This is a genomic window from Asanoa sp. NPDC049475, assembly GCF_040676915.1.
GTDB lineage: Bacteria > Actinomycetota > Actinomycetes > Mycobacteriales > Micromonosporaceae > Asanoa.
The window spans coordinates 569,594-626,328 of sequence record NZ_JBFAPY010000003.1; the positions used below are offsets into that span (position 1 = coordinate 569,594).

Annotated in this window: 51 protein-coding genes and 1 riboswitch (2 of these 52 running past the window's edge); of the genes, 22 read left to right on the plus strand and 29 right to left on the minus strand. The window is 71.2% G+C overall.

Going from position 1 to position 56,735, the window contains the following annotated elements; all coding sequences use genetic code 11:
* Positions 1-106 carry the 5' end (the start) of an L-fuconate dehydratase gene (locus AB0J88_RS13855; protein WP_364345131.1) on the minus strand. It extends 1,199 nt beyond the left edge of the window, so only the first 106 of its 1,305 coding nucleotides appear in the window; the start codon lies at positions 104-106; the stop codon falls past the left edge of the window.
* 82 nt (positions 107-188) lie between these two features.
* Positions 189-1,043 carry a hypothetical protein gene (locus AB0J88_RS13860; RefSeq protein WP_364345129.1) on the minus strand — a complete coding sequence of 285 codons (855 nt, stop codon included), beginning with the start codon at positions 1,041-1,043 and terminating at the stop codon, positions 189-191.
* Positions 1,044-1,199: 156 nt separating this feature from the next.
* On the opposite strand from AB0J88_RS13860, the gene AB0J88_RS13865 reads away from it, so the two are divergent.
* Both AB0J88_RS13865 and cydB read left to right on the plus strand, forming a co-directional pair.
* A complete protein-coding gene (locus tag AB0J88_RS13865; RefSeq protein WP_364345127.1) occupies positions 1,200-2,606 on the plus strand; it encodes a cytochrome ubiquinol oxidase subunit I in 1,407 nt (468 codons plus the stop codon).
* A 14-nt stretch (positions 2,607-2,620) separates the two neighbouring features.
* Positions 2,621-3,604 carry a cytochrome d ubiquinol oxidase subunit II gene (gene cydB / locus AB0J88_RS13870; protein ID WP_364345125.1) on the plus strand — a complete coding sequence of 328 codons (984 nt, stop codon included), beginning with the start codon at positions 2,621-2,623 and terminating at the stop codon, positions 3,602-3,604.
* On the opposite strand, the gene AB0J88_RS13875 is transcribed toward cydB, so the two are convergent.
* Both AB0J88_RS13875 and AB0J88_RS13880 read right to left on the minus strand, forming a co-directional pair.
* Positions 3,594-4,355, minus strand: a complete 762-nt coding sequence (locus tag AB0J88_RS13875; protein WP_364345123.1) for a glucose 1-dehydrogenase — start codon at positions 4,353-4,355, stop codon at positions 3,594-3,596. The two genes, cydB and AB0J88_RS13875, sit on opposite strands and share 11 nt — an antisense overlap.
* A 17-nt stretch (positions 4,356-4,372) precedes the next feature.
* The gene (locus tag AB0J88_RS13880; protein WP_364345121.1) at positions 4,373-4,651 is read right to left on the minus strand and encodes an acylphosphatase; all 279 of its coding nucleotides are present in this window, start codon (positions 4,649-4,651) and stop codon (positions 4,373-4,375) included.
* 37 nt (positions 4,652-4,688) lie between these two features.
* Between AB0J88_RS13880 and AB0J88_RS13885 the strand changes: the two genes are divergently transcribed.
* Genes AB0J88_RS13885 through AB0J88_RS13895 form a run of 3 tightly spaced genes read left to right on the plus strand, consistent with a single transcriptional unit; the run spans position 4,689 to position 8,632 of the window.
* On the plus strand, positions 4,689-5,276 hold the full coding sequence (locus AB0J88_RS13885) for a class I SAM-dependent methyltransferase (protein ID WP_364345119.1): 588 nt from the start codon (positions 4,689-4,691) through the stop codon (positions 5,274-5,276).
* Entirely contained in the window at positions 5,273-6,556 is a 1,284-nt protein-coding gene (locus AB0J88_RS13890) for an MFS transporter (RefSeq protein ID WP_364345117.1), read from the plus strand. The genes AB0J88_RS13885 and AB0J88_RS13890 overlap by 4 nt, the downstream gene beginning before the upstream one ends.
* A gap of 9 nt (positions 6,557-6,565) precedes the next feature.
* Complete coding sequence (locus AB0J88_RS13895) at positions 6,566-8,632, plus strand: alpha-galactosidase (RefSeq protein ID WP_364345116.1); 2,067 nt, start codon at positions 6,566-6,568, stop codon at positions 8,630-8,632.
* A gap of 93 nt (positions 8,633-8,725) precedes the next feature.
* Here the strand turns inward: AB0J88_RS13895 and AB0J88_RS13900 are convergent, their stop codons facing one another.
* From AB0J88_RS13900 to AB0J88_RS13930, 7 genes are all read right to left on the minus strand, one after another.
* Entirely contained in the window at positions 8,726-9,832 is a 1,107-nt protein-coding gene (locus AB0J88_RS13900) for an XRE family transcriptional regulator (RefSeq protein WP_364345114.1), read from the minus strand.
* On the minus strand, positions 9,829-10,635 hold the full coding sequence (locus AB0J88_RS13905) for a hypothetical protein (RefSeq protein ID WP_364345112.1): 807 nt from the start codon (positions 10,633-10,635) through the stop codon (positions 9,829-9,831). Before AB0J88_RS13905 ends, AB0J88_RS13900 begins: the two co-directional genes overlap by 4 nt.
* A gap of 120 nt (positions 10,636-10,755) precedes the next feature.
* Positions 10,756-11,562 (minus strand): hypothetical protein, encoded by an 807-nt coding sequence (locus tag AB0J88_RS13910; RefSeq protein ID WP_364345110.1) that lies wholly within the window; start codon positions 11,560-11,562, stop codon positions 10,756-10,758.
* On the minus strand, positions 11,559-12,341 hold the full coding sequence (locus AB0J88_RS13915; protein WP_364345109.1) for a hypothetical protein: 783 nt from the start codon (positions 12,339-12,341) through the stop codon (positions 11,559-11,561). The genes AB0J88_RS13910 and AB0J88_RS13915 overlap by 4 nt, the downstream gene beginning before the upstream one ends.
* Positions 12,338-13,219 carry a hypothetical protein gene (locus tag AB0J88_RS13920; protein WP_364345107.1) on the minus strand — a complete coding sequence of 294 codons (882 nt, stop codon included), beginning with the start codon at positions 13,217-13,219 and terminating at the stop codon, positions 12,338-12,340. The genes AB0J88_RS13915 and AB0J88_RS13920 overlap by 4 nt, the downstream gene beginning before the upstream one ends.
* Positions 13,220-13,304: 85 nt before the next feature.
* Positions 13,305-13,949, minus strand: a complete 645-nt coding sequence (locus AB0J88_RS13925; RefSeq protein WP_364345105.1) for a response regulator transcription factor — start codon at positions 13,947-13,949, stop codon at positions 13,305-13,307.
* Positions 13,937-15,175, minus strand: a complete 1,239-nt coding sequence (locus tag AB0J88_RS13930; protein WP_364345103.1) for a sensor domain-containing protein — start codon at positions 15,173-15,175, stop codon at positions 13,937-13,939. Before AB0J88_RS13930 ends, AB0J88_RS13925 begins: the two co-directional genes overlap by 13 nt.
* 109 nt (positions 15,176-15,284) lie before the next feature.
* On the opposite strand from AB0J88_RS13930, the gene AB0J88_RS13935 reads away from it, so the two are divergent.
* Genes AB0J88_RS13935 through AB0J88_RS13945 form a run of 3 tightly spaced genes read left to right on the plus strand, consistent with a single transcriptional unit; the run spans position 15,285 to position 18,766 of the window.
* Complete coding sequence (locus tag AB0J88_RS13935; protein WP_364345101.1) at positions 15,285-16,055, plus strand: ABC transporter ATP-binding protein; 771 nt, start codon at positions 15,285-15,287, stop codon at positions 16,053-16,055.
* Positions 16,055-18,430: an FtsX-like permease family protein gene (locus AB0J88_RS13940; RefSeq protein ID WP_364345099.1), complete on the plus strand. Its 2,376-nt coding sequence runs from the start codon at positions 16,055-16,057 to the stop codon at positions 18,428-18,430. The genes AB0J88_RS13935 and AB0J88_RS13940 overlap by 1 nt, the downstream gene beginning before the upstream one ends.
* 39 nt (positions 18,431-18,469) lie before the next feature.
* On the plus strand, positions 18,470-18,766 hold the full coding sequence (locus tag AB0J88_RS13945; protein WP_364345097.1) for an STAS domain-containing protein: 297 nt from the start codon (positions 18,470-18,472) through the stop codon (positions 18,764-18,766).
* 190 nt (positions 18,767-18,956) lie between these two features.
* On the opposite strand, the gene AB0J88_RS13950 is transcribed toward AB0J88_RS13945, so the two are convergent.
* Together AB0J88_RS13950 and AB0J88_RS13955 are read right to left on the minus strand one after the other, a co-directional pair.
* Positions 18,957-20,546 (minus strand): ABC transporter permease, encoded by a 1,590-nt coding sequence (locus AB0J88_RS13950; RefSeq protein WP_364345095.1) that lies wholly within the window; start codon positions 20,544-20,546, stop codon positions 18,957-18,959.
* Positions 20,543-21,439, minus strand: coding sequence for an ABC transporter ATP-binding protein (locus AB0J88_RS13955; protein WP_364345093.1), 897 nt, complete (start codon positions 21,437-21,439; stop codon positions 20,543-20,545). The genes AB0J88_RS13950 and AB0J88_RS13955 overlap by 4 nt, the downstream gene beginning before the upstream one ends.
* 96 nt (positions 21,440-21,535) lie before the next feature.
* Between AB0J88_RS13955 and AB0J88_RS13960 the strand changes: the two genes are divergently transcribed.
* Positions 21,536-22,030, plus strand: a complete 495-nt coding sequence (locus AB0J88_RS13960; RefSeq protein WP_364345091.1) for a MarR family transcriptional regulator — start codon at positions 21,536-21,538, stop codon at positions 22,028-22,030.
* Between the two features lie 264 nt (positions 22,031-22,294).
* On the opposite strand, the gene AB0J88_RS13965 is transcribed toward AB0J88_RS13960, so the two are convergent.
* Positions 22,295-22,984 (minus strand): TetR/AcrR family transcriptional regulator, encoded by a 690-nt coding sequence (locus AB0J88_RS13965; protein WP_364345089.1) that lies wholly within the window; start codon positions 22,982-22,984, stop codon positions 22,295-22,297.
* Positions 22,985-23,096: 112 nt separating this feature from the next.
* Here AB0J88_RS13965 and AB0J88_RS13970 point away from each other — a divergent pair, with 112 nt between their 5' ends.
* Complete coding sequence (locus tag AB0J88_RS13970) at positions 23,097-24,017, plus strand: NAD-dependent epimerase/dehydratase family protein (protein ID WP_364345087.1); 921 nt, start codon at positions 23,097-23,099, stop codon at positions 24,015-24,017.
* Between the two features lie 231 nt (positions 24,018-24,248).
* On the opposite strand, the gene AB0J88_RS13975 is transcribed toward AB0J88_RS13970, so the two are convergent.
* The 4 genes from AB0J88_RS13975 to AB0J88_RS13990 all read right to left on the minus strand — a co-directional run bounded on the left by AB0J88_RS13975 (position 24,249) and on the right by AB0J88_RS13990 (position 28,203).
* Positions 24,249-25,316 carry a hypothetical protein gene (locus tag AB0J88_RS13975; protein WP_364345085.1) on the minus strand — a complete coding sequence of 356 codons (1,068 nt, stop codon included), beginning with the start codon at positions 25,314-25,316 and terminating at the stop codon, positions 24,249-24,251.
* Positions 25,317-25,393: 77 nt separating this feature from the next.
* On the minus strand, positions 25,394-26,038 hold the full coding sequence (locus AB0J88_RS13980; RefSeq protein ID WP_364345083.1) for a response regulator transcription factor: 645 nt from the start codon (positions 26,036-26,038) through the stop codon (positions 25,394-25,396).
* Positions 26,035-27,237, minus strand: a complete 1,203-nt coding sequence (locus tag AB0J88_RS13985; RefSeq protein WP_364345081.1) for a histidine kinase — start codon at positions 27,235-27,237, stop codon at positions 26,035-26,037. The genes AB0J88_RS13980 and AB0J88_RS13985 overlap by 4 nt, the downstream gene beginning before the upstream one ends.
* Before the next feature lie 108 nt (positions 27,238-27,345).
* A complete protein-coding gene (locus tag AB0J88_RS13990) occupies positions 27,346-28,203 on the minus strand; it encodes a trypsin-like peptidase domain-containing protein (RefSeq protein ID WP_364345079.1) in 858 nt (285 codons plus the stop codon).
* A gap of 163 nt (positions 28,204-28,366) precedes the next feature.
* Between AB0J88_RS13990 and AB0J88_RS13995 the strand changes: the two genes are divergently transcribed.
* The 5 genes from AB0J88_RS13995 to AB0J88_RS14015 are packed head-to-tail and all read left to right on the plus strand — an operon-like array spanning position 28,367 to position 33,401.
* Positions 28,367-29,083, plus strand: coding sequence for a DUF2470 domain-containing protein (locus AB0J88_RS13995; RefSeq protein ID WP_364345077.1), 717 nt, complete (start codon positions 28,367-28,369; stop codon positions 29,081-29,083).
* A gap of 51 nt (positions 29,084-29,134) precedes the next feature.
* Positions 29,135-29,689: a hypothetical protein gene (locus tag AB0J88_RS14000; protein ID WP_364345075.1), complete on the plus strand. Its 555-nt coding sequence runs from the start codon at positions 29,135-29,137 to the stop codon at positions 29,687-29,689.
* Positions 29,686-31,113, plus strand: coding sequence for a PrsW family intramembrane metalloprotease (locus AB0J88_RS14005; RefSeq protein ID WP_364345073.1), 1,428 nt, complete (start codon positions 29,686-29,688; stop codon positions 31,111-31,113). The genes AB0J88_RS14000 and AB0J88_RS14005 overlap by 4 nt, the downstream gene beginning before the upstream one ends.
* A gap of 15 nt (positions 31,114-31,128) precedes the next feature.
* Entirely contained in the window at positions 31,129-32,373 is a 1,245-nt protein-coding gene (locus AB0J88_RS14010; protein WP_364346106.1) for a sigma-70 family RNA polymerase sigma factor, read from the plus strand.
* Complete coding sequence (locus AB0J88_RS14015; RefSeq protein ID WP_364345071.1) at positions 32,370-33,401, plus strand: DNA polymerase IV; 1,032 nt, start codon at positions 32,370-32,372, stop codon at positions 33,399-33,401. Before AB0J88_RS14010 ends, AB0J88_RS14015 begins: the two co-directional genes overlap by 4 nt.
* On the opposite strand, the gene AB0J88_RS14020 is transcribed toward AB0J88_RS14015, so the two are convergent.
* Genes AB0J88_RS14020 through AB0J88_RS14040 form a run of 5 tightly spaced genes read right to left on the minus strand, consistent with a single transcriptional unit; the run spans position 33,398 to position 39,230 of the window.
* The gene (locus AB0J88_RS14020; RefSeq protein WP_364345069.1) at positions 33,398-33,922 is read right to left on the minus strand and encodes a YbhB/YbcL family Raf kinase inhibitor-like protein; all 525 of its coding nucleotides are present in this window, start codon (positions 33,920-33,922) and stop codon (positions 33,398-33,400) included. The two genes, AB0J88_RS14015 and AB0J88_RS14020, sit on opposite strands and share 4 nt — an antisense overlap.
* A gap of 14 nt (positions 33,923-33,936) precedes the next feature.
* Positions 33,937-35,115 carry an AAA family ATPase gene (locus AB0J88_RS14025; protein WP_364345067.1) on the minus strand — a complete coding sequence of 393 codons (1,179 nt, stop codon included), beginning with the start codon at positions 35,113-35,115 and terminating at the stop codon, positions 33,937-33,939.
* Positions 35,116-35,125: 10 nt separating this feature from the next.
* Positions 35,126-36,445, minus strand: a complete 1,320-nt coding sequence (locus AB0J88_RS14030) for a maltokinase (RefSeq protein ID WP_364345065.1) — start codon at positions 36,443-36,445, stop codon at positions 35,126-35,128.
* Positions 36,442-38,259, minus strand: coding sequence for a maltose alpha-D-glucosyltransferase (treS, locus tag AB0J88_RS14035; protein ID WP_364345063.1), 1,818 nt, complete (start codon positions 38,257-38,259; stop codon positions 36,442-36,444). Before treS ends, AB0J88_RS14030 begins: the two co-directional genes overlap by 4 nt.
* Positions 38,260-38,312: 53 nt before the next feature.
* Positions 38,313-39,230, minus strand: a complete 918-nt coding sequence (locus AB0J88_RS14040; protein ID WP_364345061.1) for a glycosyltransferase family 2 protein — start codon at positions 39,228-39,230, stop codon at positions 38,313-38,315.
* A gap of 279 nt (positions 39,231-39,509) precedes the next feature.
* Here AB0J88_RS14040 and AB0J88_RS14045 point away from each other — a divergent pair, with 279 nt between their 5' ends.
* Both AB0J88_RS14045 and AB0J88_RS14050 read left to right on the plus strand, forming a co-directional pair.
* Positions 39,510-40,817 carry an ABC transporter ATP-binding protein gene (locus AB0J88_RS14045; RefSeq protein WP_364345059.1) on the plus strand — a complete coding sequence of 436 codons (1,308 nt, stop codon included), beginning with the start codon at positions 39,510-39,512 and terminating at the stop codon, positions 40,815-40,817.
* A 54-nt stretch (positions 40,818-40,871) separates the two neighbouring features.
* Positions 40,872-41,801 (plus strand): hypothetical protein, encoded by a 930-nt coding sequence (locus tag AB0J88_RS14050; RefSeq protein ID WP_364345057.1) that lies wholly within the window; start codon positions 40,872-40,874, stop codon positions 41,799-41,801.
* 81 nt (positions 41,802-41,882) lie between these two features.
* On the opposite strand, the gene AB0J88_RS14055 is transcribed toward AB0J88_RS14050, so the two are convergent.
* Together AB0J88_RS14055 and AB0J88_RS14060 are read right to left on the minus strand one after the other, a co-directional pair.
* Complete coding sequence (locus AB0J88_RS14055; RefSeq protein ID WP_364345055.1) at positions 41,883-42,440, minus strand: MarR family transcriptional regulator; 558 nt, start codon at positions 42,438-42,440, stop codon at positions 41,883-41,885.
* Positions 42,437-42,841 carry a DUF3224 domain-containing protein gene (locus tag AB0J88_RS14060; RefSeq protein ID WP_364345053.1) on the minus strand — a complete coding sequence of 135 codons (405 nt, stop codon included), beginning with the start codon at positions 42,839-42,841 and terminating at the stop codon, positions 42,437-42,439. The genes AB0J88_RS14055 and AB0J88_RS14060 overlap by 4 nt, the downstream gene beginning before the upstream one ends.
* A gap of 147 nt (positions 42,842-42,988) precedes the next feature.
* Between AB0J88_RS14060 and AB0J88_RS14065 the strand changes: the two genes are divergently transcribed.
* The 3 genes from AB0J88_RS14065 to AB0J88_RS14075 are packed head-to-tail and all read left to right on the plus strand — an operon-like array spanning position 42,989 to position 47,615.
* On the plus strand, positions 42,989-44,464 hold the full coding sequence (locus AB0J88_RS14065; RefSeq protein ID WP_364345051.1) for a multicopper oxidase domain-containing protein: 1,476 nt from the start codon (positions 42,989-42,991) through the stop codon (positions 44,462-44,464).
* A gap of 23 nt (positions 44,465-44,487) precedes the next feature.
* Positions 44,488-45,240, plus strand: coding sequence for a beta-phosphoglucomutase family hydrolase (locus AB0J88_RS14070; protein WP_364345049.1), 753 nt, complete (start codon positions 44,488-44,490; stop codon positions 45,238-45,240).
* Positions 45,237-47,615, plus strand: a complete 2,379-nt coding sequence (locus AB0J88_RS14075) for a glycoside hydrolase family 65 protein (protein ID WP_364345047.1) — start codon at positions 45,237-45,239, stop codon at positions 47,613-47,615. Before AB0J88_RS14070 ends, AB0J88_RS14075 begins: the two co-directional genes overlap by 4 nt.
* Here AB0J88_RS14075 and AB0J88_RS14080 read toward each other — a convergent pair.
* The gene (locus tag AB0J88_RS14080) at positions 47,612-48,664 is read right to left on the minus strand and encodes a hypothetical protein (protein ID WP_364345045.1); all 1,053 of its coding nucleotides are present in this window, start codon (positions 48,662-48,664) and stop codon (positions 47,612-47,614) included. The genes AB0J88_RS14075 and AB0J88_RS14080 overlap by 4 nt on opposite strands.
* 2 nt (positions 48,665-48,666) lie before the next feature.
* Positions 48,667-48,799: riboswitch (cyclic di-AMP (ydaO/yuaA leader) on the minus strand.
* A gap of 380 nt (positions 48,800-49,179) precedes the next feature.
* Here AB0J88_RS14080 and AB0J88_RS14085 point away from each other — a divergent pair.
* Entirely contained in the window at positions 49,180-50,421 is a 1,242-nt protein-coding gene (locus AB0J88_RS14085) for a glutamate-cysteine ligase family protein (protein WP_364345043.1), read from the plus strand.
* A gap of 100 nt (positions 50,422-50,521) precedes the next feature.
* On the opposite strand, the gene AB0J88_RS14090 is transcribed toward AB0J88_RS14085, so the two are convergent.
* Together AB0J88_RS14090 and AB0J88_RS14095 are read right to left on the minus strand one after the other, a co-directional pair.
* Entirely contained in the window at positions 50,522-51,424 is a 903-nt protein-coding gene (locus tag AB0J88_RS14090) for a diacylglycerol kinase family protein (RefSeq protein WP_364345041.1), read from the minus strand.
* A 10-nt stretch (positions 51,425-51,434) separates the two neighbouring features.
* Positions 51,435-53,234, minus strand: a complete 1,800-nt coding sequence (locus AB0J88_RS14095; protein WP_364345039.1) for a glycosyltransferase — start codon at positions 53,232-53,234, stop codon at positions 51,435-51,437.
* 188 nt (positions 53,235-53,422) lie between these two features.
* Here AB0J88_RS14095 and AB0J88_RS14100 point away from each other — a divergent pair, with 188 nt between their 5' ends.
* Positions 53,423-55,051 (plus strand): glycosyltransferase, encoded by a 1,629-nt coding sequence (locus AB0J88_RS14100; RefSeq protein ID WP_364345037.1) that lies wholly within the window; start codon positions 53,423-53,425, stop codon positions 55,049-55,051.
* Here AB0J88_RS14100 and AB0J88_RS14105 read toward each other — a convergent pair.
* Positions 55,048-56,735: the 3' portion of a glycosyltransferase gene (locus AB0J88_RS14105; protein WP_364345035.1), read on the minus strand. It continues 31 nt past the right edge of the window; only the last 1,688 of its 1,719 coding nucleotides appear in the window; the start codon falls outside the window, past its right edge; its stop codon occupies positions 55,048-55,050. The genes AB0J88_RS14100 and AB0J88_RS14105 overlap by 4 nt on opposite strands.

Below are 56,735 nucleotides of genomic sequence, written 5' to 3' on the forward strand. Positions count from 1 at the left end.
ACGCGGCCGAGTAGTCCGGGTCGGGGTTCATCGCGTCCGAGCCGTCGAGCTCGAGCGAGGTCGGGAAACGGACGTCGTAGGTGTCCAGGGAGACAAAGTGGGGCATCGAGCCATCCCATACATCGGAGGTGTGTGGAGGATAACCACCGATGTTGCGGTCGCGGGAGGGTCTTGAGCTGTGATTCATCCTATGTCAGGGTGGCTGGCAGGTTGTCGAGGCGACCCAGGCCCGGCAACGCCGCTCGCCGCGAGCCCGCTTCCCAGCCGGAGAAGTCGGCCCTGATCCCGAAGAGGCCCGCGAGGATCGCCTCCAGCTCGGCCGCGCCCGGCCGCGGCACGTCGGCCAAGAGCGCCGCGGCCCGGTCCGGCCGGCCCAGGCGGCACAACGCGTACGCGACGGCGCCGGGCGGCTCGGCAGCGAGGTGCCGGTCGGCGAACTCGACGAGCTCGCCGCGCTGGAGCAGGTCGAGGAACTCCGGCATGCCACCGGCCACGGACAGTAACGCTTCCGCCGAGTCATCGGGTGTATCGGCCGTTCGCCAGCGCCCGCCGCCGGCGTACCGGGCGAGCACCCCGCGGGCGTCCTCGGCCGCGGCCACCTCGACCGCCTCCGCCTCGGCCACCTCACCTAGCCGGCGGAGCAGCGCCGCCAGCGACCGTGCCCGGCCGACCCGCGTCGCGTCGGCCGCGACGGTGCCGCCGGCGGCTGTGGCCAGCATGCGCAGGTGGTCGAGCACGGTCGAGCCGCCGGCCTTCTCGGTCAGCAGGTCCAGATCGCCGGCGAGGACCACGTAGGCCTCGATCGCACGGAAGTCGGACGCGCCGCCGGCCAGCGCCGCGAGCAGCCGTGCGCGGGTGCGCCCCGGGTCGAGCAGGGCGGCCACCCGCGGGCCGGGGTCGCCGGCGAGCGCCTGACGGGCGGCCAGGTCGTAGGTCCGCGCGAGCGCTTCCGGCGCGCCGGTGAGCGTCGGCAGACGGTCGGCCGGCCAGGGGCCGTCCCGCTGGTCCGCGACGCGATCGATCGATGGCACGCCCTCCGGCACGAGGGCGACCATAGTTATCGATACATCGGATGTCAACGGCGGTACTGCTGGTTGGGAGCGCTGTTTATCCCTCGCAGTCGAGTGATACATCCGACAACTGGGCTCTCTACGACACCCCGTAGTATTACTACTGGCCGTAGTAAATGGGGGTTCGCAATGGACGCGCTCGACGTCGCCCGGTGGCAGTTCGGTGTCACCACGATCTACCACTTCCTCTTCGTGCCGCTGACCATCGGGCTCGGTCCGCTGGTCGCCACCCTGCAGACGCTCTGGCATCGCACCGGCAACCCGCGCTACCTGCGGCTGACGCACTTCTACGGCAAGCTTTTCCTGATCAACTTCGCGATGGGCGTCGTCACCGGCATCGTCCAGGAGTTCCAGTTCGGCATGAACTGGAGCGACTACTCGCGCTTCGTCGGGGACGTTTTCGGCGCACCCCTGGCCATGGAGGCCCTGCTCGCGTTCTTCCTCGAGTCGACGTTCCTCGGCCTCTGGATCTTCGGCTGGGAGAAGCTGCCGAAGCGGATCCACCTCGCGACCATCTGGACCGCGGCGCTGGGCAGCGTGCTGTCCATGTTCTTCATCCTGGCGGCGAACTCGTGGATGCAAAACCCGGTCGGCTTCGAGATGAACCCCGAGACCGGCCGCCCGGTGCTCACCGACATCTGGGCCGTGCTGACCAACAAGGTCGCGCTGATCACCTTCCCGCACACGCTGTTCGCCGCGTTCGTCGTCGCGGGCTCGCTGCTGGTCGCCGTCTCGCTCTGGCACGTGGTGCGGCGTCCCGGCATCGACTCGTCCGAGCACCGGTTCGCACTCAAGCTCGGCGCCTGGGTCACGATGGTCGCGAGCGCGGGTCTGGTCTTCACAGGCGACATCCAGGGCAAGATCATGACCGAGGTGCAGCCGATGAAGATGGCGGCGGCCGAGGCGCTCTACCAGACCGAACAGCCCGCGTCGTTCTCCGTGCTGACCATCGGCACGCTCGACGGCAGCCGCGAGGTCTTCACCATCAAGCTGCCGTACCTCCTCTCGTTCCTGGCCACCGGCAACCCGAAGGGCTCGGTCGAGGGCATCAACGACCTCCAGGCGAGGTACGCGGCCGAGTACGGACCGGGCAGCTACTCGCCGATCGTGCCGGTCACCTACTGGAGCTTCCGGGTGATGATCACGCTCGGGCTCGCCGCCGCCGCCATCGCCCTGCTGGTGCTCTGGTCGCAGCGGCGCGGGCGTACCCCGTCGAACCGTTGGTTGTTGCGGGCCGGCCTGATCCTGCCGCTGCTGCCGCTCGGCGCGAGCACCGCGGGCTGGATCTTCACCGAGATGGGCCGGCAGCCGTGGATCGTCTTCGGTGAGCTGCTCACCCGCAACGGCGTCTCCCGGAGCGTGTCGCTGACCGAGGTGCTGACGTCGTTCCTCGCGTTCACGCTGATCTACGCGATCCTCGCGGCGATCGAAGGCAAACTGCTCTTCCGGTACGCGCGAGCCGGGCTGCCGCCGCCGAAACCGGTGCGTGACGAGGCGTCCGACGAGGACGACGACGTGCCCGCGCTGGCCTACTGACCGAGGAGACCACAGTGGACCTTTCGACCTTCTGGTTCCTCGCCATCGCCTTCCTGTTCGTCGGCTACTTCGTGCTGGAGGGCTTCGACTTCGGCGTCGGTGTGCTGATGCGCACGTTCGCGCGCGACGACGCCGAGCGGCGGCAGCTGCTCGGCACCATCGGCCCCGTCTGGGACGGCAACGAGGTCTGGCTGATCACGGGCGCCGGTGCGATGTTCGCGGCCTTTCCCCATTGGTACGCGAGCGTGTTCTCCGGCTTCTACCTGCCGATGCTGGTCATCCTGCTGGCCCTGATCGTGCGCGGAGTGGCGTTCGAGTTCCGGGGCAAGCGCGACGACACCGCCTGGCGGGCACGCTGGGACTGGGCCATCCTTTGTGGATCCCTGCTGCCGGCGCTGCTCTGGGGTCTGATCTTCGCCAACATCGTGCGCGGGGTGCCGCTGGCCGCCGACCACGACTACGCCGGCGGCCTGGTCGATCTGCTCAACCCGTTCGCGCTGCTCGGCGCCGCCGCCTTCGCTGCGGTGTTCGTGTGGCACGGCGCGGTGTTCGTGGCCCTCAAGACGACCGGCGAGGTGCGCGACCGGGCCAACCGGCTGGCGTCCCGGTTCGGCCCGGTCGCGGTCGCGCTGCTGCTCGGCTTCCTCGCCTGGCTGCTTGTCGACCGCGACCCGGTCGCCATCGGGCTCGGCGGCGCGGCGGCGCTCGCCGCCTTCGCCGCACTGGCCACCAACCGCGTGCGCCGCGAGGGCTGGGCCTTCGCCGGCACCGCGGCCGCGATCGGGCTGACCGTGGTCGCGCTGTTCGCCGCGCTGCACCCGGCGGTGCTGCCGTCGACCGGCGACCCGGCCGGCACGCTGACGATCGCCAACGCGGCTGCCAGCCCGTACTCCCTGAAGGTCATGACCTGGGTCGCGGCCCTGTTCCTGCCCTTGGTGCTGCTCTACCAGGGCTGGACCTACTGGGTGTTCCGCAAGCGCGTGGCTGTCACACGATAGTGCCGCCTCCGTCGACGACGATCGTGGCGCCGGTGATGTAGCCGGCGCCACGGGAGGCCAGGAACACCACCGTGGCGGCGAACTCCATCGGGTCGCCGGCGCGACCGGCCGGCACCTGGGCGATCCGCTGCTCGTAGTAGCCGTCGGGGTATTTGTCGGTCATCTCCGAGGGGAAGAAGCCCGGCGCGATCGCGTTGACCCGGATGCCCTTGCGGCCCGTCCATTGCGCGGCCAGGTCACGGGTCAGGCCCAGGAGGCCGGCCTTGGCGCTGGAGTAGGCGGCCTGCGGGAGGCCCGCCGAGACGATGCCGAGGACGCTGGAGATGTTGATGATCGAGCCGCCCTCGGTCATGTGCTTGGCGGCGGCCTGAGCCATCCAGTAGGCGCCCATCAGGTTGATGTCGAGGACCTGGCGGTATTCCTCGGCGGTCTCCCGCGACGCGGGCACGGCGGTGCCGACGCCGGCGTTGTTGACCAGGATGTCGAGCCGGCCGAAGTGCTCCACGGCGGCCGCGGCCAGCGCCCGGCAGGCCTCGGGCTCGGACACGTCGGTGACCACCGCGACCGCCTTGCCACCGGCCTGCTCCACGAGCGCGACCGTCTGGGCGAGCCGGTCTTCTCGGCGGCCGGCGACCACCACGGACGCACCCGCCTCCGCGAGCGCCACCGCGGTCGCCACGCCGAGTCCGGACGAGGCACCTGTGACGATCGCGACCTTGCCGTCGAGCCGGAAGTGGTCGAGGACACCCATGCGCGTCGTTCCCTTCGTCAACGGGGAGTCGACAGCACGGTGAAGTCGTCGTCGCCCTGGAGCGGCTCGTCGGTCACCGTGGTGTCGTAGACCACCGCGTCGGGCGGCCCCTTGCGAGTCCATTTCACCATGCGTTCCACGGCGTCCGGTGACCCCTCGAAGGCCGCTTCGACGCTGCCGTCGGGCAGGTTGCGGACCCAGCCGGTGACTCCAGCCGCGTGCGCCTGCCGGCGGCAGGTGTCCCGGAAGAACACGCCCTGTACCCGGCCGGTCACGATCACTCGACGTCTGATCACGCTTCATTGTCGGACCCTCGGGATAGCTTTGGCGGCGATGGACGCGCAGGGGTGGGACCACAGATATGCCGAGACCGACCTGGTCTGGAGCGCTTCGCCGAATCGGTTCGTGGCTGACGAGTTGACCGGGCTGCCGCCTGGCACCGCAGTCGACCTGGCCGCCGGCGAGGGCCGCAACGCGCTGTGGCTGGCCAGCCTGGGCTGGCGGGTGACCGCCGTCGACTTCTCCGCCGTGGCGCTCGACAAGGGCCGGCGTCTGGCGTCCGCGCGGGGGCTCGACGTCACGTGGGTGCATGCCGACCTGGCCGACTACACGCCGCCGGTGGTCGACCTGGTGCTGATCGCCTACCTGCACGTTTCGCCGGACTTGTTTGAGCCGGTGTTGCGGCGGGCCGCCGCGGCCGTTGCTCCTGGCGGCACGCTGCTGGCCGTCGGGCACGACGCGACCAACCTCACCGAGGGCACGGGCGGGCCGCAGGATCTCTCGCGGCTGTGGACTCCTGCGGGCCTGGTGGCCGGGCTGGGCGACCTGGCGGTGCGGCGGGCCGATCGGGTGCGCCGGCCGGTCTCAGGAGCGCGCGACGCTATCGACACCCTCGTGCGGGCCGAGCGGGCCTCGTCGTGACGGCCACACCAACCTCGATCAAGCGGATCTACTACCTGCTGACGGTCGGCAACACGCTCGCCGCGTCGTTGATCTGGGGCATCAACACGATCTTCCTGCTCGACGCGGGGCTCAACAACCTCGAGGCGTTCGCGGCCAACGCCTTCTTCACGGCCGGCATGGTGCTCTTCGAGGTGCCGACGGGCATCGTGGCCGACCTGCGCGGACGCCGGGCCTCGTTCCTGCTCGGCACGCTGACGCTGGCGGTGACCACGGCGCTCTACGTGCTGCTCTGGCACCTGCACGCGCCGTTCTGGCAGTGGGCGGTGGTCTCGGCACTGCTCGGCCTGGGCTTCACGTTCTTCTCGGGCGCCACCGAGGCCTGGCTGGTCGACGCGCTGACCGCGACGGGCTTCGACGGCCAGCTCGACGCGGTCTTCGGCCGAGCCCAGATGGCCTCCGGCGCGGCGATGCTGGCCGGCTCGGTCGGCGGCGGCTACCTGGCCCAGCTCACCAACCTCGGCGTCCCGTTCATCGCCCGGGCCGCGGTGCTCGTGGTCATGTTCGTGGTGGCCGCGGTGGTGATGCGCGACGTCGGCTTCACCCCCAACCGCGGCGGCCGCCCGATGGCTGAGATCCGCCGCATCGTCGGCGACTCGATCGACTACGGCTGGCGCGTCCCGACCGTGCGCTACCTGATGCTCGCGGCCCCGTTCGTCGGCGGCGTCGGGGTCTACATCTTCTACGCGCTCCAGCCTTACCTCCTCGTGCTCTATGGCGACCCGACCGCATACGGGGTGGCCGGCCTGGTCGCCGCGCTGCTCTCCGCGGCGCAGATCGCCGGCGGCTTCCTCACGGGCCGCATCCGGGGCCTGTTCCGGCGCCGCAGCTCGGCCCTGCTGGCCGGCGGGGTGCTCAGCGTCGTGGTCATCCTGCTGATCGGCCTGATCGCCAACTTCTGGGTCGTGCTGACGCTGATCATGCTGTGGGGTCTGCTGTCGGCCGCGACGACCCCGATCCGACAGGCGTTCATCAACAGCCTGATCCCGTCCCGCCAACGGGCGACGATCCTGTCCTTCGACTCGCTGATGAGCTCCACGGGTGGCGTCGTGGCGCAGCCGATCCTGGGCCGGTCCGCCGACGTCTGGAGCTATCCCACGTCGTACGTGATCAGCGGTGTCATCTCGGCCTTCGCCTGGCCGTTCCTGGCCCTGGCCCGCAAGCAACAGGCGCCGAGCGACACCGCGGTGACGAGCGTCCCGCCGGCCGAAGATCTCGCCGTGGCCGGGCAGCCAACGTAGTCTGTGTCGATGACCGAGCCCGTCGTGCTGGCCGCCGCGGGCGCGGCTGTGATCCTCGATGTCGCCGGCCCCGGACTGCCGCGGGTGGTGCACTGGGGTGCCGACCCGGGTGCGCTCGACGACTCAGCGCTGCGTTCTCTGGTGACCGCCGCCGGTGGCGCTGTCGCTTCCGCCGTCGAGGGTCCGACACAGCCCGTGGGCAGTCTGCCGTTGCTGCCGACGCAGTGGGACGGCTACGCGGGCCGCCCGGGCGTCTCGGGCGATCGATCGGGGCGCTGGCCGTACCTGCGGCTCGCTCTCGACGGGCCGGTGTCGGTCTCGGAAGGTTCCGTGATCGCCTCGGCGGTCGACGAGACCGCCGGTGTGCGGGTCCGCAGCGAGCTCCGGTTGGACCCGCACGGTGTCGTGCACGTGCGGCACACGCTGACGAACGTCGGAGCGGACGTCTGGACGGTCGCCGCGCTCCGGACCGTGCTGCCGCTCCCCGAACAGGCGACCGAGGTGCTGGACTTCACAGGGCGCTGGGGTCTGGAGCGGGTGCCACAGCGGCGGCCGCTGGGCAACGGCACGCACGCCCGCGAGAGCCGGCGGGGCCGCACGGGTCACGACGCCACGCCGCTGTTGACAGCCGGGACGCCGGGCTTCGCGGAGGCCTGGTCGGTCCACATCGGATGGAGCGGCGGTCACGAGGAGTTCGCCGAGCGCATCTCGGGCACGGTGGCGGTGCTGGGCGGCGGCGAGCTCTTGGAGCCGGGCGAGGTGCGCCTGGCGCCGGGCGATTCCTATACGACCCCGACGGCGTACTTCGCCTGGTCCGACTCCGGGCTCGACGGCTTGAGCGACCGGCTGCACCGGATGATCCGGTCGCGGCCGAGCCACCCGCACAGCCCGCGGCCGCTGACCCTGAACGTCTGGGAAGCGGTCTACTTCGACCACGACCTGGACCGCCTGACCCGCCTGGCCGACCTGGCCGCCCGGGTGGGCGTGGAACGCTTCGTCCTGGACGACGGCTGGTTCGTCGGCCGCCGGGACGACACGGCCGGCCTGGGCGACTGGACGGTGGACCCGACGGTCTGGCCCTCGGGACTGCACCCGCTGGTCAACCACGTGCGGTCGTTGGGGATGCGGTTCGGCCTGTGGTTCGAGCCGGAGATGATCAACCCGGACTCGTCGCTGGCCCGTGATCATCCGGATTGGATCCTGGCCACGCCGGGCCGCCTCCCCAGACCGTCGCGCCACCAGCACGTGCTCGACGTGGCCCGGCCCGAGGTCGCCGACCACCTGTTCGACCGGATCTCCACGCTGGTCACCGAATACCAGCTCGACTACCTCAAGTGGGACCACAACCGCGACCTGCTGGAAGCGTCCCGCGACGGGGTGGCCGGGGTACATCGGCAGACGGCCGCGGCGTATGACCTGCTGGACCGCCTCCGCGCGCGCCACCCGGCTCTGGAGATCGAGTCGTGCGCGTCCGGGGGTGGCCGGGTCGACCTGGGCATCCTGGCCCGCACCGACCGGGTCTGGGCGTCAGACTCGAACGACGCCCTGGACCGGCAGCAGATCCAACGCTGGACGGGACTGCTGCTGCCACCGGAGCTGATCGGCAGCCACGTCGGCCCGAGCCCGGCGCACACGACGGGCCGCAGTGCGGGATTGGCGTTCCGCTGCGCGACGGCCCTGTTCGGCCACGCGGGCATCGAGTGGGACATCAGCACGTGCACGGAGGCGGAGCTCGATCTGCTGACGGAATGGGCGACGCTCTACAAGCGACTGCGCGGGGTCCTCCACAACGGCCGAGCGGTCCACGGCGACGTCTCGGGCGTGGTCACCAACGAGGCGGCGGTCTTCGTGCACGCCCAGCTCGACAACCCGACGGAACTGCGGCAACGCCGACTCCGCCTGCCCGGCCTGGACCCCGACCGCCGCTACCGGGTGACGCGATGCTGGGGAGAAGACGCCCACCTCCCGAGCGAGGGCCTGCTCGCAACGGGTCGAGCCCTGGGAACGGTCGGCTTCCAGGTGCCCCGCCTACGCCCGGAACAAGCCATCGTCTTCGAGGCACGCGCGGAAGGCTGATGGCTGTGTCCGGCCACCTCGACGTCGCGGACGGCCTCGCCAGCACTCAGCCGGCCATGCCCTGGAGGCTAGCTCTCGGCGGTCGTTCTTCGACTAGCGAGCTGGCGTTGCCGGCCGGCGCGACGTGGACAGCTCGAAGACGAAGATCGGCACCCGCGCCTGCGCGGCCAGCGTGGGCGCCGGGTAGCCAGCCGATTCGAGCAGCTCAAGGCTCTTGGGGAGCAACGACGGCAGCTCCGGTGCGGTCCCCTCGCCCGGCTCCTGCCGCCGCCAGCCGTTTGCCGACAGCGCGACCATGGCCCGCTGGTACGTCGACTCGCTCATCACTTTCAGTTGCCGGCAGCGCATCAGCAACGCTTGGAGGCTGACCCCCCACCGCTCCTTCAGCCTGAACAGCCGTTGCCAGTCGGCCCGGCTCGGCAGCTCGTCGATCACTCCGGCCGCGGGCATGAGGAACTCGGACGCGAACCGGTGCGCCTGGTCTTCGATCAGCTTGCTGCCAGGCTCCGAGTCGGTGTGCATCACGAGGTGGCCAAGCTCGTGCGCCAAGTCGAATCGCTGCCGGTAGTAGTCCTGCTTCACCGGATTCAGGAGGATCATCGGACGCGCGCCCGCTTCGATCGAGAACGCGTCCACCGCGGCCGTCTGCGGCAACGAGAAGACCACCAGAACGCCTTTGTTCTCGAACAGCCGCACGAGGTGCCCGGCCGGACCGCTCCCCATTCCCCATTCGGCGCGCACGAACGCGGCCGCGACTTCGGCCTGTCCGGAAGCAACCTCGTCGGTTGGTACGGGCCAGCGCGGAACGTCACGGTGGGGCAGTTCGACGTACTTCTCCAACGAGGCGGCGACATCGGCCACCAAGCATCCGTAGGCGTGCGCCTGATCGCGGACGAGCTGCGTCGTGGACCTCAACGAGCGGAAGTGCGGGGTCGGGATGGGCGTCTCCGGGGCGTCGACACCCATGAAGAACGACGGCTCGACCTTGAGGGTCAACGCCAGTTGCGCGACCGTCGCGGGTGCCGGCCGCTTCGTCCCGTTCTCGTAGCTGGCCACGGCAGTGGGTGTCTTGCCGATCTTCTCCGCGAGGCCGTTCTTGCGTAGCCCGGCGACCTGCCGCGCCAGAGTCAGCCGTCGTCCGCTGAACAGCCGGGCGGCGTTGGCGAGCTGTGCGGCCGTACGTGGTTGTGCGGCAGTCATCTCCCGACCGACTGCCCGCCGGGCTCCCCGTCCGCGAGGTGAGGTCGCAGACGCACCGGTGCCTCGGGCATTTCGACACTGCGCTCCGGACCCGTTGCGTCGGGCCGAACCACTGATCCAGCGCTGTCATCGTCCACAAGAGACCGGAGCCACACCCACGGTCGGCCCCCACCGACGTTGAGCCGGGGTCGCCCGAGGAACAACTCAGTGGCACCGGTGTGCGGATCGACGCTGTGGGCAAGCACGAGGTCGAGCACAGAGCTGCGGGTGTCCGCCTGCAGCAACTCACCGAGGGTGAGTTGATGCAGTTCGAGGCCGATCGGACTGTCATAGGTCCCGGGCAGGACAAACTGGTCGAGGCTGTCGCCGTCGGTCTGCGCGGCGATCTTCCGCTTCGTGGGGCTCTTCCGACTCCATGCGATGTCATGGACCCTGCCGTGCTCGAAGGAGCTCAGGAACCATCGGAAACCCAGGTATTGCCAGGCAGGCGAATGGTGGAGATCCGCGCGCTCGACGCCGGAGACGGCCGGCAGAGAGCTCCGCTCGGCGGGAAGCAGGCCGGCCAACAGCAGGTCCTGGTCCTGACCGTCGTCAGCGGCGCTGTATTTCGCCACGCGGAACACCCGGTCTTGGCGGTCGGCCAGCAGGGTATGCGCCGCGACACCGAGCACGGTCTGGTTGTGGCCGGTCTCGGGGTCGAAGTCCGACCAAGCGCGCGAGTGCGCCGACGAAGCCGCCCACGCCAACGCAGCGACGATCCCGGCATCGGTCATCTCGGCGATGACCTTCTCGTCCTCGGTCACGACCGAGAACCTACCATTCGTGCGAAGTTGATGTATAAAACTGAACCGCGCGGCGTGTCATCAGCGCGGCACCACCGGCCCGATCGTGGCATCGCATCGGGCCGGCGGCGCGGATACTCGTCAGTCGAGCGGCTGCCTCGTCGTGAGGCCACACACGTCGGCGACGACGGAGGCCGGCGTGCTCACGAAGATGGCGAACGCGTTCAGCTCGCTCGTCGGGGCCATGCTGACCATCACCTCGACCAGGTTCGCGAGGGTCTGGTTCGGCCCCGAGTAGTTCAGCGACGAGGTCGCCGGGCGGGGCCGCAGCGGGTTGTGCGTGGTGAGGTAGCCGCGCTGGACCGTCCGGGTGACGGTCAGGTTGAGGTAGACCGAGGTCGTACCCCGGCTGTAAAGATCCGGGACATAGTTGTCGAGCCTGACGATGATCGTCTTGCCGCCCGCCACCCGGCCGTTGCGGTCGACGAACTGCCATCCGTCGGAGAGCAGTTCACCCTGGTGCTTGCGGGTGTCCAGGACCCGCACCGGGCGAATCGCCTCGGTCACATTGGACCAGCGGCTGGTGTGCAGCCACGCCGGGCCGTTGGGTCCAGCGACCATGACGTCTCCGGCATCGGTGGTGACCACCGTGCCGAGGGGAGCGTCGAGCGGGATCCGGTCCACCGGAGTCGGCACGATCCGCACCTTGCTCGTCACCGCGAGCGTGGCGTTCAACGCCCCGCCGCCGGTGAGCGTGGTGCCGCTGGCGCCGGCGTCGTTCTCGACGCCGAGCAGCACCGGCTCGCCGGCCGCCGCCCGCGCGGGGTCCACCGCGACGACACCGGCCGCGACCGCTCCGGCTCCGGCCGCCGCACCGGCTCGCAGCAGCCGACGTCGGGTCGTCGCCTTGTCCACGTCCACCAGTCTCCCGTCGTTCTTCTCGGTCATGGGCGCACCAGCTTGTGCTCGGGCCGGCGGGAAGTGGCGGTGGCCTTCGCAGCGGCGCGCGGGCTGACCGCGGACGCGGAACGGGCCGCGGTGGCCGCCACGTACAGCGGGTCGGGCACGAGGAATCCGGTCACGTCGAGGACGATCCCGGCGGGGGCTGACACGTACACCGCGACGACGTCGTTGTACGTGGTGCCGTTCACCTCGTACCAGCCGCACTCGCTGAGAACGCCGTTGGAAAGGACCTGGCCCTTGTCCCACCAGTTGAGGGTCGAGGTGCCCGGCCATTCACCGGTGCCCCACACGGTCGCGTACCCGCTGCCGGCCGTCTTCGTCGCGGTCACCGTCGCGAACAGGCCCTGCGCGCTGCGGACCAGCCCACCGAGGTTGATGACGAAGAACGCACCCCCGACGGCCCGACCCTGGGAGTCGATGTCGCCGCGGCCGTCGATCAGCCGGGCACGACCGGCCGCGGTGCGGGTGTCCAGGACGCGAGTCGGTGGCGTCGCTACCGGCATATAGCCGTTGCCGCTGCTCAGGATGTTCGTCGTCGCGGTCGGTTTGCCCTCCCCGACAGTGTGCGTGACCGTGAGGCCCGTCTGGTTGGGTGCCAGCGTGCCCGGGCCGGGGGTGAACTCGTAATCGGAACTGGGCACCAGCCGCAACGCGGGACCCTGGTCGTTGTCCAGGGTCAGCGTCGGTTCCGGTCCGGCGCTGCGGATCGTCGTGCTGCGGCTGGTGTTGACCTGTCCGGCCAGGAGTGGGTCGCCGTCGCTCATTCGCTGTCCTCCTGGTTCGAGTGGATCTCGGGCGCGCCGGCGGCCGCGCGGAGCGCCAGACCGGGCGGTGCGGGCGGCTGGTCGCCGACCTTGACCTGGCTCGGGTGGGCGACGACGAAACTCGTGACGTCGAGCAGCACGTGGGTGGCCGTGTTGGCGTGGATGGCGACGACGCTGCGGAACGCGCCGCTCGCACCCAGCGGCACGAACACGAACGCCGACAGCACCTGACCCGCCGCCCACCAGTTGAGCGAGGAGGCCGTCGGTCGTGGCCCGCTTCCCCAGACGGTCAGGTAACCGCCGCCGGTCGTGTCGACGGCCGTGAGGTTGGCCTTCACGGACTGGCCCGCGGTGACGTACGCGTCGAGGCTGACCACGATCGACTGCCCGCCGCGCAACCGTCCGGCCGAGTCGAGCGCCGACCGGTCCGACACGATCGCCTGGCGTCCCTCGGCCGTACGCGTGTCGAGCGCCCGCACCGGGTCGATCGAGACGGACGTCTGCGCCCAGGCCGTCGACCAGACCCAACCCCACTGCTGGCCGTCGGCGGAGCGATTCCACATGTCGCCCACCTGGTCGACCAGCACAGTCCCGGGCTCACTCGAATAGACCGCCGGGAACGCGCTGCCGGGGGTGGGGGCCAGCCGCAGGGCCGGTCCCTCGGTGTTCTCGAGCGCAAGCATCTGCTGGCCCGGCTCGGATGGCCGCAGCGACGTCGTCGCGTCGCCGGCCGAGGTGCCGGCTCCGAGGATCACGGCGTCACCCGGGTCCGCCGCCGCGGGGCTCGCGACTACCGCGCCGGTTACCGCGGCGCCGGCGGCTACGGCGCCGCCACGTTTGAGGAACGCGCGCCGGTCGGCGCCTTTCGGATTGGACATCGACAACTCCCCGTTGATCAACAGTCGGGGAATGCTCGCATGATCCAGTGCGGCCAGCCATCGGCCGGATGGCGGACGAGCCGCCCTAACCGCCGAGGAACGCCAGGACCGCTCGGACGCGGCGGTGGTCGTCCGGGGCCGGAGGCAGGTCGAGTTTGACCAGGATGTTCGCGATGTGCTTGGCCACCGCCGCCTCCGACACCACCAGCGCCCGCGCGATCGCCGCGTTCGAGCGGCCCTCCGCCATCAACCCGAGCACCTCGCGCTCCCGCGGTGTCAGCCGCGTCAGCGGGTCCCGGCGCCGGCCGAGCAGCTGCGCGACCACCTCCGGGTCGACCGCCGCGCCGCCGGCCGCGACCCGCACCAGGGCGTCCATGAACTCCTCGACCCGACCCACACGGTGCTTGAGCAGATAGCCCACTCCGCGCCCGCCGCCGCTGTCCAGGAGCTCCGCCGCGTACGTCGGTTGCACGTACTGGCTCAGCACCAGCACCGGTAGGCCCGCATAGGCCGCCCGCAGCTCGACCGCCGCCCGCAGGCCCTCGTCCGTGAAGCCCGGCGGCATACGCACGTCGGTCAACACCACGTCCGGTCGTTCGTGCGCGACCGCCGTCGTCAACGCCGCCGCGTCACCCACCGCGGCGATCACTCTGTGGCCGAAGCGTTCCACGATGCCGATCAGGCCCTCGCGCAGCAGCACCGCGTCTTCGGCGACGACTATCCGGAGCACGGCAGCTCCACCCTGATCAGCGTCGGTCCACCGGCCGGGCTCGACAGCAGCATCCGGCCGCCCGCCACCGCGACCCGGTCCGCCAGGCCGGCCAGGCCCGTGCCCCGCGCCAGGTCGGCGCCGCCGCGGCCGTCGTCGCGTACCTCCAGGACCAGGGTGTCGACATGCAGCCGGGCGTGCACGGACACCGAAAGGGCACCGCTGTGCCGGGCCACGTTCGTCAGCGCCTCGCTCACCACGAAGTGCGCCGTCACCTCGACCGGTTGCGGCAACCGCCGTGGCAGCTCGACGTCGACGACCACCGGCACCGGAGAGCGGTCCGCCAGGTCAGTGACCGACGCGGGAAGGCCACGATCGGTCAACACCTGGGGGTGTACGCCGCGGATCAGCTCGCGCAGCTCGTGGTGTGCCCGTTCCGCCTCGTCCTGCGCCGCCGTCAGGTGCTTCGCGGCCGGTGAGTCGTCGGCCACCTCCAGGCGCGCCAGCCCGATCGCCATGCTCAGCGCGACCAGCCGCTGCTGCGCGCCGTCGTGCAGGTCACGCTCGATCCGGCGGCGCTCGACGTCGAACGCGTCCACCAGCCGGGCACGCGACCGGGCCACCTCGACGAGCTGCGCACCTAGCTCGGCGTCACGGGGCGCGAGGACGGCCCGGGCCAGCGCCGCCCGCGCCCCCGCCCAGACCGTCACCGGGTAGGCGGCGAACGGCAGCAGCGCGAGCCCGGCCACGACGAACAGGAAGCCCGGAACGATCTCGCTCGAAGACTGGAAGAACGGGGTGGCCATCAGCGACACGGGGATGCCGAGCACGATGCCCAGCATCAGCGCGTCGATCCACCACAGCGCGCCCAGCGAGACCACCGTGTAGCCCAGCTCGCGCCAGGTGGCCGGCTCGCGCAGGCGCGTGCGTACCCAGGCGATCCGGCCCTTCCGCTCTGGCCTGCGATGTGGGTCCGGCAGCGGGTCCGGGTCGACGAGGCGCAGCCGCCAGCGCTCGAAGCGACCGACGGCGATGCCCGAGAGCGCGACCGCCAGGAACGCGACCAGGCCGACGACCGCCAGGGCCAGCAGGGCGCCGGCCAGCAGCAGGCCGATCAGCACGCCGGCGGTCACGGCGCCGAGCAGGACACCGGAGATCAGGTACGCCACCGACCGCCACGGCCAGGACGACGCGAGGAAGCCCAGCGGGCGTTCGCTCACGGCCTGGAAGGCGGTCCGCGCGGTCACCAGCCGACCGTACCCGGCGGTGTCCGGATCGACGGTAGTCCCAGGTATACCCCCGGTTGTCGCCTCCGCGCCCATGTGCCGGGAGCCGGTCGCCGGTTGGCTGAGAGGCATGACGATCACGACAGGTGCGCGGCAGTCCGAGGCGGTCACGCTGCGGTCGGTACGGCGCACGTACGGCACCGGCGGCGCGGCGGTGACCGCCCTCGACGGGGTCTCCGTCGGCTTCCGCGACGGCAGCTTCACGGCGGTGATGGGTCCCTCCGGCTCCGGCAAGTCGACGCTTCTGCACTGCGCCGCCGGGCTCGACCGGCCGACGGAGGGGACGGTCTCGGTGGGCGGCACGGAGCTCGGCGGGCTCTCCGAACACCGCCTGACCACGCTGCGCCGGGAGTTGATCGGCTTCGTCTTCCAGGAGTTCAACCTGGTGTCCGCGCTGACCGCCGCGCAGAACGTGGCGTTGCCGCTGAGGTTGGCCGGGCGCCGCCCCGCGCCGGAGGCCATCGCGGCCGCCCTCGCCTCCGTAGGGCTGGCCGACCGGGGCGGTCACCGGCCGAGCGAGCTGTCCGGCGGGCAGCAACAGCGGGTGGCGATCGCCCGCGCGCTGGTCACCCGACCGGCGGTGGTGTTCGCCGACGAACCCACCGGCGCGCTGGACCTGCGCTCGTCGCGACAGGTGCTGGGGCTGCTCCGGGAGGCCGTGCACGACCACGACCGGACGGTCGTCATGGTCACCCACGACCCGCTTGCCTCCGCGTACGCGGACCGCGTGCTCTTCCTCGCCGACGGCCACCTGGTCGACGAGCTGACCGGCCCCGGCACCCCGGGCGACGCCGGGTTCGCCGCCGAGGTGGCGGCCCGCATGGCTCGGCTGGAGGCGTGATGCTCTCGTGGTCGACCGTCCGTGAGCGGTGGACGGGCTTCGTCGGCTCGTTCATCGCGCTGACCCTCGGCGTCGGGGTGCTCACCGCGTCGCTGGTCGTTTTCGTCTCGGCCCAGCCGGCCGTGCCGGACCGGCTCGCCGGGGCCGCTGTGGTGGTGCAGTCGCCGGCCGGTGGTGAGGACGCTGAGTCGTACGTCGAGTACGTGCCCTGGTCCACCGAACGCGCCGAGGCCTTGGCTCGCTCCTTGCGCGGCTTGCCCGGTGTCACGGCCGCGGTGCCGGACCGCTCCTTCTACGCGCAACTCGTCCACGACGGCCGGCCGGTCGGTGACCCGGAGGCCGGCGACCCGCTCGGGCACGGCTGGTCCACGGCCGCGCTGGCGCCGTACGGGCTGGCGTCCGGCGCGGCACCGTCAGCGGCGGACGAGGTCGCGCTGGACGCCGGTTACGGCATCGCGCCCGGCTCGACCGCGACCGTGCTGACCGCCACCGGTCCGCGGGAGATGCGGGTGACCGGGACGGTCGACGGTCCCGGCATCTACGTGTCGGACGCGGCGGCGGTCGCGCTGGCACCCGGCGTACGCGTGATCGGTCTGGTCCTGGCTCCCGATGCCGCACCGGACCTCGTGGCCGCCGCCGTCCGCACCGCCGTGGGCGACGCGGGCACCGTGGTGGCCGGCGACGCCCGCACCGCGCTCGAGCCGGAGGCGGTCAGCCGCATCCGGTGGCTGGGCACGCAGCTGATCACCGTGATGGTGCTGTTGGCGGCGTTCGCCACCGTCTTCGTGATGGCGTCGACCGCCGCGCTCAACGCCTACCAGCGGCGCCGGGAGTTGGCGTTGCTGCGGGCGATCGGCGCGACGCCGCGCCAGACCCGCCGGCTCCTGCTCGGCGAGGCGCTGGTGGTCGGGGTGGTCTCGGCGGCGGCCGGCGCGGCGCTGGGCGTGCTCGCCGCTCCCTGGTTCGGTGACCTGCTCGTGCGGGCGGAGCTGGAGCCGGCCGGTTTCGCGCCGAGCCCGTCGTTGCTCGCGGTCGGACCGGCCGTGCTGACCGGGATCGTCGTGGCGGTGGTCGGCGCCTGGGCGGCGGCCCGCCGGGCGGCTCGGGTGCGTCCGCTGGAGGCGTTGCGCGAGGCCAGCGTCGACAACCGCACCATGACCGCGCCGCGCTGGCTGTTCGGTGGCCTCTTCGGGCTCTCCGGACTGGCACTGGCCGTGCTGACCCCGGCGGTCGACGACGGTTCCGCGATGACGACCGCGATCTTCTCGGCCCTGGCGCTGATCCTGGCGATCACGTTGTTCGCCCCGGTGGTCATCCCGCCGGCGCTGCGCACGCTGACGCTGCCCTTGCGCAGGTCGGCGACCGGGGAGGTGGTGCGGGAGAGCGCGGGAGCCGCCGTGCGCCGGACCGCGGCGACGGCCGGGCCGGTGCTGTTGACGGTCGGCTTCGCGATGCTGATCCTCGGCATGGTCAAGACGATGTCGCCAGCCTTCGGCGGCGATGACGCCCGGACGTTGGGCGTGGACGCGGTGGTCACCGCGGACGGCACGCCGGGCCTGTCGGACGCCGCGGTCGACCGCTTGCCGGGTACCGTCCTTTCCGGACTGTCCACCCAGGTCTTCGTCGCCGGTACGGCGCGCGACGCGCTCGGCGTGGCACCCGGTGCCGTGCCCGTGGCGGGTGATGCCGGCACGCTTGCCGCAGGCACCGTGGTGGTCGCCGACCCGCGCTGGCAGGTCGGTGACACGCTGCGGCTCACCTTCGCTGACGGCGTGGTCGCGCCCATGCGGGTGGCCGCATCGCTGCCACCTGAGGCGCTCCCCACACCGCTGCTGCTGCCGAAGGACCTGGTGCGACAGCACGACCCGTCGGCGTTGACCTTGACCGCGTACGTGCGTGGCGCACCACCGACGGCCGTGCCCGCCGGTCTCGGGGTGCTGGCGCAGGACCCGCTGGACTACTCGGCGAACGACGACGAGGACCAGCTGGTCTGGCTCTTCGTGCTGGTGATGGTGGGGATGTCGGTCGGCTACACGAGCATCGCGGTGGCCAACACGCTGGTGATGGCCACCGGCGACCGGCGTCGCGACTTCCGCGTGCTGCGGCTGTCCGGCGCCACCGACCGCCAGATCCTGCGGATGGTGGGCACGGAGACGGCGCTCGTGGTGCTGTTCGGCACGGCGATCGGGGCGCTCGTGGCGTTGCCCGCCCTGCTCGGCATCCGGTCGGCGCTGGCCGGCCAGACCGGCGTCAACGTGCGGCTGATCGTGCCGTGGCTCGAGGTCGGGGTCGTGGTCGCGGTGTGCGCCGCCCTGGCGCTCGGCGCGGCGTTGCTGGCCACCCGACGCACGCTGCACCGTGCGCAACCGCGATGATGTCGATGGGTGACGGCGCCGTCCCGGGCGGAGGTGCGTATGCAGCCGTCGACAGGTCGCTACGTGCTGACGCTCGGCCCCACCATCCGGCGCGGCGAGATCCTCGGGCTGTGCGAGCGGTTGGCGGCGCTCGGCCGTCCCGTGCGGGTCGTCGTCTGCGTCACCGCCGTCGCGGAACCCGACATGCTGACCGTCGAGGCGCTGGCCCGGATCTGCCTGACCGCGCGCCGGCACGGCTGCGAGGTCAGCGTCGAAGGTGCCGACGAGCGGCTGTGCCACCTGCTCACCCTGACCGGTCTGCTCGGTGTGGTCCCGATCGACGACCCCGGCGGTTGACCGTCAGGCCGGCAGGGTGGCCTAACGGACCCCGGTCAGCTCCTCCGCGAGCGCCCACAGCCGCTCGGCGGTGCGCCGGCCGGCCACGCCGGCGGCCGCCCGGGGCAGCCGCGCCGGTGCTGGTCGGTGCGCTGGCGCGATGCGGGGCTCCCCGGACAGCCGGAGAGCCCCCGCATCGATCTCTAAGTCGCTAACCGCCGCTGGCCAGGTCGCGGCGGCGGAAGCCGACCAGGCCGGCCGCCGTCAGCGCGGCCGCGAGGGCCACCAGCCAGACCAGCGGCGTCACGGTCAGGTCGCCGCCCGGCAGGGCTGGCAGGTGGGTGAACGGCGACAGGTCCAGTGCCCACTGGCTGAGCTGGAGGATCGCGCCGAGCTGGCCGAGCAGCAGGAAGAACGCGAGCACCGCCCAGCCCAGCGTGGTCAGCCGGGGCAGCAGGCCGAACAGGAGCACCACGATCGCCACGGTGAACCAGACGGCGGGCACCTGGACGGCGGCCGCGCCGACCACCCGGCCGATCGCGCCGCCCCCCTCTCCCGATGCGGCACCGTAGCCGATGCCGAGGAACACCCCGGCCACCAGCAGGCCGAGCGCCGGGCCGACGAACGCGAAGAAAAGATGCCCACCCACCCACCGCAGCCGGCCGACCGCCGCGGCCAGGACGGGCTCGGCGCGCAGGGCGCTCTCCTCGCTCCGGGCGCGCAGGGCCGCTTGCACGCCCTGCCCGGCCGCACCGATCCCGATGATGGCGAGGCCGGCGGCGATCACCATGTCGGCGAGCGAGGCGCCACCGCCGAGCCGACCGATCACGTCGCCCAGGTCAGGGCTGTCCTTGACCGCGTCGACGGCCGCGTCGGTCGCGGAACCCAGGAAGACGCCGAGGACCGCGTACCCGATCAGCCAGCCGAACAAGGTCGAACGCTGCAGCCGCCAGGCCAGGCCGAGTGGCGAGAGCAGGGCGCGCGACGCCCGCGCCGGTCCGGGCCGCGACGCGATGAGACCCGCGTCGAGGTCACGCACGGCATTCAGCTGGTACGCGACGGCGGCGAGCAGTGCGACGACCAGCACCACGACGCCGGCGACCCACCAGCGCTCGTCCGCGAACGGCCGGATCCGTTGGAGGAAGCCGATCGGCGAGATCCACGACAAGGGCGAGTTCAGCTCGCCGCCGGCGTCGCCGAGCAACCGCAGCAGAAACGAGCCGATCAGCACCGCGCCCGAGATCCAGCGTGCCGTGCGAGCGCCCTGGGTGAGCTGGGCGACGACCGCCGCGATGGCGCCGAAGAGCAGGCAGGCCAGAAAGTACTGGAGGCCGAGCGCGACCGAGCCGATGCCGTCGGCGCCGGCCGCGGCGGTGCCGAGCGCCGTGAGGCCACCGACGATCGCCGACGCCAGCAGCGCGACCAGCATGGCGGCGGCCAGGCCGGCCTCGCGACCGACCACAGTGGAGCCGAGCAGCTCGCGCCGGCCCTGCTCCTCTTCGGCGCGGGTGTGCCGGATGACGGTGAACGCCGTGGCCAGCGCGACGATCAGCAGCACGATGCTGGACCGCCAGGAGGTCATACCGCCGAGGGTCGGTGACCAGATCGGGCCGTACACGGCGGTCAGTGAGGGGTTGGACATGGACGCGGCGAACTTGGCGAGCTCGGCGGGGTCGGGATAGAGGCTGGCGAAGCTGCTCGCCACGAGGCCGGGAAACAGCCCCAGCAGGATCGTCCACAGGGGAAGGACGACGCGGTCGCGGCGCAGTGCGAGGCGGAAGAGGTGCCAGGTGCCGGTCACGCCGGCACCTCCTCTTTCTGATAGTGCCGCAGGAACAGCTCCTCCAGCGTCGGCGGCTGGCTGGTGAGGCCGCGCACCCCGACGGTGGTCAGCGCGCGCAGCACGGTGTCGAGCTCGGCGTTGTCGACCTGGAAGCGCACGCGCTCGCCCTCGACGACCAGGTCGTGCACGCCGGGCAGCGAGCCGATCCCGTTGGCCTTGCCGGCCAGCTCGGCGTGGATCGACGTTCTGGTCAGGTGACGCAGCTGGGCAAGCGTGCCGGACTCGACGGTGCGGCCGGCGCGGATGATGCTCACCCGGTCGCACAGCGCCTCGGCCTCGGCGAGGATGTGGCTCGACAGCAGGACCGTGCGCCCGGCGCCGCGCTCGTCGTTGACGCAGCTCTGGAACACCGATTCCATGAGCGGGTCGAGCCCGGACGTGGGCTCGTCGAGCACGAGCAGCTCGGCGTCGGAGGCGAGGGCGGCGATCAGGGCCACCTTCTGGCGGTTGCCCTTCGAGTAGGTGCGGCCCTTCTTGCGCGGGTCCAGCTCGAACCGCTCGACCAGCTCGTCACGACGCTTGACGTCGAGCCCGCCGCGGAGCCGGCCGAGCAGGTCGATGACCTCGCCGCCGGTCAGGTTCGGCCACAGCGTCACGTCGCCGGGCACGTAGGCGAGGCGGCGGTGCAGCGACACCGCGTCGCGCCAGGGGTCTCCCCCGAACAGAGTCGTGGTGCCACCATCGGCCTTGAGCAGGCCGAGCAGCACGCGGATCGCGGTCGACTTGCCCGCACCGTTGGGGCCGAGGAAGCCGTGCACCTCTCCGCGGCGCACCTCGAGGTCAAGACCGTCGAGTGCGCGGGTCCGGCCGAAGCTCTTGACGAGCCCATTGACCGAAATGACGTTCTCCATGTTTTTGAAGCTACACTTGCTTCACAAAGTTGTGAAGTTTGATTCGCGTCAAGAGCGCGTCAAGATAGATCACGTACGTTGGAGGAGGTGCGCGACATGGCTGGTGAACGGGACGAGGCGGCCCTACGGCAGTACGTGGAGGACATGGCACGGCTCTATGCCGACTGGGGTTTCCCACGGATGGCGGCCCGCGTACTCATGCAGCTCATGGCCTCGGACGCGGGCTCGTTGACAGCCAAGGAGCTCAGCGACGGCCTGGAGATCAGCCCGGCGGCGGTCTCGCAGTCGGTGCGCTACCTCCAGCATCTGGGCCTGGTCGAGCGCGCGGCCGTGCCGGGCTCACGGCGGGACCGCTACAAACTTCCTGACGATGCCTGGTACATGGGCTCGATCGTCAAAGGCACCCTGTTCGAACAGATCGCCAAGCTGGCCGAGGGCGGGGTCTCGGCGGCCGGAGGCCGAGAGACGCCGGCCGGAGAACGGATCGCGGGAATGGGCGACTTCTACGAGTTCATCCAGAGCGAGCTGACCGGGCTACTGGAGCGCTACCTGAAGCACCGCGAAACCCTCAAAGACGCAGAGCAGGAGTAGCCCGGGATGGCGCGGGCTCACCGCGCATCGCTGCGCTCGACGAGATCGACGGGGAAGCTCCCGCGACGCGGCGGCCAAGGACTCCGAGCAGGAGCATCCCGATGCCGCAGGCTCGCCGCGCATCCCAACGCTCGAAGAGCTCGGAAGCTCCCGCGACGCGGCCGCCAAGGACTCAAAGCAGGAGCATCCCGCGATGCCGCAGGCTCGCCGCGCATCCCAACGCTCGAAGAGCTCGGAAGCTCCCGCGACGCGGCGGCTCAGGGCTCAGAGCAGGGGTAGGCCGATGTAGCGCGCCTGGGCGCGCATTTGGTGTTCGAACAGAGGGCCTGGGAGTTCTACCGCGTTGTTGAGCTGGCCGAAGATCTCGAAGCTGACGAAGCCGAATAGTTGCAGCCAGCTGCCTAGCGCTCGGCTCAGCGCGCCGATCGGGACGCTCGGCGCGATTGTCTCGCCGATGCGCTCGACCTCCCCTGCGGCGACCGGCGGCAGCGGGTCGTCGTTGCGCAGCAGGCCGGTGCGAGCGGCGTCCTCGATGACTCCGCCGAGAATGGTCACCGCGCGCGTCGCCACCGCCACCGTCTCGGTCGGGGCCGCGTAGCCGGGGACCGGGCTGCCGTAGATCAACGCGTACTCGTGCGGGTTGGCCAAAGCCCACTCCCGCACGGCGTGACAGATGGCGAGGAAGCGGCCCGAGAAGTCACGGCGGTCGACCGCACCCTCCGCGGCGGCGACCGCGTCGCCGAGAGCGGTGTAGGCATCCATGATCAACGCCGTCAGCAGGTCGTCGCGGCTCGGGAAGTAGCGGTAGATCGCCGACGAGACCACGCCCAGGTCGCGGGCGACGGCCCGCAGCGACAGGTTCGCACCCTCGGTGGCCAGGTGCCGCCGGGCGATCGCCTTGATCTCGTCGGTCATCTCAGCCCGCAGCCGGGCACGCATGGACGTGGCCTTCACGAGAACGAGTGTCTCATAAGAGAGCACTGCTCTTGACGGAGAGCACCGATCCGTGGACTATTGCTCTCAACAGAGAGCACTGCTCTCCGAATCGACCCGATGGAGGAAGATCATGCATGTCATCGTCGGCGCCGGAGCCGTTGGCAGCGCCACCGCCCGTCAGCTCGCCGAGGCCGGTGAGCAGGTCCGCCTGATCACCCGCAGCGGCAGCGGCCCGGTCCACCCCAACATCGAGCGGGTCGCCGCGGACGCCGGTGACGCCGCCGCGCTGACCAGGCTCAGCAAGGACGCGGTGGCGATCTACAACTGCGCGAACCCGCCGTACCACACGTGGCCGACCGACTGGCCCCCGATGGCCGAGGCCATGCTGGCGGCGGCCGAGACCAGCGGGGCACCGCTGGCGATCACCGGGAACCTCTACGTCTACGGCCCGGTCGACCGCCCGATGACCGAGGACATGCCGCTGGCCGCACCGACCGTCAAGGGCCGGGTCCGGGTCAAGATGTGGAAGGACGCGGTCGCCGCCTACCGCGCGGGCCGCATCAGCGGCGTGACGGAGGTGCGCGGTTCCGATTACCTGAGCCCGCGCTACTCGGTCATCGAGCTGGCCATGCCAGGCCTGCGCGCCAACAAGACGATCTGGCTGCCCGGCCCGCTCGACAACCCGCACACCTTCACCTACACCGGCGACATGGCCGGGGCGCTGATCGCGCTCGCCCGCGACCCGCGAGCCTGGGGCCAGGCGTGGCACGTGCCCTCGCCCGCGCCGATGACCATGCGCGAGGTGGTCACCAAGGTCGCCGCGATCGGCGGTTATTCGCTGCCCCGGCTACGCAGCTACCCGAAGACGGCGGTCCGAGCCGCTGGGCTCTTCGACCGCAGGACCCGGGAGTTCGTGGAGATGAGCTACCAGTGGGAACGCCCCTTCGTGCTCGACACCGCACTCACCGAGGCAACCTTCGGACTGTCGGCCACCGACGTCGACCTCGCGATCCGCGAATCAATCCCGTCCCGAGAGCCACTCGCCGCATGACGGAGTCCGAGCGCCGCCCGACCGCCGGCACGGTGCTCGGCCATCGCCGGCTGGCAGGACATCGCCGACTACGCCCTGGACTGGGCACTCGAGCACGCCAAATGACCCAGGCTCGGCTGACGCACGTCGGCGGCCCCAACCAATACGCACGGCCATCGCCCGACCAACAGGCACGGTCGCTGCCTGCTTGACCGGCCGGCGCGGCAACTATCAACCATCAGACCGGTGCCGTCATCGCCTGACGTGCAGAGCCGCTGTCGCTCGACCGGTGGGGTCTGTCGCTCTCGCATGGCGGGCGGGTTCGGATGCCGGGTCTGCCGACGGTTCGGGCTTCCGGTCGTCACTCGGGGTGGTGCGGCGGCGGTGGTAGGCGTAGGTCGCGAGCAGCAGCGTGGCGCTCCACAATGGCCAGAAGGCCATCGGCAGCACGGCCAGGTCGCCCGAGGTCATGTCGGCTATCACTTTGGGGTCGCTCAGGAAGCTTGCGCTTGCTCCGGCTATCGCGACCGCCACCCCCGTCGCCGGCACCGTGGCCAGTTTGATCGGGACCCGGCGGCCCGCCAGGCCGGCCATCCAGCGCGGGAAGCGCTCCCCCCACGGGCGCACCAGTCCGATCGTCAGCCACGTGCCGACCAACGCGAAACCACCCAGGCCCGTCGCCGCCAGCGCGACGTCGGGGTCGTCGAACTCGCCCAGCCCGAACGCGACGCCGACCGCCAGGCCGAGCCGGGTCAGCCCGTACAGGGCCGGGATGGCCGCCGCCACGTAGGTCACCCACGTGCCCCAGCGGACCGGGCCCGACCGAACGGAGCCCTGCCAGGTCAGCAGCGCTCGGGCCACCAGCAAACCACCGACGATGGCCCACACCTCGTTGGCCGTCGTCCAGTTGAAGATCACGCCGTAGTCGATGTCCGACGGCCAGCCGAACGGCGCCCCGATCAGCAAGATCGGCGTGTAGCCCGCGACGGCCAGGATGTGGGCGCTGGGCACGAGCACCACCAGCGCCGCCACGGCTGCCCAGCCCGCACCGAGCAACACGGCACGCATAGGTCTAGGTGGCCGGATCGGGTGGCGGCCCGCGGTGGCCAACGCGAGCACACCGACGCCGAGCAGGACCACCGCGTACACGGCGGCACCGATGTCGACCGGCACCGCGCGCAGCGGGTGCAGTTGGTCGTCCGGGTTGTTGGCACCGAACGGGTAGCCGGAGCCGGTCAGCGCCCAGACCGCCGCGACCACCCCGTAGCTCAGTGCCCAGGCGGCCGCCAGATGACCAGCGAAGGATCGAGAGTTCGTCATGCCACTCACGCTCCCGCCGCGCGGGCGCCGACAACTCCCCGCGTCGCGTGAGCCCGCTCCCCCATCGGGGGGAGAGCTCAGCCTGTCGGGGTGACGAAGCCCGACTCGTACGCCGTGATGACCGCCTGGACCCGGTCGCGGGCGCCGAGCTTCGCCAGCACATTGCCCACGTGGGTCTTGACCGTCTCGGCGCCGACGACCAACCGCGCGGCGATCTCCGCGTTGGACAGTCCCGCCGCCATCAGTCGCAGGACCTCGGCCTCGCGTGCGGTCAACCGGGCGGTCCGCTGGTCAGCCTGGCCGCCTCGGGCCGCGACCAGCCGGCGGATGGCCGCCGGGAACAAAAGCGAGTCGCCCCGCGCGACCAGCCGGATCGCGTCGACCACCTCGTCCGGTCGGGCGCGCTTCAACAGGAAACCACTGGCACCCGCGCGGAGCGCGTCGTACACGTAGTCGTCGTTCTCGAAGGTCGTCACGACGATCACCCGGGGTGGCGCCGCCGCCGTGGTCAGCAGATGCCGCGTCGCCTGGATGCCGTCGACGTCGGGCATCCGCACGTCCATCAGCACCACGTCGGGCCGGTGCCGGGTGACCAACGGCGGCACCTCGGCACCGTCACCCGCTTCGGCTACCACGGAAAGGTCGGCTTCGGCGTCGATGATCGTGCGCAGGCCCACCCGGACCAGCGCGTCGTCGTCGACGATCAGCACCCGGACCGTCATGACCCTCCCGTCGGCAGCCGCACCGCGACCGTGAACCGTCCCTCGACCCGCCCGGCCGTCATCCGCCCGCCCAGCACGTCGACCCGCTCGCGCATGCCCGCGAGCCCGCGACCGGACGGGTCGTCGGGGCCGTCGCGGGTGACCGGGTTGGCCACCTCGATCCGCAGCGACCGGTCCGCGACCGCGATGTGCACCGTAACCGGGACGGGGCCGGCGTGGCGCACCGCGTTGGTCAGGGCCTCCTGAACGATGCGGTAGCCCTCGCGCGAGACGGCCGCCGGAACGGTCGATATTGGACCGTCGCGGGTCACCGCGACCCGCAGCCCGGCACCGCTGACGTCGGCGACGACCCGGTCGACGTCGGCCAGCGTTCGCTGTGGCGCCGGCCGGTCGGCTCGCTCTGCCGCCCGAAGCAGGCCCAGCACGTGGTCCAGGTCCTCCATGGCGGCCCGCCCGGCCTCCTCGATCGAGACCAGCGCCTTGCGGACGAACTCGGGGTCGTCCAGCGCCCGCTGTGCGGCCGCGGCCTGCAGGGTGGTGACGGTCAGCGCGTGGCCGACCGAGTCGTGAAGCTCGCGGGCCAGGCGGGTGCGCTCGACGAGCCGGTCGGCGCGGGCCTCCAGCGCGGCGATCCGCTCGGCCGGCGACGGGCCGAGCAGCGTCGGTGCGACCTGTGCGGCGAGCGCGCCGAGCCCGGCCACCGCGTAGACGAGCAGGACCAGCAGCACGATCCCGGCGGCGGTGAGGAAGGCCGGATGCCAACCCGGGAACGGCAGGGTCGCCCGGTCGATGCCGCCGCCCTCGAACCACTGCAACACGAAGACCAGCGCCATCGGGAAGGCGCTGAACAGGGCGAGGCCGACCAGGCCGCCGAACGCCAGGTGCAGGCCGAACCAGAGGGCGCCGCGCAGGGTGGTCTCGCGGTCGGCGGGACCGGTCGGATCGGGCAGGTCGACGCCGAGCAGGCCACGCGCGGCGACGATCTCGACGGCCCGGGTGCCGGGCAGGAACGCCGGCGTCGCGGCGATCACGGCGCCGACGAGGACCAGGAGCCAGGTGGCCAGCCAAGGCACGTCGTCGTTGGTGAGCATGCTGACGAAGACGACGGTCAGCAGCACGTACGGCAGCGCGATCACAGCGCCGAGCAACAGGTGCACGCCGCGCCGGTAGGTCGAGCCCAGAACCAGAACGCGGATCACCGCCCGATTGTCCCGGCAGCGGACTACGAGCGCCATGCGCGCTCTGCGCCCATATACGCACCACCCCCACCGACGGGTGGTGCGCATATGGGCGCAGAGACAGCGGCGTCAGCTCAGCAGGGACCGGGCCTGGTCGATCGGGATCGCGAAGCCGATGCCGATCGAGCCGCCGCCCTGGCTGGTCGAGGCGTTGGCGACGTTGATCGCGATGACCTGGCCGGCGGCGTCGACCAGCGGGCCACCCGAGTTGCCGGAGTTGATCGGCGCGTCGGTCTGGATCAGGCCGGACAGGTTGAGGTCCTGCGCGTCGCGGTCCAGGGCCGAGACGATGCCGGAGGTGACCGTGCCGCTCAGGCCCAACGGACTGCCGAACGCCAGCACGGTGTCGCCGACCTGGACGCTGGAGCTGTCGCCGAGGGTGGCCGGGGTCAGGCCGGACGAGTCGACCTGAAGGAGCGCGAGGTCGTGGCTCGGGTCGGTACGCAGGATCTGCGCGGGCAGGTCGCGGCCGTCGGAGAGTTGCACGGTCGCGTCGCCGGTGGCCTGTGCGACCACGTGGTTGTTGGTGATGATCCGGCCCTGGTCGTCGACGATCACGCCGGAGCCTTCGACGGTGCCGCCCGGAACCTGCACCATGATCGTGACGACGCTCGGCGAGGTGCGCGCGGCGACCGAGGCCAGGGTCGCCGACTGGTTGGACACGTTCGTGGCGTTCGCGGCGGCGCTGGCCGCCGGGGCGGCGGAGCCGTCGGTGTGTGCTCCGATCACGCCACCGGCGACGCCGCCGCCGAGGACGAGCACGAGCGCGCCGGCGGCCACGGCGACCCAGCGTCCGCCGGCCGGCCGCCGGGGTCCGGGCGCGCTGGGCGGGCCAGGGGTCCAGGGCGGGACAGGCCCGCCGGGGCCGCCGGGACCTGCCGGCGACCAGGAGTGGTGGGGATCGGTGCGGCTCAGCAAATCGGTCATGGATCCACCGTGCTCCCCATATCTGCCCTGAACCTGGGGCCGCTATGTGACTTTCCTGAACGTCGCCGGCCGTACGGCGCGCCCCAGGTCAACCGATCGGAGGAGCTTGAGAATTAGGTGAGCCTAACTTAAGTTGATCGGAACGCATTACCGAGGAGGCATCATGCGGCCGACGGCGGCAGAGGTGGCGCGCACGCTGGCCAGTGGCCGGCTCGAGGGCACAGCCCACGTCAAGGGCTACCCCGCCCGTGTGAGGGTCCGGCACGCCACGCCGGCCGACGGCCACCCGCTGGTGTTGACCGCGCTCGGCACGGACCTCGCGACCAGGCTGGCGACCGGCCCGATGGTGCTCAGCGTCGACGACCTCCCGCCCGTGCCGTGCTCGCCGACCCGCGGCCGGCTCTGGCTGACCGGCACAGCGCATCCGCTCGAGGGACCGGAGGCACGCGCCGCCGCCGACGCGTACGCCCAGGTCAGGCCGCTTGGTGACCTGCTCGACGTCGGCCGGGGCCAGGTGCTGTTCCGGATCGTCCCGACCGAGGTGCGCATGGCCAACGGCCGGCAGCTCATCGACGTCGACCCGGGCGACTTCCGCGCGGCCGACGCGGACCCGCTGGCCGCGGACGAGGGCCGGCTCCTCACCGACCTCAACGACCACCACCTGCCCCAACTCACCGACCTGGTCGAGCGCGTCAGCCGCCGCGCCGCGCCGCAGGAGTGCCGCGCGCTGCGCCTCGACCGGTATGGGCTGACCGTCGGCTCGGCGGCCGGGCAAGGCCCCCGGCTGCGGCTCGGCTTCGAGCGCCCGGTCGCCTCGGTCTGCGAGCTGACCCACCTGATGCACGCCCTCCTGGCCGGTGGAGGCGTCGCCACGCGCTGACAGCGCGCCCGGATGGTGCACGCTCCCCGAAGATCGCGGCACAATGTCCGGATGGGCGGCGGGGGATCAGCGTGGCGACGCAACCTCGTCGGCTGCATCGTCGTCGCCGCCGGCGTGCTCGGCCTGTCGCTCGGTGTGCCGGCGATCGATCGGGCGATCCCGGACGCCACGGTGTCCAGCACCAACCCGCTGGAGTTCGCCGACAACGCCAGCGTCGTGCCGCCCCCGGACGCCACGGTCGTCTCGGACCAGACCTCACCCGACCAGGGAGTGGTCACGATGGCGGTCGACGGGGTCCGCTACCGGCTGAGCGCCGAGAGCTTCCCGGGCACGCTGCAACAGCTCGCCGACCGGATCCGAGGCGTGGTCCAGAACGTCGCCGGCATCCAGGCCATCTCGCCCGACCAGCCCGTCACGTCGAACAGCGGCATACCCGGGCTCCAGGCCACGTATGTCGGCGAGAACCGCACCGGCTGGTACACCGTCTATCTGTCCGACGGCACCGGAGTCACGGCGGTGGTCGACGGCAACGACGCGGGTGTCACCGAACACCGCGACGAGCTCGAGGCCAGCGTACGCACCGTCGTGATCGACCGGACCACATGAGCGTCGAGCAGGCGGCCACCCCGCCACCACCGACCCCGGGCAGCCGGCGGGTGTTCGGGTCCTGGAGTGCCGCGGCGCGCTGGCCGGCCGTCTGGTTCTTCATCGCGCTGAGCATCGCCGGCATCGTGATCCTCGGCATCGCCTTCGGCCCCGCGATCGCCGAGGCACCCGGGGCGTTCGTGCTCGCGGTCGTCCTGTTCGCGATCCACGGCGCCGTGTTCGTGACGATCATCCGGGCGGTCGACTGGCTGGAGCCCGAGCCGCGCTGGCTGTTCGCCGCCGCGCTGATCTGGGGCGGGTTCGTGGCCAGCGCCAACGCGCTGCGGGCCAACACCGCCCTGGAGTCGATCCTGGTCAAGATGACGTCGCTCGGCTTCGTCCGGGACTGGGCGGCGGCGATCGAGGGGCCGACCGACGAGGAGATCCTCAAGACGCTCGGCATCGTCATGATCGTGCTGCTGGCCCGCCGCCAGATCAACAGCGTGCTCGACGGCGTGGTCTACGGCGCCTTCGTCGGCCTGGGCTTCCAGGAGATCGAGAACATCACCTACAGCCTCAACGCGGTCGCCGCGGCCGGCGACGACAGCCTCTCCGCGGTGCTTCAGGTGTTCGTGGTGCGTGGCCTGCTGGCCGGACTGTGGAGCCACACGGTCTACAGCGCGATCGCCGGAGCCGGCGTGGCGTACGCCGTGCTGCACCGGGAACGGTCCTGGTTCAATCGGATCGGCGTCGCGCTGGGCGCCCTGGCCCTCGCCTGGCTCATGCACTTCCTGTGGAACTCGCCGGCCGCCGCCTCGCTGACGGACTACGCGGGCAGCTACGGCACGCTGCTCGTACTGTTGATCAAGGGACTGCTGATCCTCGGCACCTTCCTGGTCCTGCTGCACTTCTTCCGCAAGGACGAGTACGAGGGCGTCGCCGGACCGCTGGAAAGCCTGCACAACCCGTGGATCGCCACGCACAACGAGATCGTCGCGCTGCGCGGCTGGCGGAGCCGGGGCCGGGCGCGGTGGAACGCCTACGTCTACGGCGGGATGCGCGCCTACGGGCGGGTCCGCCAGCTCCAGCGCGCGCAGGCAGATCTCGCGGTCGACATGCGCGACAACGGCCCGGCCGGCTATCAGGCCAGGATGCCGGAGCTGCAACGCGCACGGTACGGCGTGCACGAGCTCGGCATCACCGACGCCGACGCGCTCCACCCGACCACGACGAGCGGAATGATCTCGTTCATCCTGGCTTTCGCCGTGCTGATCAACCCGATCTTCCTAATCCTGCCGCTCGGCTTCCTCGTGTTCGGGGTGGCCCGGGCCAGGTCGCGCCGGCAACGGGCGGACCCGCGACTGCGTACCGCCGCGATCCTCGCCCTGGTCTTCGCCCTCGCTTATCTCGTGAGCGTGATCGCGCGGTCAGCGGCGCTCGTCTGATCGAGTCGTAGGCTTCTGGGCGTGGCCACCGAAGAGCTGCTCAGAGAGCTGGCACCGCAGGTGCTGGGCGCGCTGGTGCGCCGCTACGGCCACTTCGACGCCGCCGAGGACGCGGTGCAGGAGGGTCTGCTCGCGGCCGCCACCCAGTGGCCGACCGACGGCGTGCCCGACGACCCACGAGCGTGGCTGATCCGGGTGGCCTCGCGCCGGCTGATCGACCAGCTGCGCAGCGAGGAGTCCCGGCGGCAGCGGGAGGAGAACGACTACCTCCGCGATCCGGCCGCCGGGCGGGTGGCACCGGGGGCCGACGCCGAGCGCGCGGACGGTGACGACTCGCTGGTGCTGCTGTTCCTCTGCTGCCACCCGGCGATCGCGGTGCCGGCCCAGGTCGCGTTGACCCTGCGCGCCGTCGGCGGGCTGACCACCGGCGAGATCGCGAGCGCGTTCCTGGTGCCCGAGCCGACCATGGGGCAACGGATCAGCCGGGCCAAGCAAAAGATCAAGTCGTCCGGCATCGGCTTCGAGCTGCCGCCGCCGGAGTCCCGGGTGGAGCGCGTGGACGCCGTTCTCCAGGTGCTATATCTGATCTTCAACGAGGGCTACACCAGCTCGTCCGGGCCGGACCTGGCCCGCGTCGAACTGTCGGCGGAGGCCATCCGGCTGGCCCGCATGCTGCACCGGCTGCTGCCCGACGACGGCGAGGCGGCCGGCCTGCTCGCGCTGATGCTGCTCACCGACGCCCGCCGCCCGGCCCGCACCGGCCCCGACGGCGAGCTGATCCCGCTGGAGGAGCAGGACCGGTCACGCTGGGACCAGGCGGCGATCGCCGAGGGCGTGGCCCTGGTGTCCGAGGCGCTGGCCAGCACCCGCCCGGGCGCCTACCAACTCCAGGCGGCGATCGCGGCGGTGCACGACGAGGCCCCCACCGCCGCCGACACCGACTGGCCTCAGGTGCTGGCGCTGTACGACCTGCTCGAGCGGGTCTCCGACAGCCCGATGGTGCGGCTCAACAAGGCGGTCGCGGTGGCGATGGTGGGCGGCCCGCGAGCGGGGCTCGAGCTGCTCGCGGAGCTCGACGGCGACGAGCGGATGACCCGACACCACCGGCTCGCGGCGGTACGCGCGCACCTGCTGGAGCTGTCCGGCGACCACGCCGGTGCGGCGGCGGCCTACCAGCTTGCCGCCGATCGCACGGGCAGCGAGCCGGAGCAGCGGTATCTGCGTTCCCGGGCGCGCAAGCTGGTGGCCGCCACGCCATGACTTGGTTGCTGCACGTCGACATGGATCAGTTCGTGGCCGCCGTGGAGATTCTGCGGCGGCCGGAGCTGCGCGGGCTGCCGGTGGTGGTCGGCGGCGCCGGTGACCCAGCGGCGCGCCGGCAGGTGGTCTCCACCGCCTCGTACGAGGCCCGTGCACATGGTGTCCACTCCGGAATGCCGCTCCGCCGGGCCGCGCAGCTCTGCCCCGAGGCGACCTTCCTGCCCACCGACCCCGCCGCCTACAGCGAGGCGTCGGAGCGGGTGATGGCGGTCCTGCGCGGGTTCCCGGTGGACGTCGAGGTCTGGGGCTGGGACGAGGCGTTCGTCGGCGGCGACATCTCCGATCCGCAGGCGCTCGCCACGGAGCTGAAGGCGGCGGTGCTCGCGGAGACCGGGCTGAGCTGTGCGATCGGCATCGGCGAGAACAAGCAGCAGGCGAAGATCGCGGCGCGGTTCGCCAAGCCCGGCGGCATCCACACGCTGACCACCGCGACGTGGTCGGCCGTCATGGGCGAGCGGCCGGCCGCCGAGCTCTGGGGTGTCGGTCCGAAGACCACCCGCAAGCTCGACGAGCTCGGCCTGCACACGATCGCCCAGCTCGCCGCGACGCCGCCGGAGGCGTTGATCGAGCGGTTCGGCCCACGGCAGGCGCAGTGGCTGCCGGTCGCGGCGGCGGGCGGCGGTGACACCCGGATCAGCACCGAGCCGTGGGTGGCCCGGTCGCGCAGCCGGGAGAACACGTACGCCGAGGATCTCTCGGATCTGGCGGAGATCTCCCGCGAGGTAGGGGCGATGGCCCGAGCCCTGACGGCCGACGTGGTCGCCGACGGGCGCGAGATCACGCATGTCGCGGTGAAGGTGCGCTACGTCAGCTTCTTCACGCCGACCCGCGAGACCAAGCTCCGCGCCGGGCCGACCACCGACCCGGACGTCGTCGAGCGGGCCGCGTTGAGCCTGCTGGCGAAATTCGAGTGGAAGCGGCCCGTGCGGCTGCTCGGCGTGCGGGTGAACCTGGCGATGCCGGACTAGGCGATCCGGTACGTCGGCCGGATGACCGCGCGTGCCAGGTCGTGGAACGTGAGGTTGAAGCTGACCACCGCGGGCGACACGTCCGGGGTGACGTCGAGCTGCTCCACGTCGACCGCGTGCACCGTGAACACGTAGCGGTGCGGGTAGTCGCCCTTCGGCGGCGCGGCGCCGCCGTACTCCTTGGTGCCGTAGTCGTTGCGGACGGCGTACGCGCCGGCCGGCGGCTCGGCGCCCTGCTCCAGCGAGGTCACCGACGCGGGCACGTTGACCAGCACCCAGTGCCAGAAGCCACTGTGCGTCGGCGCGTCCGGGTCGTAGCAGGTGATCACGAAGCTCTTGGTGTGCTCCGGGAAACCCGACCACGACAGCTGCGGCGACTTGCCACCACCACCGACGCTCGGGTCGGCGAACGTGTCGGCCATCTGCTCGCCGTCCGTCACGTCGTCACTGGTCAGCGTGAACGACGGCTTCGGCGGCAGGAGGTCGTAGGGATCGGGCGGTACGGGTCGTTCGAGACTCATGCGATCATCCTTCCTCAGCGTTTCGGCCAGTGCCACGGCGGCTCGTCGAGCTTTCCCTGCCCGACGACGTACGTCTCGCCGTGGTCCTTGGCCAGTTCGACCGACTGGAGGTCGGCCTCGTCGGCGTGGGTGTCCAGCGCGGACGCCAACGCCCGCGAATGGGTCACCACCACGATCTGCATCCGGCTGGACGCGCCCGCGATCAGCGCGGCCAGCGGACGGATCAGCTCGGGGTGCAGGCTGTTCTCCGGTTCGTTCAGCACCAGCAACTCCGGCGGCCGCGGTGTGAGCAACGCGGCCACCCAGGCCAGATAACGCAGCGTTCCGTCGGACAGTTCAGCCGCGGTGAGCGGACGGAGCATGCCGGGCTGGCTGAACATCAGCTCGAACCGGCCGGCGGTCGCGGTGACGCCCACCTGGCTTCCCGGAAAGGCGAGCGCGACGGCGGCGTCGAGGGCGACACCGTCACCGATCTCGCGGATCGTCTCCAGGGCCGCCGCGAGGTCGTCGCCGTCGGGTCCGAGCACCGGAGTGCGGGTGCCGATCGTCGCGGTGCGCATCGGGGCGTCGGCGTCCGTGCGCAGGTGATCGTAGAAGCGCCAGGACCGGATCCGCTCGCGCAGCAGCATCAGGTCCGGCGCGAGCTCCGGATCGACGACCTCGGCGAGCATGCTGTCGTACGGGCGAAGCTTCAGTTTCGTGGGCCGCCAGGAGCCGTCCGGGCCGCGTACGCCGACCGCCGAGTTGGTGCGCTCCGTCAGCCGGGTGCTCGGCCGCAGCACCGGGCCGGACCAGGTGCACTCGGACTTGATCTCGGGATCGAGCGCGAACAAGCTGCGGTGACCCGGCATCTGCGGCATGCCGAGGTCGATGGCGTATCCGAACGAGTCGGTGGCGAACCCGAGCCGCAGCGCGACCGGCTTCGTCCGCACGGTTCCCTGCACCGGGTGCACACCCTCGCGGACCGACCGGCTGATCACCTCAGGGCCGGCCCAGAGCGTCGACGGCAGCCCACCCTCGCGGGCCAGCGCGGCCACGGCACCGTTGCGGGCCGAGTGCGAGAGCAGCCGCAGCGTGCGGTAGAGGCTCGACTTGCCGCTGCCGTTGGCTCCGGTCACCACGTTGAGCCGGCGCAACGGCATCACCAACCGGCGCAGCGACCGGTAGTTCTCCACCGCCAGCGTGACCAACACCTGCTCAACGCTAGCCCAGCAGGCGGGCCACCGAGCGCAGCGAGATGGGCAGCCAGCTCGGCCGGAAACGCGCCTCGTAGGCCGCCTCGTAGATCGCCTTGTCGAGCTCGAACGCGCCGAGCAGGGCCGCCCGACTGCGCGGGTCCTCGCCCGTGGCGGCCGCGTAGCCGTCGCAGAACGCGCCTCGGTTGAGGTCGGCCCACTCGCGCGCCCGGTAGACGACCTGGGCGTCGTCGGGCTGGTCGACGATCAGGTGGTGCGGCGCGTACTCGAAGGACCGCAGCATGCCGGCGATGTCACGCAACGGCGAGTCGGGGCGGCGGCGCTCCTCGATCGGCTGGCCGGGCTCGCCCTCGAAGTCGATCAACAGCCAGGTCTTGGGTGTACGCAGCACCTGGCCGAGATGCAGGTCGCCGTGCACGCGGTGGACGGTCATCCGCTCGCCGCCGACCGCGCGGAAGGCGGCGGTGGCCGCGTCGACATGCGGTGCCAGCGCGGGCACGAAGGCCACGGCCCGCTCGAGTCGCGCGAGCATCCGATCGACCGGGAAGTCGACCGTCTCGCTGCCCAGCTCCTGCGCGAGCGTCCGGTGCACGACGGCGACCGCCTCGCCCAGGCGGAAAGACTCGCCGGAAAAGTCGCCGCCCACCTCGTTGGCGGCCAGGTCGGCCTCGCCGAAGAGGTCACGCACGCTGGTCGTGGCCATGGCCCAGCCTTCGGCCGAGTTCTCCGCGTACGCGGTCAGCATGGCCAACGAGACCGGCTCGCCGTGCTCGTCGGTGCTCTCCACCGCGCCCAGCAGTTGGGCCACGTTGGGACAGCCGGCGCGGGCCAGCACCCGGTTGAGCTCGACGTCGGGGTTGACGCCGGAGACCACCCGGCGGAAGACCTTGAGGATCGCCGCCCGGTCGTACACGACGCTGGTGTTGCTCTGCTCGGTGTCGGCCACCCGCGGCGGCGCCTCCAACGGCAGCTTGGCCTCCGGTTCGCGCCGGAAGAGCAGTCGCCCGACGACCGCGTCCTGGTCGATGAGCTCCAGCAGGGTGCGGGCGGCGGCCTCCGCGTAGAGGGCGTCGAAGCCGGCGCGATCGTTCTCGTGGTCGATGCCGATCGTGGCCGTGCCGGCGAACTCCGGGCGCGGCTCGTCGTCCCAGGCCACGTAGACCTGGTAGCGCTCGGTGCCGCCGTCTTCGTAGACCACGTCGAGCAGCACGTGGTCGAGCGCCTCGCGGAGCGCCGTGACCGCGGCGGGAGTGACACTGTGGAGAGTCCGGCCGCGTCCGGCATACCACCGCTGATGCGGCAGCCAGTCGGCAAACGGCAATGTCATGACTCCTCCATGTGCTGATCGGCCGCGCGGGCCGGGTCATCCTCATCGGACGGTGGGGTGAGCTGGAACCAGTAGAACCCGTATCCGGGAAGGGTCAGCAGGTAGGGTAGCTGCCCGATCCGGGGGAACAGCACGCGTCCCGTGAGCTCGATCGGCGAATAGCCCGACCACGCTTGCAGGTTCAGCTCGATGGGTTGGGGGAAACGGGAAAGGTTGTTGACGCAGAGCACCACGTCGTCCTCATGGTGACGCAGGTATGCCAACACGGCCGGGTTGGAGCCGCCGAGCTCCTGGAACGTGCCGACGGCGAACGAGTCGTGCCGGCGCCGCACCGACAACATCAACCGCGTCCAGTTGAGCAACGAGGTCGAGCTGTCCCGCTGCGCCTCGACGTTCACCGATTGGTAACCGTAGATCGGATCCTGGTTGACCGGCAAGTAGATGCGGCCCGGCGTCGACGTCGAGAAGCCAGCGTTGCGGTCGGGCGTCCACTGCATCGGCGTGCGTACGCCGTCGCGGTCACCGAGCCAGATGTTGTCGCCCATGCCGATCTCGTCGCCGTAGTAGAGCACCGGGGAGCCGGGCAACGAGAGCAGCAGCGCGGTGAACAGCTCCTGCTGGTTGCGGTCGTTCTCCAGCAACGGCGCCAGTCGCCGGCGGATGCCGATGTTGGCCTTCATCCGCGGGTCCTTGGCGTACTCCGTGTACATGTAGTCGCGCTCTTCGTCGGTGACCATCTCGAGCGTGAGCTCGTCGTGGTTCCGCAGGAAGATGCCCCACTGGCAGTTGGCCGGAATGGCCGGCGTGTTGGTGAGGATCTCGGAGATCGGGAAGCGGGACTCGCGGCGGACGGCCATGAAGATGCGGGGCATCAGCGGGAAGTGGAAGGCCATGTGGCACTCGTCGCCACCGCTTTCCGTGTCACCGAAGTAGGCCACGACGTCGGCCGGCCACTGGTTGGCCTCGGCCAGCAGCACGCGGCCCGGGAACTCGTCGTCGATCACCTTGCGGCAGTGCCGCAGGAAGGCGTGCGTCTCGGGCAGGTTCTCGCAGTTGGTGCCCTCGGCCTCGAAGAGGTAGGGCACCGCGTCTAGCCGGAAGCCGTCGATGCCGAGGTCGAGCCAGAACCGCAGGACGTCGAGCATCGCGTTCTGGACGGCCGGGTTGGCGTAGTTGAGGTCCGGCTGGTGCGAGAAGAATCGGTGCCAGTAGAACTGCCGGCGCACCGGGTCGAACGTCCAGTTGGACTCCTCGGTGTCGACGAAGATGATCCGCGCGTCCTGGTACTTGTCGTCGCTGTCGCTCCACACGTAGAAGTCGCCGTACGGCCCGTCGGGGTCCCGGCGCGACTCCTGGAACCAGGGGTGCTGGTCCGAGGTGTGGTTCATGACCAGGTCGGTGATCACTCGAATGCCCCGCTTGTGCGCGGCGTCGAGCAGGGCGACGAAATCGTCGACCGTGCCGAACTCGGGCAGCACCTTGTAGAAGTCGCGGATGTCGTAGCCACCGTCGCGCAGGGGCGAGTCGTAGAACGGCGGCAGCCAGATGCAGTCGATGCCCAGCCACGCCAGGTAGTCGAGTTTGTCGATCAGCCCGCGCAGGTCGCCGGAGCCGTCACTGTCCGAGTCGGCGAAAGCCCGCACCAGAACCTCGTAGAACACCGCCCGCTGGAACCAGGTCGAGTCGACCGGGACGTTTCTTGCGTGGTGGAAGTCGTCGGAGGTCGGATGCTCGACGATGCCGTGCTCGACGTGACTGCCCTCGGCCGGATCCGGTGGCTGCACCGAGAGAGTCCCAGCCGTCACGTCAGTCATGCGTCCACGCTAGTGCCGATTCCGGTTCGCCACAGGGTGACGGCCCTGGTCGATCAGCGAAGCTGGTCAGGAACCTCCGCCGGGCGCCCACGGACCAGACTTGTGCGCTCCCGCAACAGCTTGCGAGTGGCGTAACGGTGGTTGCGATCACGGGCCGAACGCATCGCCTCGCCGAGCGTGATCGCGGCCCAGTAGGCGGTGGCGGCGGCGCGGCCGTGGCGCATCGCGTGCAGCCGGACCCGGTTGGCGACCATGATGCCCCAGAGGGCCGGCACGTTGCGGGCGTCGCCGCCGTTGTGCACCGCCTCGGCCTCGGGCACGAACGCCAGCCGGAAGCCGTGGTCGGCGACACGGAGGGCGAACTCGGTCTCCTCGCTGTAGAGGAAAAAGGACTCGTCCCACGGACCGGCTGCGGCGAGCGCGGCCCGGCTGAACATCGTCACGGCGCCGGTGGCCCAGTCGGCCCGGGTCTGCCGGTCGTAGCCGGCCGGGTCCGCGATGAGCTCACCGCGACCGAGCCGGCTGGCCCGGTTGCCGCCGAGCACCGCCTCGGCCAGCGCCCGGCCGAGCGTCGGACGCCGGCGCAACGACGTCTTGTGGCGACCGTCACGGCCGATCAGCCGGGGCACCGCGATGCCGACCCCGGGCTGGGCCAGCGCGGCCAGCAGGCCAGCGGCGCAACCCGGCCGCAGCCGCGTGGTGGGGCTGAGCAGCAGCACCGCGTCGGCCTCCGGGTCCACCGCGGCGACGGCGTTGGCGGCGGCCGCGAAGCCCCGGTTGCTGTCGAGCTGCACCAGCGTCGCGTCGGGGGCCAGGTCTTTGGCCACGGTAAGGGTGTCGTCGAAGGAACCGCTGTCGACGACCACCAGCCGCCAGTCGTCGACGCCCGCCAGCCCGTCCGGCAGCGCGGCGAGCAGCGGCGGCAGATTGGCCGCGCTGCGATAGGTGAGCACCCCCACCGTCAGTCGCATCGCCGCTCCCTCGCTCGATGTGCACGCAGCTTGATGAGGCTAGCGGAGCGGGTCAACGCTTGTCCCGGCCCTTGACAAACGAAGATCTTTTGGCCATGCGCTCGCGCATGATCAACAGAATGCGGCCGACCGGAGACTCCCCGTCGGCCCTGCAACCACCGACGTCGATGCGGGTAGTCAGATTGTCACAGGCTGAACATGGCACGTTTACCCGATGGGATTATCTAGTAACTCTCGTCACAGTCATTGACCGGGGAACCGACTGTTGGGGAGGAGACGGTGACCACCGTCGCGCTCAAAGACGTCACCAAGATCTTTCCTGACGGAACGATCGCGGTCGACAACGTCAACATCGACGTCAACGATGGCGAGTTCATGGTGCTGCTCGGCCCGTCGGGCTGCGGCAAGTCCACCGTGCTGCGCATGGTTGCCGGGCTCGAGGACCCGACCTCTGGGGCCATCATGCTCGACGGCGACCTCGCCAACGACCTACCACCGCGCGAGCGCCGGATCGCGATGGTGTTCCAGGACTTCGCGCTCTACCCGCACATGTCGGTGGGCGACAACATCGGCTTCCCGCTGCGCCTGTCGAAGGTCGAGGCACTGGCCCGCGGCGAGCGGGTCGCCGACGTCGCCAGCGCGCTCGGCATCGGCGACGTGCTGGCCCGCAAGCCCAACCAGCTCTCCGGCGGCCAGCGCCAGCGGGTCGCGATGGGCCGCGCGATCGTCCGCCGCCCCGGCCTGTTCCTGATGGACGAGCCGCTGTCCAACCTAGACAGTGGGTTGCGGGCCGAGCTGCGCGCGGAGATCTCTGGCCTGGTCCGCGAGCTCGGCGTCAGCACGATCTACGTGACCCACGATCAGGCCGAGGCGCTGACCATGGCCGACCGCGTCGCCATCATGCGCAAGGGCGTTCTGCAGGACGTGGGCACACCGACCCAGGTGTACGGGCGCCCGGCGACCCTCTATGTCGCCGCGTTCCTCGGCAGCCCGCGGATGAACCTGCTGGAAGCGTCGGTCTACGTGCACCTCGACCGCTATGTGACGCTCAACCTGGGCGACCAGGCCCTCTACCTGCCGTGGGACGACATCCGCGCCCGGGCGGTCGCCCACTACCACGGCGAGCGCATCGTGGTCGGCCTGCGCGCGGAGGCGCTGACCCCGGTCGCCCCGAACACTCCGGGCGACGTGCTCCAGGGTCGGATCCGCTATCTGGAGCACCACGGCCACGAGTCGCTGGCGTTCCTCGACATCGGCGCCACGGCCGTCGTCGTCGACGAGATGGGCAAGGCTCCGGCCGAACAGTCCGGTGAGGGCGGCGCCCTGCGCCGGTTCGGCCACGTGGTGCAGCGGTTGAAGAGCCGTGCGGCCAGCGCCCCGGTCCCGGTCGAGGCCGGCCCGGCCCGCAACCGCACCAGTGTGCTCAGCGACCCGGGACGCCACCACCGCAGGCCGGCCGAGCTCGCGGTCCGGCTCGCGCCGTACCCGAACGTGCAGGCCGGCACCGCGCTGTCCGTCTCCGTGCGGATGGACGCGCTGCACTTTTTCGACGATCGCGGTGACCGCATCGACGTGGGGTGGCGCTGACCCGGCTCGTGCTCTAGCGTCTGTCGCCACGTGAGTCCAGAGAGGATGGCCATCGTGCCGGCAAACAGCCCTGGTCTGCTGATCATCGAACGGATCCTCCGCGATCGCGGAAGCATCTGGCAGCAGATCGTCGACGAGCGCGAGCTCAACCGCCTCTCGATGCAGATGCTCGCGAGCTCGGCCATCGCCCTGGCCCTCTACGGCGCGGTGCTGGGCGCGTTCCACAGCCCCCTGATGGCGCTCACCTCGGCGGTCAAGCTGCCACTGCTGTTCCTGGTCACACTGGCCATCTGCCTGCCGACGCTCTACCTGTTCAACTTGGTCTTCGGCGCCCGCCTGTCCGTGCGGCAGTCGGTCTCGCTGGTGATGGTCGCGGTCACGGTGACCGCGATGCTGGCGGTGGCGTTCGCGCCGATCAGCCTGTTCTTCCTGATCACCGCCCCCAACTACGGCTTCTTCAAGTTGCTCAACGTGGCGATCCTGGCCCTGTCGGCAATCGTCGGCTTGCGCTTCCTGACGGGCGGCATGCAGATCCTGCACGCACACGGCCTGCTCAGCCCCGCGAAGCCGGCGGAGCAGACGCCGGCACCCGTCGCGGAGAAGCCGGCCCCCGCAGCGGTGCCGGCCGAAGAGAGGACGCCGGTCACGGTCGGCGCACCGGCTGCCAACGGCGACAGCGCCGCCGCGCCAGCCGCCGCAGCTCCGGCGCTGCCGGTGCTCGTCGCCCCGCCGACACCCCAACACCACGTCTGGAACCCGGCGCTACAGCGGTACCAGCCCGCACGCCCAACAGGCGTCGCGACCGAACGCCCGGCCAGCATGACCCTGCTCTACATCTGGATCCTGCTGTTCGGCTTCGTAGGCACCCAGCTCGCCTGGACGCTACGCCCGTTCTTCGGCAACCCGGACTCCCCCTTCGCCCTGTTCCGCGAAATCGAAGGCAACTTCTACGCGGAAATCATCAGAACGATCGCCAACCTCTAAAGGGGGCAGGCCCCTTCCCCCTGGGCCTCCGCAGCTCGGGTAGGGACCGGGGCGGAGCCCCGGAGACAAGGGAACAGAGCCCTAGGAGTCCCGACGCACCGCCTCGGCCCCATACTTGGCCGCCGCCGCGTTAGCGGTTGGACAGTCCCCCGTGTCTCGACCGCAGGCGGCAAGATCGCAGAGTCGGCACAGCCACGCCCCGCCCTCCTTTTCCTGGACGATGCCGGCCATAACCCGACCGATCAGATCGTCCAGTGTGGAGCGATCGGCAGCCGACAGGGCCGACAACACGGACCGCAGCGACTCCACCCGCGCGGCCGACAGCCGCTGGGCCGCCGCGCGACCTTCGTCGGTAAGCGCCACCGAGCGGGACCGCCCGTCGCCCCCAGGACCGCGCGTCACCAGCCCCGCGTCGGCCAACCGATCGACCAACCGCACAGCACCGGACGGGGTCAGCCCCAACACCCGCCGAAGCTGGTCGATCGAGGGCCGATCGAGGAAGTGCAACAGAGCGGACAAGGCCGCCGCGGTGGTCGGGTTCCCGGCCCCACCGGACGCCGCCATAGCCGCGCCCGTCCGATCCGCGACCGCCAGCGCGAACGCCCCGAGCAGGTTGGCCTGGTGGTCGAGCTCGCTCACGCCAGTTCGTACCGAATCGTCAAGGGCATGTGCGGGTAGTCAGCGTGGGTGGACTCGCTTGAGGCGGTGCCACTGATCCCGGCCAGCTCCCCGGTGCCAGACCCGGGCACGATCGTCGTCAGGATGCGGGCCGTCGTGCCGTCGTAGGTGCCGGCACCCTGCAGCACGAAGCTGCCGGACCGACCACCGAACGTGCCAGTGATCTCCAGGATGGACACATATTCGCTGGTGCCGTCGGCGCGGTAGTAGAGCAGCGACTCGAACGAGCCGCTGACCACCCCGTCGCCGGTGCCGGCGAGCGTGACCTCGGCGCGGGCGAACTTCCGACCGTCGTCGAGCTCGCGATAGGGCTTCTCGTCCCACGACTTGATCTCGAGCTTGGTATTCACAATCTCGGTCATGCCCTCAACATATGTGTGACTCAATCACATGTCAAACCCTAGGGGGTCGCCCGGAACGCGCCCCCAAACCCGCGACCGGCCATGGACTCCAGCGCAAATAGGAAGGCAGGCTACATGTAGAAACCAAACCTTTATGGAGGTACGGACATGCGTCGCAGAAGCCTGCTCGCCGGCGTGCTGGGCGGAACGTTCCTGGCCGTCGGCGGCGGCGCGCTCACCGCCTGCGGAACGACCGTCGACACCGTGGGGCAGGTCGACTTCGCCCGTCCCCTGCTGATCCCGCCACTGGCCGACTCGCGCATCGACGATGCCGGCCGGCGGGTCTTCACCCTGCGCGCCCAGCCCGGCCGGCGCGACTTCGGCGTCGACGGGGTCACCCGCACCTGGGGCTTCAACGGCGACTACCTGGGGCCGACCCTGCGCGCGAGGCGCGGCGAGCGCGTCATGGTCAACGTCGTCAACGGCCTCGGCGAGGACACCAGCGTGCACTGGCACGGCATGCACGTGCCGGCGCGGATGGACGGCGGGCCGCATCAGCCCGTGCGCCCCGGCGCCACCTGGTCACCGACCTGGACGATCGACCAGAGCGCGGCGACGCTCTGGTACCACCCGCACCCGCACGGCAAGACCCGCGAGCACGTCAACCAGGGGCTGGCCGGCATGTTCATCGTCGACGACGACGACCCGGCGCTGGCGGCCCTGCCGCACGACTACGGCGTCGACGACATCCCGGTCATCGTGCAGGACAAGGACTTCAGCGGTGGACGGATCAAGAACAGCAACACCGGAGAACGGCTGCTCGTCAACGGCACGTACGGACCGTATCTGGAGGTGGCGACCGACCAGGTCAGGTTGCGGCTGCTCAACGCCTCCGTCTCGCGGACCTACGCGTTCGGGCTCGCCGACGAGCGGCCGGTCCAGCTCGTCGCGACCGACGGCGGCCGGCTGGCGGCCCCGGTTACGCTGAGCCGGATCCGGCTCTCCCCCGGCGAGCGCGCCGAGCTCGTCGTGCCGGTGCGTGCGGGCGAGCGGGTCGTCCTGCGCAGCTTTCCGCCGGAGCTCGGCGGCAACGCGATCACCCGGGCGTTCGACGGCGGGCGCGACCAGTTCGACGTGCTGGAGCTGCGCGCGACGGCGACGTTGCGGCGCGGCGCCAGGGTGCCGGCGGAATTCGGCGCGCTCGACCGGCTGGACCCCGCGAGCGCCGTGACGACACGCGACTTCCGCCTCAACGGCACCAACATCAACGGCGACGAGATGGACATGGGCCGGATCGACGCGGTCGTGACCCGCGGCACCACCGAGATCTGGAGGGTCGGCAACAGCGACGGGCAGCGGCACAACTTCCACGTGCACGACGTGCGGTTCCAGGTGCTGTCGCTCGGCGGAGGCGCGCCGCCGGCGGAGCTTTCCGGCTGGAAGGACACCATTTTCCTGCCGCCCGGGGCGGAGGCGGAATTGATCATGGAATTCGCCGACTTTGCCGACCCGGAAATGCCGTACATGTACCACTGTCATCTCCTGATGCACGAGGACGACGGCATGATGGGGCAGTTCGTGGTGGTCGAGCCGGGGCAGTCCGCGGGCCGTGTCCGGACAGTGGGCGCGCATGAGCACGGGTAGGTGGGTTCGACTAGATTTGACCCGTGCTGGGGCTACCCGATCACGTGACCGCCTGCCTGTTCGATATGGACGGCGTACTCACGCAAACCGCGACCGTTCACAACGCGGCGTGGACCGAGACATTCGACGATTTCCTTCGCCGGCGCAGCGAGCGCACCGGCGAGCCGTTCGCGGCCTTCGACCCCCATTCCGACTACCCCAAATACGTCGACGGCCGCACCCGGGCCGACGGAGTGCGCACCTTTCTCGCGTCCCGCGGGATCACCCTGCCCGAGGGTGATCCGGACGATCCGCCGGAGGCCGACACCGTCAACGGCGTAGGCAACCGCAAGAACGCGGTGTTGCTCCGCCGCATCCGCGAGGACGGCGTCGCGGTGTACGACGGCTCCGTCGACTACCTGCGTGCGGCCCGCAAGGCCGGGCTCAAGACCGCGGTCGTCTCGGCGAGCGCCAACACCCCGGACATCCTGCGGATCACGGGCCTCGGCGACCTGCTCGACGCCCGCGTCGACGGCAACGTCGCCCGGGCCGAGAAGCTCCCCGGAAAACCGGCCCCGGACACCTTCCTGCGCGGTGCCGAGCTGCTCGGTGTCGCGCCTCGGGAGGCGGCCGTCTTCGAAGACGCACTCGCCGGGGTGGCGGCCGGTCGGGCCGGCAACTTCGGCATCGTGATCGGCGTTGACCGGGTGGGTGGCACCCACGGCGCCGACCTCAAGGCTCACGGCGCCGATGTCGTCGTGCGCGACCTTTCTGAGCTGCTGGAGGGCACGGCATGATCCGTGAGCGGGCCTATCCGGTCGAGGCGTGGCACGTCCGCGAGACGAGGCTCGATCTCGACGTGCTGGCGCAGGCCGAGTCGGTCTTCGCGCTCGGCAACGGGCACATCGGGATGCGCGGCAACCTCGACGAGGGTGAGCCGCACGGCCTTCCGGGCACCTATCTGAACTCGTTCTACGAGCTGCGTCCGCTGCCGTACGCGGAGGCCGGCTACGGGTTCCCCGAATCGGGCCAGACCGTCGTCAACGTGACCAACGGCAAGCCGATCCGGCTGCTGGTCGACGACGAGCCCTTCGACGTGCGATACGGCGAGCTCGAGGCACACACCCGGATCCTCGACCTGCGGGCCGGCACCCTCGACCGCGTCGTGCAGTGGCGCTCGCCGGCGGGCCGTGCGGTCAAGGTGCACAGCACCCGACTGGTCTCGTTCACCCAGCGTTCGATCGCGGCGATCCGCTACGAGGTCGAGGCCGTCGACGAGCCGCTGCGGCTGATCGTGCAGTCGGAGCTCGTCGCCAACGAGGAGCTGCCCGGGCAGAGCCGTGACCCGCGGGTCGCGGCGGTCCTGGAGCGTCCGCTGCAGATCGAGGAGCGCCTCACCGACAAGGACCGCGCCCAGCTGATCCACCGCACCAAGCGGAGCGGCCTGCGGGTCGGCGCCGCGATGGCGCACGAGATCGACGGGCCGCCCCGCACCAACATCAACACCGAGGCGCACGACGACTGGGCGCGCACCACGATCGCCTGCGTGCTCAAGCCGGGCGAGAAACTGGTCGTGGTCAAGCTGCTGGCCTACGGCTGGTCCAGCCGACGGTCACTGCCGGCGATCCGCGACCAGGTCAGCGCCGCTCTGGCCGCCGCCGAGTTCTCCGGGTGGGACGGTCTGGTCCGGGAGCAGCGCGAATACCTCGACACCTTCTGGGACGCCGCCGACGTGCACGTCGAGGGCGACTCCGAGGTGCAGCAGGCGGTCCGGTTCGGGCTGTTCCACGTGCTCCAGGCCGGTGCCCGGGCCGAGCTGCGGCCGATCGCCGCCAAAGGGCTGACCGGTCCCGGCTACGACGGCCACGTCTTCTGGGACACCGAGATGTTCGCGCTGCCGGTGCTGACGTACACCCAGCCGGTCGCGGTGGCGCACGCCTTGCGCTGGCGGCACGCCACCCTGGAGATGGCCCGCGACCGGGCCAAGCAGCTCGGCCTGCGCGGTGCCGCGTTCCCGTGGCGGACCATCCGCGGCCAGGAGTGCTCCGGCTACTGGCCGGCCGGCACCGCCGGTTTCCACGTCAACGCGGGCATCGCCGACGCGGTCCGGCGCTACGTGCAGGCCACCGGCGACGTCGACTTCGAGCGCGAGATAGGGCTCGAGCTGCTGGTCGAGACGGCCCGGCTGTGGCACTCGCTGGGCCACCACGACCGGCACGGCAAGTTCCACATCGACGGCGTCACCGGGCCGGACGAATACACGGCGGTCAAGAACGACAACGTCTACACCAACCTGATGGCCCAGCGGAACATGCTGGTCGCCGCCGACTGCGTCACCCGGCACAGCGAGCGGGCCTGGCGGCTCGGCGTCGACGACGAGGAGACCGCCGCCTGGCGGGACGCGGCCGCCAACATGCACATCCCGTACGACGATGAGCTCGGGGTGCATCCGCAGGTCGAGGGCTTCACCCGCTATCAGGAGTGGGACTTCGACAACACGCCGCCGGAGGACTACCCGCTCCTGCTCAACTACCCGTACTTCGACCTGTACCGCCGCCAGGTGGTCAAGCAGTCCGACCTGGTGCTCGCCATGCACTGGTGCGGCGACGCGTTCACCGACGAGCAGAAGCTGCGCAACTTCGACTACTACGAGCGGCGTACCGTCCGGGACTCGTCGTTGTCGGCGTGCACGCAGTCAGTGGTCGCGGCCGAGGTGGGCTACCTCGAGCTGGCACACGACTATCTCGGCGAAGCCGCGCTGATGGACCTGCACGACATCCACAACAACACCCGCGAGGGGCTGCACATCGCCGCCCTGGCCGGTGCGTGGCTAGGTCTGGTGGCCGGCTTCGGGGGCATGCGCGACCACGAGGACCACCTCACGTTCGCGCCCAGGCTGCCCGCGCGGATCAGCCGGCTGGAGTTCGCGCTGATGTGGCACGGCAAGCGGCTGCGCGTCGACGTCCGCCAGCACGAGGCGATCTACTCGCTGCGCGACGGCGAGGTCGACGCCAGCATCGACCTGGACCACCACGGCGAGCGCATCACGGTGACCTGCGAAAAAGAGGTGCGGATGCCGATTCCGCGGCTCGAGCCGCATCGTCGCCAACCCCGCCAACCGGCGGGTCGGGCACCGGCGCGACGGCCGGCACCCGACACCCGACACCGCTAGAGGATCGAAAGATGCACGTGGTTGGTGTGGTCGCTGGACGGGTCGCCGCCTACGCCGCTGTAGGGCTTCCAGTTGCCTGTGGACGGTAGCCACACCTGCCGGTACCAGATGACGTAGAGAATGCCGAGCTTGTCGGCATTCTTGACCAGGAACGCCGCCAGGTTGTTGCCGTAGAACCGGGCGTCGCCCTGGGCGTCCCCGCTGCCGAAGTCGTTGGTCTTGAACACCGAGAAGTCGCAGGCGCGCCCCTTCGGATGCTCGAAAGGGCCGCCGTCCCGGTGGCACGAGACGAACCGCTTGTAGCCCAACCGCTGCGTCTCCTTGAGCGCGAAGAGCATCCGCGGCGTGATGCACCCGTTGGTGGTCGGGTCGTCCACGCTGCACGATTGTGCGGGGAACCCGCCGTCGGAGCCGCGTGGCGACTGCCGGGCGGTCGGCAGGTTCGCGTAGACGTTGCCGTTGACCGTCTTGCCGCCGGCCAGCTTGAACGCCTTGTCCACTTCGGTCTTCTGCTTGCTCATCACGCTGAGCTGGGCGGCCTCGCGCTTGACCTCGATGTCGAGCTGGCTCTTGGCGGCCTGCGCCTGCTGCTGGGTGGCCACAAGGTCGGCGAGTCGCTGGTTGTCGTACTCCGACAGCCGTTCGAGTTGCTCGGCCCGGTCCAGGAAGTCGTTCTGCGTGCGGGAGTTGAGCAACATGAGGGCGGGACCGATCCGGCCGTTCATGTAGTTGTGCCGGGCGATCTCGACGGCCTGCGGCTCCAATGCCGCCCGTCGCACCTCTAGCCGGGCAATCTCCCTGCTGAGCTGGTCCTGCTTCTTGCGCGAGTCGGCGACGGCGTTCTTGGCCTCGACGAAGGCGCGGCTCGTGCGCTCGATCACGTCGTCGAGCTTCTCGTTCTTGCCGCCCTCGGCGGGTGCGGCGGGAGTGGGGGTTGGTTTGGGTGCGGCAACCGCGGCTGGGGCGAGGGCAAGCCCGGCCAGCAGTGTCACGGTCCCGATCAGGGCGGCGCGCCGAACAACAGCGCGCGGACGTCCTTTGCGCGTCATTCACGTTCCTTCGGTAGGGCCGCCTACCGGGTTAGCTGACGGGTTCGGGACGGAACAACCCCTACCGCTTTCGCGGACTCACCCCTGGAACACGGGTCCCCGGCTCGCCTCTCGGCGATTAGGCAGCAGCGGCGCCGGTGTCACCGGGGGGATGATCCGGCGGAAGCCGCCGTCAGCTTAACCGATCCCGACCTATTCTTCGCAAGGATCGGATGCCTCTTACTTAGGCGCGAAATGCGTTACGTACCAACGACTTTCGGTGACGTAAGGAGCGCTTAAGAAAGCGCACGGAAAAACGTGAAAGAACCGACTCCGTTTGGCGGATGTCAGCCGAACGTGTGGTCAATCGGGTGTTCATTTCGAGTTGGCCGGTTTCGCTGGACAAGCCGGCCCACGGGACCGCTAATGGAGTCACCCCGACCGGCTTCCCGGGCGGCACACCACCCCACCCAAAAACCCGCGCCGCCGGAGCTTCGGTCGACGGTGCGCGGACAACCGCACTCAACGGAGGCGCCGTGGACGACATCGCCGTCCTCACGGAGCGCGCGGCGGAGACCTACGTCGCAGCCGCGGGATTTCGGGTCGGCCCGATCGGGCGGGTCGGCGTGGAACTCGAGTACCCCGTGCGAGATCCCCGCGCGCCGTTGACCCGCCCGTCGATCGCCCGCGTCACCGCGGCGACGGCGGGCTTAGCGCCGCTGCCGGGTGGCGGACAGATCACCATCGAGCCCGGAGGGCAGCTGGAGATCTCGTCCGGGGTGGGCGCGTCCCTGCGGGACTGTGTCGAGCGAACCCGCGCGGACCTCGCCGTGACCCGCGCCGCGCTTTCCGCCGACGGTCTTGCGCTGGACGGCACCGGCCTGGACGCGACGCGGACGCCCGAGCTGATCACCACGCACCCGCGGTACGTGGCGCTGGCCGAGTACCACGCCCGCTCGGGCGGCAAGGGACTCGCGGTGATGTGCAACTCGGCGTCGGTCCAGGTCTGCCTGGACTCCGGCGACGAGTCGGACGGCTGGGCCGGCTACCGGATGCGGTGGTGGCTCGCCGACGCGATCGGCCCGGTGCTGCTCGCCGCGTTCGCCAACTCGCCACGGGTCGTCCGCGGCACGCGCTGGGTCTCCTACCGCCAGGCGCTGCGGTTCGGCACCGACGCCACCCGGACCCGCGCACCCCGCCGAGGCGGCGAGCCCCGCGCGGACTGGGCGCACTACGCGCTGCGGGCCAAGGTGGCGATGATCGCGGAGCCGGCGCCCGCGCCCTGGACGGTGCCCGCCGGCCTGACCATGCTCTCGTGGCTGCGCGGCCACGGCCCGCGCCCGGTCACCCTCGACGACCTGGAACGACACCTCGGCACCCTGGTGCCCCCGATCCGCCCGCGCGGCTACCTCGAGTTCCGCATGATCGACCAACAGCCGGGTGATGGCTGGGTGGTCCCGCTCGCGGTGGTGACCGCACTGCTGGACGACCCGATCGCGGCCGACGCCGCCGCGGCAGCGACTGAGCACCTGCGCTCACCGCTGCGCCGGCACCGGGACTGGCTGGCCGCGGCCCGCACGGGGCTGTCGGACCCGCAACTCGCCACAGCGGCGTCGACCTGCTTCGAGGCCGCGGCGGCGGCACTGGACCGGGGCGGCGCGGGCAAACGGATCCGGCGTGCGGTCGAGACGTTCATCGAGCGGTACGTGGCCCGCGGCGCGTGCCCGGCGGACGACCCGGTGCCTCCGGCCGCCTTCACCGAGCCCGCGCTGGGCTGAGCTACCGGCGCGGCGGACCTGGCGGTATCCGGCTCGATGAAGCCGGTCCGCCGTTCGCCTGGCGGGAGTAAGGGCTCACCCTGGCGGGGTGAGCGCTTGCCTAAGCCGCCGCCTCGTCGCGAGGTAGGCACAGGGTGATCGCCGCCGGAACGGCTCGAGCCTTGAGCTTGCCCGCCGCACCTCGCGCACCGCCGTCGATCTCGTAGACCAGGGGCTCGGCCAGCTCCACCCGGACCTTCCGGCCTGCTGTGATCTTGATGAACGGCGAGCCTTCCGACCGCCCGGTGGCGATCCGGCCCAGGGTGCGCGCCCATTCGAGCGCCCCCTCCGCGGTGGCCACGCCGACCTCCAGCCGGCCGTCGTGCGGGCTCGCGTCGTCGAACGCCCGGATTCCACCGGTGATCGTGCCGACGTTGCCGAAGAGCACGCAGCTGGCCGCTCCCGCGTACCAGGGCTCGCCGTCCACCGTCACCGTCATCGGCACCGAGCCGTCGCGGACGTGGCGCACGCCCGTCCAGGCGTACGCCACCCGCCCCAGTCGGTCCTTCAGCCCGCCGTCCGCGTCCCGGATCAGCTCGCCGTCGAATCCCGCTCCCGCCATCACCGCGAAGTGCTCACCGTTGATCCGCCCGAGGTCGATCGTCCGGCGCTCGCCGTGCAGGCCGATCTCCACCGCAGCCGCCAGGTCCTCGGGGATGTCCAGGTTGGTCGCCAGCAGGTTGGCGGTGCCCGCAGGCACGATGGCCAGCGGCACGTCACCCGCCCCCGCCCGGGCCAGCGCGTCGACCGTGCGCTGCACCATGCCGTCGCCACCCCAGACGAAGATCAGCTCGGCGCCGGCGGACAGCGCCTTGCGCACCTTCTTGGGCGCCTTGCGGCTCTTGGGCACCTCGTACCAGAGCGGGTGGACGACACCCGCGTCAGCGAGCCTGCGGCGGAGCTCGGGCAGCCCGCCGTCCAGGCTCTTCCGTTTGTGCGCGACCACCGCGACCTTGGAAGCCATGGCCGAGCTTTTACCCCAGCGGCCGTCCCGCTACGCCCGACGGCCGCGTGCCGAACTCACTGTGCCGGGGCAGCCCCGGCCATTGCGGGCCGTTGTCGCGCAGGAAGTATTCGAGCCCCGGGTCCCAGGTGTGCCCGGCGGCCCGGCGGTGGTAGATGTAACCCAGCGGATGGGTCCGGTAGACAAGGCCGCCCGACCGGGTCACCCGCTCGATCAGGCCGCGGTCGATCGACCGGGGCACCGGCCGCCAGCCGCCGACCTCCTCCAGGTCACCCCGGCTGATCAGCATCGTCCCGCCGGCCACGACGCCCGCGTAGTGCTCGGCCCGCCCGTTCTGCCGCCGCACGGTGGTGTCCAGGGCGTGCAGGTGCACGAACTCCGCGGCCTTGCCGACCAGCGTGGCGCCGGAGACCAGGCGGGCCAGCACCAGGTCCCAGACATGCTCCGGGCCGTAGTTGTCGTCGTCGTCGAACTTGGTGATCAGGCTGCCGCGCGCGCGGGCGGTGGCCCGGCCGATCGCCTCGCCGAAGCCGAACCGCTGCTCAGGCCCGATGGCGACGAGCTCGACCGGCCGGCTGCAGCGGGCCACCTGGCCGAGCAGCTCGGCGGACGGGTGGGCACCGTGCAGGCACAGCACGATCTCCAGGTCGGGGTACGTCTGCCGCTCGATCGCCGCGACCGTCTCGGCGACGTGCTCCAGCCGGCGGGTGACCAGCAGGACGCTGACCGACGGCGGAGCCACCAGCGCGGGGAAGGCGTCGCCGGCCAGGCGGGGCAGCGCGAACGCGGTGGCGTGCTGGCGCAGCGCCGCGCGGCGCTGGCGGACCGCCCGGACCTCCCACTCGAGCTCGTCCGCGGGAAGCTCGTCGACCACCAGCGGACGCAGCTCGTCGGCGAGGTGCGCCGCGACGGGCGGGCGCAGATCGGGCGCGTGCACGAGGACGCCGGCGGCGGCGAGCCGGACCAGCACCGCCGCCTCGCCCTCCGGGTAGACGCACGGCGCCGCCGCGCAGCGGACCAGGCCGATCTTGGCCAGCGCGCCGACCTCCTCGGTCGACAGGCGCTGGCCGTCCGTCCGGCCCCACACGAGCGGGCCCTCGGGGCCGTCGATCCGCCAGTCGTCCTCGGTGAAGACGAGGTCGGCGGTGGGCACGTCTGGCCCGAACGGCCCGTAGCGGCCGATGCAGGCCGAGTGCTCGACGTCGACCAGCACCGTGCCTCCGACGCCGGCCGTGCCCGCCTGGATCACCCCGCCGTAGAGCTCCTGGACGGCAGCCGAGCCCTCCGGCGGCAGCGGCCTGCCGTCCTGGCTGAGCACCAGGTCGTGCGGGCGGATGTCGTCGTCGGTCGGCAGTGCTCCGCTGACCACCGCGACGTTGGCCGCCGAGCCCACCCACGGGGGCGCGACGTCCTGCACGGTGATGTCGGCGCTGACCGCCCGGGGCAGCGGCCGGACCGAGGTGAACACGGGCAACACAGCCATGATCAACTGGCGCAGCGGTGCCGGCCGGCGCACCTCCAGGGTCACGGTGGCCCGGCCGGGGCCGGCGGCGGGCAGCCGGATGCGATGCGAGAGCAGGTGCGGAAGCGCGCCCAGCCGGCCCGACCAGGTGCCGTCGGGGTTCTGCCAGCGCTCGACGAAGACGGTCAGCTCGCGCACCAGGGTGCCGCCGGCCGGATGGTCGAGCAGGCCGCGCAGATCGGCGAGCGAGGCGGCGGACACGCACATCGAGGTGATCGACGTGCCGACGCCCAGAAGCGGGGCCGGGCTGTCGGGCGACTCGATCACGCTGAGCCCCGCGCGCCACATCGAGGACGGCCACCTGCGGATACGCTCGGCGCGCGGGCCGGCGTAGATCCGCCACCGGCGGCGACGATTCGGGTGCTGGTCCGCCGCCACGCGACGCTCCCGTCGTTCGAGCCGGCAACCCCCCGTCAACCGGCACAATTAACGTAGCGTCCAGGCGGCGCTGATTTTGGCTAGATACACTCACGACCGTGCCGACCCCGAACGATGCGAACGAGCCGGTCCGGATCTTCCGCAACGACTGGAGCGTTCTGCAGCCGCCGGAGATCGGGGCCTGGACGCCCACCCGCACCGTTTCGGTGGTCATCCCCGCCTACAACTGCCAGGAATCGCTCAACCTGACGCTGGCCGCGCTCGCACACCAGACCTACCCGGCCGACCTGCTGGAAGTCGTGATCGCCGACGACACCAGCGAGCCGCCGATCGAGCTGCCGAAGATCCGCCCCGCCAACTGCCGCATCGTCCGGGTCGCCGACCACTCGTCGGGTTGGGGCCGGGCCAACGCGCTGCACGTCGGCGCCACCAACAGCACCGGCGAGATCATCCACTGGCTCGACGCCGACATGGTCGTCTTTCCCGAGCACGTCGAGGCCCAGGTCCGCTGGCACCACGTCAGCGACGAGGTGGTCACGCTCGGCTACAAGCGGTTCGTCACCGCCTGGTCGACGCCGGAAGAGGTCGCGGAGCGCTGCGCCGCCGGCACGATCGACACGCTCTTCGCCTGGGAAGACACCGAGCCGCACGACTACGTCGAAGAGATCATCACGAAGACCGACCAGTTGCGGAAGGGCGACCACCTCAACTTCCGCGCGCACGTCGGCGCGACCGCGGCGCTGACCCGTCGGCTCTACGAGGAGACCGGCGGGCTCGACACCAACCTGCGGCTCGGCGAGGACACCGAGTTCGGCTTCCGGCTGACCCAGGCCGGCGCGGCCTTCGTGCCGGAGCCGAAGGCGGGCAGCTGGCACATGGGACCGACCAACATGATGCAGCGGGGCGACGCGCTGCGCCGCTACAACTGGCCGTTCCTGGCCGACCTGATGCCGCAGCCGCGCTGGTTGCGCTCGGTCGGCAACCGCAGCTGGAAGGTGCCGCTGGTCACCGCGGTCGTGCGGGCCGAGGGCAGCTTCGAGCAGATCCGCACCTGCGTCGACCTGCTGCTGATGAGCGACCTCACCGACCTGCGGGTCATGCTGGTCGCCGACTGGTCCTCGATCGGCGAGGGGCGCATGTCGGTGCTCGCCGACCCACAGCTTGACCTGCGCCTGGTGGAGGCCACCTACCGGCACGAGCCACGGGTCGCGCTGGTCTCGGAGGCGCCCGAGGACGTCTACCCCTCGCCCTACCTGCTCCAGGTGCCGGTCACCACCGGCGTCGACGCCAACACTGTGCGCCGTCTGGTCAACGTGTGCAACCAGTGGCGAGTCGGCCTGGTCCGCGTGCTGCCGCCCAAGTCCGGCTCGCCGACGGACACCGTGGCCCTCTGGCGCACCGCGGCACGGCGTCGCGCCGCCCGGGTCAAGCGGGCCGACGAGTCGTGGGAGAAGGCGGTGCTCTCGGTCTTCGGCGAGCGCTGGGTCAGCGGTCGCGACTTCGCCGTGGCAAACCTCGCCGAATGGCAGCAGGCAGAGCTGGTGTCGCCCCAGCCTCGCCTGGTGGCCCGACCGACGCTCGGTCGCAGGGTCAGCTTCTTCGGCGTCGACACGATCCCGGTCGGCGGCGCGCGCTCACTGGCGACCGCGACGCGGTTCGTGTTCCGCCGCTACACCGCCGAGGCCACCCGCCGGGTACGCGGAAAGCTGAACCGAGACACGCCTTAGCGGGCTTCCGTGACCCGCAGGATGCCGCGCGGGTCGATGTCCGTCCGGACGGGTCCGGCGGCGACCGGGGTCAGCCGCGGCCCCGCGCGCAACGGCACGGTCGAGCCTCCCGGCTCGCCGAGGGCGGCCCGCCAGACCGCGGGCGGCTCGCCCGGCACACCAGGTGTGGCGATCGCGTCGACCAGATCGGCCAGCGGCACCCGGGCGATCCACTTCGGCCCGGCGGCCACCACCGGGTACGCCAGCGACGGCACCCCCGCGGCCCGCTCCAGGTGCAGCAGGGTCCCCGGCGCGAGCTCACCACAGCCGTCGATGTAGAGATCCCCGGCATCCTCGCCCGCCTCGGCGGCGACCACCGCGGGGCGCTCGACCACGACCCGCAGCACCCCGCCACGGGCGAGCGGCACCACCAGTGTCTCCTGGTCCACCCAGCGAGCCGAGAACGCGAGCGGCTCGGTGACCCGCACGTGCGCCCGCGCCGCGTCCCGGGCGGGTGCGACGTTGACCGTCCATTCCGCCGACTGCCAGCCCTGCCGGCCGCGCAGCCGCGACGGGCGCAGTGTGCCGGACCCACCGGCGGCCGGGAGCGCGACCACCCCGTTGCCCGGTGCGCCCTCCCGCAGCCAGAGCAACGCCAGCGGGACGAGCTCGTCGGCGAGCTCGATCCGGAGCCGGCGGTCGACCCACTCCACCGCCGTGGCCCGCACGGCCGGCGGCGCAGGGTCACGCCAGGCGGCCATTCCCGCACCCGGGGCGGCCGACGCCCGCACAGCCGAGACCAGGCTGACGAGACCGTCGACGTCACCGTCCCGGGTCAGCTGCCAGGCCGTGGCGAGGCGGGCCGGCAGTCGACTCGACACCGCGGGATCCACTTCGGCCAGGAAGGCGGTCGCCAGCTTGACGAACCTGGCCCGGTACGCGTCGTCCACGTCGGGCAGGACTTCGAGCACCAGACGCAGGTCGCTCTGCAGCGCCGTCTCCGCGTACCAGGTCGCGAACGGGCCGTCCAACGTGGACAGGGCGAAGGTGACCGCCGCGAACCGGTCGTCGAGGTTGCGTTGCTCGGCCAACCGCTGGCTGATCGACGGGTCGCCGGCGGGCCGTTGCCGCCAGTAGTAGACCGGCAGGTCGATCACGTCGACGCTGCGGGCACGCCCGTACAACGGCACGGTCACCGGGATGTCCTCGTAGTGCACGCCCTCGGGGAACCGGGTCTCGCCCCACAACGAGCGGCGCCACACCTTGTTGCAGGCGAGCCGGTCGTAGACGAGGTAACGGTGCTCGCGCGGGTCGACGGCCAGCCGGGTCTCGCGGTGGGTTCCGCGGTGCAACGGAGAGGGCGTGAGCCTGCCGTCCGTCAGCAGGGCGACGTTGCCGCTGGCGAAGTCGGAGCCCGTCCGCTCGAGCGCGTTGACCAACACCTCGAAGGCGTACGGCGGCAGCACGTCGTCAGCGTCGACGAAGGCGAGGTAGGCGCCCGTGGCCAGCGCCGCACCGGCGTTGCGGGCCGCGCCGAGCCCGGCGTTGGCCTGGTGCACCACCCGGAAGCGGGTATCGCGCGCGGCCCAGCCGGCCGCGATCTCGCCGCTGCCGTCGGTGGAGCCGTCGTCGACCAGCACGACCTCGAGGTCGCGATGAGTCTGCGCTGTGATCGATTCGAGGCAAATGTCCAGCCAGCGGGCAA

Excerpts from the sequence above, each read along its gene's own strand:
- AB0J88_RS13865 (WP_364345127.1), top strand. The coding sequence starts at position 1,200 with ATGGACGCGCTCGACGTCGCCCGGTGGCAGTTCGGTGTCACCACGATC.
- AB0J88_RS13875 (WP_364345123.1), bottom strand. The coding sequence starts at position 4,355 with ATGGGTGTCCTCGACCACTTCCGGCTCGACGGCAAGGTCGCGATCGTC.
- AB0J88_RS13885 (WP_364345119.1), top strand. The coding sequence starts at position 4,689 with ATGGACGCGCAGGGGTGGGACCACAGATATGCCGAGACCGACCTGGTC.
- AB0J88_RS13895 (WP_364345116.1), top strand. The coding sequence starts at position 6,566 with ATGACCGAGCCCGTCGTGCTGGCCGCCGCGGGCGCGGCTGTGATCCTC.
- AB0J88_RS13900 (WP_364345114.1), bottom strand. The coding sequence starts at position 9,832 with ATGACTGCCGCACAACCACGTACGGCCGCACAGCTCGCCAACGCCGCC.
- AB0J88_RS13910 (WP_364345110.1), bottom strand. The coding sequence starts at position 11,562 with ATGACCGAGAAGAACGACGGGAGACTGGTGGACGTGGACAAGGCGACG.
- AB0J88_RS13915 (WP_364345109.1), bottom strand. The coding sequence starts at position 12,341 with ATGAGCGACGGCGACCCACTCCTGGCCGGACAGGTCAACACCAGCCGC.
- AB0J88_RS13920 (WP_364345107.1), bottom strand. The coding sequence starts at position 13,219 with ATGTCCAATCCGAAAGGCGCCGACCGGCGCGCGTTCCTCAAACGTGGC.
- AB0J88_RS13935 (WP_364345101.1), top strand. The coding sequence starts at position 15,285 with ATGACGATCACGACAGGTGCGCGGCAGTCCGAGGCGGTCACGCTGCGG.
- AB0J88_RS13940 (WP_364345099.1), top strand. The coding sequence starts at position 16,055 with ATGCTCTCGTGGTCGACCGTCCGTGAGCGGTGGACGGGCTTCGTCGGC.
- AB0J88_RS13945 (WP_364345097.1), top strand. The coding sequence starts at position 18,470 with ATGCAGCCGTCGACAGGTCGCTACGTGCTGACGCTCGGCCCCACCATC.
- AB0J88_RS13955 (WP_364345093.1), bottom strand. The coding sequence starts at position 21,439 with ATGGAGAACGTCATTTCGGTCAATGGGCTCGTCAAGAGCTTCGGCCGG.
- AB0J88_RS13960 (WP_364345091.1), top strand. The coding sequence starts at position 21,536 with ATGGCTGGTGAACGGGACGAGGCGGCCCTACGGCAGTACGTGGAGGAC.
- AB0J88_RS13970 (WP_364345087.1), top strand. The coding sequence starts at position 23,097 with ATGCATGTCATCGTCGGCGCCGGAGCCGTTGGCAGCGCCACCGCCCGT.
- AB0J88_RS13975 (WP_364345085.1), bottom strand. The coding sequence starts at position 25,316 with ATGACGAACTCTCGATCCTTCGCTGGTCATCTGGCGGCCGCCTGGGCA.
- AB0J88_RS13980 (WP_364345083.1), bottom strand. The coding sequence starts at position 26,038 with ATGACGGTCCGGGTGCTGATCGTCGACGACGACGCGCTGGTCCGGGTG.
- AB0J88_RS13990 (WP_364345079.1), bottom strand. The coding sequence starts at position 28,203 with ATGACCGATTTGCTGAGCCGCACCGATCCCCACCACTCCTGGTCGCCG.
- AB0J88_RS13995 (WP_364345077.1), top strand. The coding sequence starts at position 28,367 with ATGCGGCCGACGGCGGCAGAGGTGGCGCGCACGCTGGCCAGTGGCCGG.
- AB0J88_RS14000 (WP_364345075.1), top strand. The coding sequence starts at position 29,135 with ATGGGCGGCGGGGGATCAGCGTGGCGACGCAACCTCGTCGGCTGCATC.
- AB0J88_RS14005 (WP_364345073.1), top strand. The coding sequence starts at position 29,686 with ATGAGCGTCGAGCAGGCGGCCACCCCGCCACCACCGACCCCGGGCAGC.
- AB0J88_RS14015 (WP_364345071.1), top strand. The coding sequence starts at position 32,370 with ATGACTTGGTTGCTGCACGTCGACATGGATCAGTTCGTGGCCGCCGTG.
- AB0J88_RS14020 (WP_364345069.1), bottom strand. The coding sequence starts at position 33,922 with ATGAGTCTCGAACGACCCGTACCGCCCGATCCCTACGACCTCCTGCCG.
- AB0J88_RS14030 (WP_364345065.1), bottom strand. The coding sequence starts at position 36,445 with ATGACATTGCCGTTTGCCGACTGGCTGCCGCATCAGCGGTGGTATGCC.
- treS (WP_364345063.1), bottom strand. The coding sequence starts at position 38,259 with ATGACTGACGTGACGGCTGGGACTCTCTCGGTGCAGCCACCGGATCCG.
- AB0J88_RS14040 (WP_364345061.1), bottom strand. The coding sequence starts at position 39,230 with ATGCGACTGACGGTGGGGGTGCTCACCTATCGCAGCGCGGCCAATCTG.
- AB0J88_RS14060 (WP_364345053.1), bottom strand. The coding sequence starts at position 42,841 with ATGACCGAGATTGTGAATACCAAGCTCGAGATCAAGTCGTGGGACGAG.
- AB0J88_RS14065 (WP_364345051.1), top strand. The coding sequence starts at position 42,989 with ATGCGTCGCAGAAGCCTGCTCGCCGGCGTGCTGGGCGGAACGTTCCTG.
- AB0J88_RS14075 (WP_364345047.1), top strand. The coding sequence starts at position 45,237 with ATGATCCGTGAGCGGGCCTATCCGGTCGAGGCGTGGCACGTCCGCGAG.
- AB0J88_RS14080 (WP_364345045.1), bottom strand. The coding sequence starts at position 48,664 with ATGACGCGCAAAGGACGTCCGCGCGCTGTTGTTCGGCGCGCCGCCCTG.
- AB0J88_RS14090 (WP_364345041.1), bottom strand. The coding sequence starts at position 51,424 with ATGGCTTCCAAGGTCGCGGTGGTCGCGCACAAACGGAAGAGCCTGGAC.
- AB0J88_RS14095 (WP_364345039.1), bottom strand. The coding sequence starts at position 53,234 with ATGTGGCGCGCGGGGCTCAGCGTGATCGAGTCGCCCGACAGCCCGGCC.